Origin of the sequence: Paraflavitalea speifideaquila, from assembly GCF_032395985.1 — a bacterium.
Lineage (GTDB): Bacteria > Bacteroidota > Bacteroidia > Chitinophagales > Chitinophagaceae > Paraflavitalea > Paraflavitalea speifideaquila.
Genome location: NZ_CP135920.1, coordinates 3604923 through 3660797, shown reverse-complemented (window position 1 = coordinate 3660797; position 55875 = coordinate 3604923). Strand labels below are relative to the sequence as shown.

The 55875-nt window shown below is 45.1% G+C and carries 72 protein-coding genes and 7 pseudogenes (2 of these 79 running past the window's edge); 29 read left to right on the top strand and 50 right to left on the bottom strand.

Annotated elements, in window-relative coordinates; genetic code table 11:
• On the bottom strand, nt 1-2021 hold the 5' portion of the coding sequence (locus RS881_RS24895; RefSeq protein WP_315823564.1) for a TonB-dependent receptor plug domain-containing protein. The gene continues 187 nt to the left of window position 1, outside the view; only the first 2021 of its 2208 coding nucleotides appear in the window; it begins with the start codon at nt 2019-2021; its stop codon lies off the left edge, out of view.
• Between the two features lie 599 nt (nt 2022-2620).
• On the opposite strand from RS881_RS24895, the gene RS881_RS24890 reads away from it, so the two are divergent.
• The 3 genes from RS881_RS24890 to RS881_RS24880 are packed head-to-tail and all read left to right on the top strand — an operon-like array spanning nt 2621 to nt 3881.
• Complete coding sequence (locus RS881_RS24890; RefSeq protein ID WP_315823563.1) at nt 2621-3070, top strand: MFS transporter; 450 nt, start codon at nt 2621-2623, stop codon at nt 3068-3070.
• A 53-nt stretch (nt 3071-3123) separates the two neighbouring features.
• Nucleotides 3124-3501: an MFS transporter gene (locus RS881_RS24885; RefSeq protein ID WP_315823562.1), complete on the top strand. Its 378-nt coding sequence runs from the start codon at nt 3124-3126 to the stop codon at nt 3499-3501.
• A complete protein-coding gene (locus RS881_RS24880) occupies nt 3489-3881 on the top strand; it encodes an MFS transporter (RefSeq protein WP_315823561.1) in 393 nt (130 codons plus the stop codon). The genes RS881_RS24885 and RS881_RS24880 overlap by 13 nt, the downstream gene beginning before the upstream one ends.
• 18 nt (nt 3882-3899) lie before the next feature.
• Here the strand turns inward: RS881_RS24880 and RS881_RS24875 are convergent, their stop codons facing one another.
• The 3 genes from RS881_RS24875 to RS881_RS24865 all read right to left on the bottom strand — a co-directional run bounded on the left by RS881_RS24875 (nt 3900) and on the right by RS881_RS24865 (nt 4918).
• Entirely contained in the window at nt 3900-4100 is a 201-nt protein-coding gene (locus RS881_RS24875) for a hypothetical protein (protein WP_315823560.1), read from the bottom strand.
• A gap of 66 nt (nt 4101-4166) precedes the next feature.
• Nucleotides 4167-4493 (bottom strand): hypothetical protein, encoded by a 327-nt coding sequence (locus tag RS881_RS24870; protein ID WP_315823559.1) that lies wholly within the window; start codon nt 4491-4493, stop codon nt 4167-4169.
• Nucleotides 4487-4918, bottom strand: a complete 432-nt coding sequence (locus RS881_RS24865; protein ID WP_315823558.1) for a hypothetical protein — start codon at nt 4916-4918, stop codon at nt 4487-4489. Before RS881_RS24865 ends, RS881_RS24870 begins: the two co-directional genes overlap by 7 nt.
• A 504-nt stretch (nt 4919-5422) precedes the next feature.
• Between RS881_RS24865 and RS881_RS24860 the strand changes: the two are divergent.
• A pseudogene (locus RS881_RS24860) lies at nt 5423-6978 on the top strand (glycoside hydrolase 43 family protein).
• A gap of 266 nt (nt 6979-7244) precedes the next feature.
• Complete coding sequence (locus tag RS881_RS59970; RefSeq protein WP_350340247.1) at nt 7245-7409, top strand: DUF1016 N-terminal domain-containing protein; 165 nt, start codon at nt 7245-7247, stop codon at nt 7407-7409.
• A gap of 57 nt (nt 7410-7466) precedes the next feature.
• On the opposite strand, the gene RS881_RS24850 is transcribed toward RS881_RS59970, so the two are convergent.
• A complete protein-coding gene (locus RS881_RS24850) occupies nt 7467-7733 on the bottom strand; it encodes a hypothetical protein (RefSeq protein ID WP_315823556.1) in 267 nt (88 codons plus the stop codon).
• Nucleotides 7734-7864: 131 nt separating this feature from the next.
• Here RS881_RS24850 and RS881_RS24845 point away from each other — a divergent pair, with 131 nt between their 5' ends.
• Entirely contained in the window at nt 7865-8146 is a 282-nt protein-coding gene (locus RS881_RS24845) for a GNAT family N-acetyltransferase (RefSeq protein WP_315823555.1), read from the top strand.
• A 142-nt stretch (nt 8147-8288) separates the two neighbouring features.
• Here the strand turns inward: RS881_RS24845 and RS881_RS24840 are convergent, their stop codons facing one another.
• A complete protein-coding gene (locus RS881_RS24840; protein ID WP_315823554.1) occupies nt 8289-9548 on the bottom strand; it encodes a PepSY-associated TM helix domain-containing protein in 1260 nt (419 codons plus the stop codon).
• A gap of 357 nt (nt 9549-9905) precedes the next feature.
• Between RS881_RS24840 and RS881_RS24835 the strand changes: the two genes are divergently transcribed.
• The 4 genes from RS881_RS24835 to RS881_RS24820 all read left to right on the top strand — a co-directional run bounded on the left by RS881_RS24835 (nt 9906) and on the right by RS881_RS24820 (nt 13039).
• Nucleotides 9906-10268 (top strand): hypothetical protein, encoded by a 363-nt coding sequence (locus RS881_RS24835; protein ID WP_315823553.1) that lies wholly within the window; start codon nt 9906-9908, stop codon nt 10266-10268.
• 49 nt (nt 10269-10317) lie between these two features.
• Nucleotides 10318-10626, top strand: coding sequence for a hypothetical protein (locus RS881_RS24830; protein WP_315823552.1), 309 nt, complete (start codon nt 10318-10320; stop codon nt 10624-10626).
• 149 nt (nt 10627-10775) lie between these two features.
• Nucleotides 10776-12827 (top strand): TonB-dependent receptor plug domain-containing protein, encoded by a 2052-nt coding sequence (locus tag RS881_RS24825; protein ID WP_315823551.1) that lies wholly within the window; start codon nt 10776-10778, stop codon nt 12825-12827.
• A 47-nt stretch (nt 12828-12874) separates the two neighbouring features.
• On the top strand, nt 12875-13039 hold the full coding sequence (locus RS881_RS24820) for a hypothetical protein (RefSeq protein WP_315823550.1): 165 nt from the start codon (nt 12875-12877) through the stop codon (nt 13037-13039).
• A gap of 62 nt (nt 13040-13101) precedes the next feature.
• On the opposite strand, the gene RS881_RS24815 is transcribed toward RS881_RS24820, so the two are convergent.
• Genes RS881_RS24815 through RS881_RS24795 form a run of 5 tightly spaced genes read right to left on the bottom strand, consistent with a single transcriptional unit; the run spans nt 13102 to nt 15855 of the window.
• Complete coding sequence (locus RS881_RS24815; RefSeq protein ID WP_315823549.1) at nt 13102-14046, bottom strand: DUF4982 domain-containing protein; 945 nt, start codon at nt 14044-14046, stop codon at nt 13102-13104.
• Complete coding sequence (locus RS881_RS24810) at nt 14043-14387, bottom strand: glycoside hydrolase family 2 TIM barrel-domain containing protein (protein WP_315823548.1); 345 nt, start codon at nt 14385-14387, stop codon at nt 14043-14045. The genes RS881_RS24815 and RS881_RS24810 overlap by 4 nt, the downstream gene beginning before the upstream one ends.
• Complete coding sequence (locus tag RS881_RS24805; RefSeq protein ID WP_315823547.1) at nt 14303-15052, bottom strand: glycoside hydrolase family 2 TIM barrel-domain containing protein; 750 nt, start codon at nt 15050-15052, stop codon at nt 14303-14305. The genes RS881_RS24810 and RS881_RS24805 overlap by 85 nt, the downstream gene beginning before the upstream one ends.
• Before the next feature lie 5 nt (nt 15053-15057).
• Nucleotides 15058-15414 (bottom strand): sugar-binding domain-containing protein, encoded by a 357-nt coding sequence (locus RS881_RS24800; protein WP_315823546.1) that lies wholly within the window; start codon nt 15412-15414, stop codon nt 15058-15060.
• Nucleotides 15415-15447: 33 nt separating this feature from the next.
• The gene (locus RS881_RS24795) at nt 15448-15855 is read right to left on the bottom strand and encodes a hypothetical protein (protein WP_315823545.1); all 408 of its coding nucleotides are present in this window, start codon (nt 15853-15855) and stop codon (nt 15448-15450) included.
• 207 nt (nt 15856-16062) lie between these two features.
• Here RS881_RS24795 and RS881_RS24790 point away from each other — a divergent pair, with 207 nt between their 5' ends.
• On the top strand, nt 16063-16407 hold the full coding sequence (locus tag RS881_RS24790) for a hypothetical protein (RefSeq protein WP_315823544.1): 345 nt from the start codon (nt 16063-16065) through the stop codon (nt 16405-16407).
• A 45-nt stretch (nt 16408-16452) separates the two neighbouring features.
• On the opposite strand, the gene RS881_RS24785 is transcribed toward RS881_RS24790, so the two are convergent.
• The 5 genes from RS881_RS24785 to RS881_RS24765 all read right to left on the bottom strand — a co-directional run bounded on the left by RS881_RS24785 (nt 16453) and on the right by RS881_RS24765 (nt 19641).
• Nucleotides 16453-16863, bottom strand: a complete 411-nt coding sequence (locus RS881_RS24785; RefSeq protein WP_315823543.1) for a DUF1573 domain-containing protein — start codon at nt 16861-16863, stop codon at nt 16453-16455.
• Nucleotides 16864-16882: 19 nt separating this feature from the next.
• On the bottom strand, nt 16883-17254 hold the full coding sequence (locus RS881_RS24780; RefSeq protein ID WP_315823542.1) for a hypothetical protein: 372 nt from the start codon (nt 17252-17254) through the stop codon (nt 16883-16885).
• 65 nt (nt 17255-17319) lie between these two features.
• Nucleotides 17320-18021 carry a DUF4934 domain-containing protein gene (locus tag RS881_RS24775; protein ID WP_315823541.1) on the bottom strand — a complete coding sequence of 234 codons (702 nt, stop codon included), beginning with the start codon at nt 18019-18021 and terminating at the stop codon, nt 17320-17322.
• Nucleotides 18022-18542: 521 nt separating this feature from the next.
• Complete coding sequence (locus RS881_RS24770; RefSeq protein WP_315823540.1) at nt 18543-19022, bottom strand: Gfo/Idh/MocA family protein; 480 nt, start codon at nt 19020-19022, stop codon at nt 18543-18545.
• A gap of 64 nt (nt 19023-19086) precedes the next feature.
• The gene (locus tag RS881_RS24765; protein ID WP_315823539.1) at nt 19087-19641 is read right to left on the bottom strand and encodes a Gfo/Idh/MocA family protein; all 555 of its coding nucleotides are present in this window, start codon (nt 19639-19641) and stop codon (nt 19087-19089) included.
• Nucleotides 19642-19801: 160 nt separating this feature from the next.
• On the opposite strand from RS881_RS24765, the gene RS881_RS24760 reads away from it, so the two are divergent.
• Entirely contained in the window at nt 19802-20107 is a 306-nt protein-coding gene (locus tag RS881_RS24760; RefSeq protein WP_315823538.1) for a hypothetical protein, read from the top strand.
• A gap of 10 nt (nt 20108-20117) precedes the next feature.
• Here RS881_RS24760 and ytxJ read toward each other — a convergent pair whose 3' ends face one another.
• Nucleotides 20118-20456: a bacillithiol system redox-active protein YtxJ gene (ytxJ, locus tag RS881_RS24755; protein WP_315823537.1), complete on the bottom strand. Its 339-nt coding sequence runs from the start codon at nt 20454-20456 to the stop codon at nt 20118-20120.
• Between the two features lie 182 nt (nt 20457-20638).
• Nucleotides 20639-20788: a hypothetical protein gene (locus RS881_RS24750; protein ID WP_315823536.1), complete on the bottom strand. Its 150-nt coding sequence runs from the start codon at nt 20786-20788 to the stop codon at nt 20639-20641.
• A 21-nt stretch (nt 20789-20809) separates the two neighbouring features.
• Here RS881_RS24750 and RS881_RS24745 point away from each other — a divergent pair, with 21 nt between their 5' ends.
• Nucleotides 20810-21181, top strand: coding sequence for a hypothetical protein (locus RS881_RS24745; protein WP_315823535.1), 372 nt, complete (start codon nt 20810-20812; stop codon nt 21179-21181).
• Nucleotides 21182-21189: 8 nt separating this feature from the next.
• Here the strand turns inward: RS881_RS24745 and RS881_RS24740 are convergent, their stop codons facing one another.
• The 14 genes and pseudogenes from RS881_RS24740 to RS881_RS24675 form a co-directional block, all read right to left on the bottom strand.
• Entirely contained in the window at nt 21190-22005 is an 816-nt protein-coding gene (locus RS881_RS24740; RefSeq protein WP_315823534.1) for a SusD/RagB family nutrient-binding outer membrane lipoprotein, read from the bottom strand.
• Nucleotides 22006-22025: 20 nt separating this feature from the next.
• Nucleotides 22026-22868 (bottom strand): SusD/RagB family nutrient-binding outer membrane lipoprotein, encoded by an 843-nt coding sequence (locus RS881_RS24735; protein WP_315823533.1) that lies wholly within the window; start codon nt 22866-22868, stop codon nt 22026-22028.
• Between the two features lie 22 nt (nt 22869-22890).
• Nucleotides 22891-23931: a SusC/RagA family TonB-linked outer membrane protein gene (locus RS881_RS24730; protein WP_315823532.1), complete on the bottom strand. Its 1041-nt coding sequence runs from the start codon at nt 23929-23931 to the stop codon at nt 22891-22893.
• Nucleotides 23932-23933: 2 nt separating this feature from the next.
• Nucleotides 23934-24725 (bottom strand): SusC/RagA family TonB-linked outer membrane protein, encoded by a 792-nt coding sequence (locus RS881_RS24725; protein WP_315823531.1) that lies wholly within the window; start codon nt 24723-24725, stop codon nt 23934-23936.
• On the bottom strand, nt 24664-25308 hold the full coding sequence (locus RS881_RS24720; RefSeq protein WP_315823530.1) for a hypothetical protein: 645 nt from the start codon (nt 25306-25308) through the stop codon (nt 24664-24666). Before RS881_RS24720 ends, RS881_RS24725 begins: the two co-directional genes overlap by 62 nt.
• 44 nt (nt 25309-25352) lie before the next feature.
• Nucleotides 25353-26120, bottom strand: coding sequence for a TonB-dependent receptor plug domain-containing protein (locus tag RS881_RS24715; RefSeq protein ID WP_315823529.1), 768 nt, complete (start codon nt 26118-26120; stop codon nt 25353-25355).
• A 379-nt stretch (nt 26121-26499) separates the two neighbouring features.
• Entirely contained in the window at nt 26500-26679 is a 180-nt protein-coding gene (locus RS881_RS24710) for a hypothetical protein (RefSeq protein WP_315823528.1), read from the bottom strand.
• 99 nt (nt 26680-26778) lie between these two features.
• Nucleotides 26779-27989 (bottom strand): annotated as a pseudogene (locus RS881_RS24705) (serine hydrolase domain-containing protein).
• 278 nt (nt 27990-28267) lie between these two features.
• On the bottom strand, nt 28268-28630 hold the full coding sequence (locus RS881_RS24700; protein WP_315823527.1) for a hypothetical protein: 363 nt from the start codon (nt 28628-28630) through the stop codon (nt 28268-28270).
• Nucleotides 28552-29412 carry a hypothetical protein gene (locus RS881_RS24695; protein WP_315823526.1) on the bottom strand — a complete coding sequence of 287 codons (861 nt, stop codon included), beginning with the start codon at nt 29410-29412 and terminating at the stop codon, nt 28552-28554. Before RS881_RS24695 ends, RS881_RS24700 begins: the two co-directional genes overlap by 79 nt.
• Nucleotides 29413-29582: 170 nt before the next feature.
• Entirely contained in the window at nt 29583-29882 is a 300-nt protein-coding gene (locus RS881_RS24690) for a winged helix-turn-helix domain-containing protein (RefSeq protein WP_315823525.1), read from the bottom strand.
• Nucleotides 29879-30268: a hypothetical protein gene (locus tag RS881_RS24685; RefSeq protein WP_315823524.1), complete on the bottom strand. Its 390-nt coding sequence runs from the start codon at nt 30266-30268 to the stop codon at nt 29879-29881. The genes RS881_RS24690 and RS881_RS24685 overlap by 4 nt, the downstream gene beginning before the upstream one ends.
• Nucleotides 30269-30273: 5 nt before the next feature.
• Nucleotides 30274-30504 (bottom strand): hypothetical protein, encoded by a 231-nt coding sequence (locus RS881_RS24680; RefSeq protein ID WP_315823523.1) that lies wholly within the window; start codon nt 30502-30504, stop codon nt 30274-30276.
• 103 nt (nt 30505-30607) lie between these two features.
• The gene (locus RS881_RS24675; protein ID WP_315823522.1) at nt 30608-30964 is read right to left on the bottom strand and encodes a hypothetical protein; all 357 of its coding nucleotides are present in this window, start codon (nt 30962-30964) and stop codon (nt 30608-30610) included.
• Between the two features lie 427 nt (nt 30965-31391).
• Between RS881_RS24675 and RS881_RS24670 the strand changes: the two genes are divergently transcribed.
• The 3 genes from RS881_RS24670 (at nt 31392) to RS881_RS24660 (ending at nt 33290) form a co-directional block, all read left to right on the top strand.
• Nucleotides 31392-31664, top strand: a complete 273-nt coding sequence (locus tag RS881_RS24670; RefSeq protein ID WP_315823521.1) for a hypothetical protein — start codon at nt 31392-31394, stop codon at nt 31662-31664.
• Between the two features lie 403 nt (nt 31665-32067).
• Nucleotides 32068-32655: an MFS transporter gene (locus RS881_RS24665; RefSeq protein ID WP_315823520.1), complete on the top strand. Its 588-nt coding sequence runs from the start codon at nt 32068-32070 to the stop codon at nt 32653-32655.
• On the top strand, nt 32643-33290 hold the full coding sequence (locus RS881_RS24660; RefSeq protein WP_315823519.1) for an MFS transporter: 648 nt from the start codon (nt 32643-32645) through the stop codon (nt 33288-33290). The genes RS881_RS24665 and RS881_RS24660 overlap by 13 nt, the downstream gene beginning before the upstream one ends.
• Before the next feature lie 37 nt (nt 33291-33327).
• Here RS881_RS24660 and RS881_RS59965 read toward each other — a convergent pair whose 3' ends face one another.
• The 7 genes and pseudogenes from RS881_RS59965 to RS881_RS24630 all read right to left on the bottom strand — a co-directional run bounded on the left by RS881_RS59965 (nt 33328) and on the right by RS881_RS24630 (nt 35884).
• Complete coding sequence (locus tag RS881_RS59965; protein WP_350340246.1) at nt 33328-33453, bottom strand: hypothetical protein; 126 nt, start codon at nt 33451-33453, stop codon at nt 33328-33330.
• A 43-nt stretch (nt 33454-33496) separates the two neighbouring features.
• Entirely contained in the window at nt 33497-33766 is a 270-nt protein-coding gene (locus RS881_RS24655; RefSeq protein ID WP_315823518.1) for a hypothetical protein, read from the bottom strand.
• Nucleotides 33742-34173, bottom strand: coding sequence for a DNA topoisomerase (locus tag RS881_RS24650; protein ID WP_315824601.1), 432 nt, complete (start codon nt 34171-34173; stop codon nt 33742-33744). Before RS881_RS24650 ends, RS881_RS24655 begins: the two co-directional genes overlap by 25 nt.
• Nucleotides 34076-34953: pseudogene (locus RS881_RS24645) on the bottom strand (DNA topoisomerase). Before RS881_RS24645 ends, RS881_RS24650 begins: the two are co-directional and overlap by 98 nt.
• Nucleotides 34950-35429, bottom strand: a complete 480-nt coding sequence (locus RS881_RS24640; RefSeq protein ID WP_315823517.1) for a toprim domain-containing protein — start codon at nt 35427-35429, stop codon at nt 34950-34952. The pseudogene RS881_RS24645 and the gene RS881_RS24640 overlap by 4 nt, the downstream one beginning before the upstream one ends.
• Before the next feature lie 98 nt (nt 35430-35527).
• Nucleotides 35528-35671 carry a hypothetical protein gene (locus RS881_RS24635; protein WP_315823516.1) on the bottom strand — a complete coding sequence of 48 codons (144 nt, stop codon included), beginning with the start codon at nt 35669-35671 and terminating at the stop codon, nt 35528-35530.
• 57 nt (nt 35672-35728) lie between these two features.
• Nucleotides 35729-35884 carry a hypothetical protein gene (locus RS881_RS24630; RefSeq protein ID WP_315823515.1) on the bottom strand — a complete coding sequence of 52 codons (156 nt, stop codon included), beginning with the start codon at nt 35882-35884 and terminating at the stop codon, nt 35729-35731.
• Between the two features lie 35 nt (nt 35885-35919).
• Here RS881_RS24630 and RS881_RS24625 point away from each other — a divergent pair, with 35 nt between their 5' ends.
• Both RS881_RS24625 and RS881_RS24620 read left to right on the top strand, forming a co-directional pair.
• Nucleotides 35920-36819, top strand: a complete 900-nt coding sequence (locus RS881_RS24625) for a linear amide C-N hydrolase (protein WP_315823514.1) — start codon at nt 35920-35922, stop codon at nt 36817-36819.
• 248 nt (nt 36820-37067) lie between these two features.
• A pseudogene (locus tag RS881_RS24620) lies at nt 37068-37748 on the top strand (alpha/beta hydrolase family protein).
• A gap of 1119 nt (nt 37749-38867) precedes the next feature.
• On the opposite strand, the gene RS881_RS24615 reads toward RS881_RS24620, so the two are convergent.
• The 8 genes and pseudogenes from RS881_RS24615 to RS881_RS24580 all read right to left on the bottom strand — a co-directional run bounded on the left by RS881_RS24615 (nt 38868) and on the right by RS881_RS24580 (nt 44555).
• Nucleotides 38868-39128, bottom strand: a complete 261-nt coding sequence (locus RS881_RS24615) for a hypothetical protein (protein WP_315823513.1) — start codon at nt 39126-39128, stop codon at nt 38868-38870.
• A gap of 44 nt (nt 39129-39172) precedes the next feature.
• Nucleotides 39173-39976 carry a PEP-utilizing enzyme gene (locus tag RS881_RS24610; RefSeq protein WP_527250435.1) on the bottom strand — a complete coding sequence of 268 codons (804 nt, stop codon included), beginning with the start codon at nt 39974-39976 and terminating at the stop codon, nt 39173-39175.
• 4 nt (nt 39977-39980) lie between these two features.
• Entirely contained in the window at nt 39981-40298 is a 318-nt protein-coding gene (locus RS881_RS24605) for a hypothetical protein (protein ID WP_315823511.1), read from the bottom strand.
• Nucleotides 40295-41754 (bottom strand): annotated as a pseudogene (locus tag RS881_RS24600) (PEP/pyruvate-binding domain-containing protein). Before RS881_RS24600 ends, RS881_RS24605 begins: the two are co-directional and overlap by 4 nt.
• Nucleotides 41755-42028: 274 nt before the next feature.
• Entirely contained in the window at nt 42029-42481 is a 453-nt protein-coding gene (locus RS881_RS24595; RefSeq protein WP_315823510.1) for an SRPBCC family protein, read from the bottom strand.
• Nucleotides 42481-42798: an ArsR/SmtB family transcription factor gene (locus RS881_RS24590; protein WP_315823509.1), complete on the bottom strand. Its 318-nt coding sequence runs from the start codon at nt 42796-42798 to the stop codon at nt 42481-42483. The genes RS881_RS24595 and RS881_RS24590 overlap by 1 nt, the downstream gene beginning before the upstream one ends.
• Nucleotides 42799-43632: 834 nt before the next feature.
• Nucleotides 43633-43851, bottom strand: a complete 219-nt coding sequence (locus RS881_RS24585; protein ID WP_315823508.1) for a hypothetical protein — start codon at nt 43849-43851, stop codon at nt 43633-43635.
• A gap of 29 nt (nt 43852-43880) precedes the next feature.
• On the bottom strand, nt 43881-44555 hold the full coding sequence (locus RS881_RS24580; protein ID WP_315823507.1) for an AAA family ATPase: 675 nt from the start codon (nt 44553-44555) through the stop codon (nt 43881-43883).
• A gap of 1191 nt (nt 44556-45746) precedes the next feature.
• Here RS881_RS24580 and tnpA point away from each other — a divergent pair.
• The 5 genes and pseudogenes from tnpA (at nt 45747) to RS881_RS24555 (ending at nt 49852) form a co-directional block, all read left to right on the top strand.
• Nucleotides 45747-46064, top strand: a complete 318-nt coding sequence (gene tnpA, locus RS881_RS24575) for an IS66 family insertion sequence element accessory protein TnpA (protein WP_315814461.1) — start codon at nt 45747-45749, stop codon at nt 46062-46064.
• 3 nt (nt 46065-46067) lie between these two features.
• A pseudogene (tnpB, locus tag RS881_RS24570) lies at nt 46068-46450 on the top strand (IS66 family insertion sequence element accessory protein TnpB).
• Between the two features lie 176 nt (nt 46451-46626).
• Nucleotides 46627-48065: pseudogene (gene tnpC, locus RS881_RS24565) on the top strand (IS66 family transposase); the annotation flags it as partial.
• Complete coding sequence (locus tag RS881_RS59960; RefSeq protein WP_350340245.1) at nt 48063-48230, top strand: transposase domain-containing protein; 168 nt, start codon at nt 48063-48065, stop codon at nt 48228-48230. The pseudogene tnpC and the gene RS881_RS59960, both read left to right, overlap by 3 nt.
• An 806-nt stretch (nt 48231-49036) precedes the next feature.
• Nucleotides 49037-49852, top strand: coding sequence for a Fic family protein (locus tag RS881_RS24555; RefSeq protein ID WP_315823505.1), 816 nt, complete (start codon nt 49037-49039; stop codon nt 49850-49852).
• Between the two features lie 668 nt (nt 49853-50520).
• On the opposite strand, the gene RS881_RS24550 is transcribed toward RS881_RS24555, so the two are convergent.
• The 3 genes from RS881_RS24550 to RS881_RS24540 all read right to left on the bottom strand — a co-directional run bounded on the left by RS881_RS24550 (nt 50521) and on the right by RS881_RS24540 (nt 51745).
• Nucleotides 50521-50835 carry an AAA family ATPase gene (locus tag RS881_RS24550; protein ID WP_315823504.1) on the bottom strand — a complete coding sequence of 105 codons (315 nt, stop codon included), beginning with the start codon at nt 50833-50835 and terminating at the stop codon, nt 50521-50523.
• A 5-nt stretch (nt 50836-50840) separates the two neighbouring features.
• Nucleotides 50841-51020 (bottom strand): hypothetical protein, encoded by a 180-nt coding sequence (locus RS881_RS24545; RefSeq protein WP_315823503.1) that lies wholly within the window; start codon nt 51018-51020, stop codon nt 50841-50843.
• Between the two features lie 74 nt (nt 51021-51094).
• Complete coding sequence (locus tag RS881_RS24540; RefSeq protein WP_315823502.1) at nt 51095-51745, bottom strand: AAA family ATPase; 651 nt, start codon at nt 51743-51745, stop codon at nt 51095-51097.
• Between the two features lie 248 nt (nt 51746-51993).
• Here RS881_RS24540 and RS881_RS24535 point away from each other — a divergent pair, with 248 nt between their 5' ends.
• The 6 genes from RS881_RS24535 to RS881_RS24510 all read left to right on the top strand — a co-directional run.
• Complete coding sequence (locus RS881_RS24535; protein WP_315823501.1) at nt 51994-52143, top strand: hypothetical protein; 150 nt, start codon at nt 51994-51996, stop codon at nt 52141-52143.
• Entirely contained in the window at nt 52140-53012 is an 873-nt protein-coding gene (locus RS881_RS24530; protein ID WP_315823500.1) for a hypothetical protein, read from the top strand. Before RS881_RS24535 ends, RS881_RS24530 begins: the two co-directional genes overlap by 4 nt.
• Before the next feature lie 185 nt (nt 53013-53197).
• The gene (locus tag RS881_RS24525) at nt 53198-54574 is read left to right on the top strand and encodes a ThiF family adenylyltransferase (protein WP_315823499.1); all 1377 of its coding nucleotides are present in this window, start codon (nt 53198-53200) and stop codon (nt 54572-54574) included.
• Nucleotides 54571-55101: a M67 family metallopeptidase gene (locus tag RS881_RS24520; RefSeq protein ID WP_315823498.1), complete on the top strand. Its 531-nt coding sequence runs from the start codon at nt 54571-54573 to the stop codon at nt 55099-55101. The genes RS881_RS24525 and RS881_RS24520 overlap by 4 nt, the downstream gene beginning before the upstream one ends.
• A gap of 11 nt (nt 55102-55112) precedes the next feature.
• On the top strand, nt 55113-55706 hold the full coding sequence (locus tag RS881_RS24515) for a dsDNA nuclease domain-containing protein (RefSeq protein ID WP_315823497.1): 594 nt from the start codon (nt 55113-55115) through the stop codon (nt 55704-55706).
• A 46-nt stretch (nt 55707-55752) separates the two neighbouring features.
• Nucleotides 55753-55875, top strand: partial view of a hypothetical protein gene (locus tag RS881_RS24510; protein WP_315823496.1) — the start only. The gene runs 198 nt beyond the window's last position; only the first 123 of its 321 coding nucleotides appear in the window; the start codon lies at nt 55753-55755; the stop codon falls past the right edge of the window.

Genomic DNA, 55875 nt, shown 5'->3' with positions numbered 1-55875 from the left:
ACCGGCACTGGCAATAACATGTCCTTATCCGTTTTGCTATACACATCCAGCCTTACTTGTAGTTTGTCTTGCAATAACCCTGCTGCTATACCCACAGTAGCCTGTTCTACATAAGCCCAGGGAATACCATAACCTACCCAGCCGGCTGTATAAGGACGGGAAATACCTGGTAGGCCAGCAAAACTGCCAATGGCAGGGGCGCCGGTCCAGGAAAGATCGGATCGGTAGTTGGGGCCGCCGGCAAAGCGGTCATCGGACAATAGTTTACCATTCCTGCCATAGGAAGCAGTAAGATGGAGACTGCTAAGTACCTTGCTTTCTTTCAACAGCGCTTTGTACAGGTCGTACGAAGCCGACACCCCAAAGCCCGTATACCAACGGTTGTCTTGCTGCATCAAGGAAGAGCCATCACGACGTACCACCGCTGTAACATCCAGTAGTTCCTTATAATTCCAGGCAGCTTTACCAAAGAAAGAAGCTACCGCCGCTTTTTGGTTCGATGGATGATAAAATACATCGAAGCCATTGGAGCGCAGGTAATTCGTTTTATTGATATCTCCTTCTACGATATTGAGCTTGATGAAATTGTTGGGCCCATTATAGGCATAAGCATATTCAAACTTATTGAGGGTGGTCTGGTAGTTCTGCCCCAGCTCCAGGTCCAGTTTATGATCCTTGTTGATCGTAAAGGTGTAGCCCAGTGTATTGTTAAAAATAAATCGCTGGTTGAAGCCAAAGTAATTGCTCAGAAAGTTGTTGCCTTCCAGCAATTGGGTGGGATAGAAAACATCGCGTGTGCCTTCATTGTAGTCAAACGAAATGCCGCCATTGTAGCGAATACCCTTCATTTTCGCCAGGATATTGAAATACCCCTGCACGGAGGTCGTCTTGTTGTCATCCTTTACATTCTCATCAAACTCGGACAGATAAGCCCTGTATACGTTCTTATTGGGGGCAATGGGTTCGATACATCGGGCAGGTAACGCTTCCGCGAGGCGGTCCACAAAATTTCGGTTGCGGTGGCGGATCATGTGTGCAGCATTGATCATCGAAGAAACCGTAACCCAGCTCAGCGGTAATACGTTGATCGAGAAAGAGGCATTGTAGCGTTGCAGTGCTGTTTCATCAGCTGAATTGGCATTGCGTGTACCAGCACCGAAGAAACGAAAATTGGCCCTTTCTGATCCGCCGGTCAGGCTGAGGTCCAGGTTGTATAAGGGTTGATTCTTATAATACAGGTCTGTCCAGTTGGACCGGCCATAATAATCTGCATTGGAAGAGTCTTTCAGGTAAGCGGGGTAGTTGAAGCGGTCTGCCAGCGTACCGTACCTGTCATAAAAAGGAAGGCGGAATTTATTCTCATACACGCCATTGATGGCCGTTACCCTTTCCTGTGGTGCAAAACCAATATAGGCATTCACATTGATCTGGCGATAGCCCGACCTGGCTGCCCTGGTGGTGATCCAGATGGCGCCATTCGCAGCCACAGGGCCCAGTATGGCCAGTTTGGCCGGGTCCTTGATCACCTCGATCGATTCTACATTATCTATATTAAGGGTAGCCAGCAAATTTGTAGCGGGCCCAATGCGGTTGAAATCATATTGCTGTATTTCATAGGCAAAAGGGTTTTCCGTAGCCAGCGGAATACCGTTGAGGTATACGGCCGCCTGGTTGTCGAACAATTCTCTTTTGCTGAGTAAAGGCATGGCGATACCCCGGATGAATAGGTTTTGATCTGTACCTGGTTCCCCCGATGGCTCCTGTACATATACACCGGCCAGGTTGCCTTTGGCATACTGCTGCGCTGATATAAAGGGGGTATAGCTCAGCGGACGGATATTGATCTGGCCGTCTTTAGAGAGCGAAGGCAGTGCAGCTACCTGTTTGGGCGTTGGTCCAGTGATTACTATCGTATCCTTAGGGGGATAGTATCCTTGGTCACTTTGATGGGTTTGGAGGGCGCCTGATTGCCGGAAAAGGAGTAGGCGGTGGCCGGGCAATAAATAGCAAGTACGGCGCAAAAAGCAATGCTTTTCGCTGGCATGAGCGATTGTAATCTCATAAGCTTATTTGTTTGGCTGATAGCAGTGTTGATGAATTCCGTTTTTTTGCTGCTATTCTTTTAAATCTACCCTGAATTTATAGGATAAAACGGCTATTCATGCATGTTGAAAATCGCCTATCCGTTATGCAATCGTTTGTATTGACTGTACAACCGAGTGCGCAAATTCTCCATGGAGTGATTCGTGTCAATAGCACAATCGTTTGCGGGGGAAGTCGGGAAAGTCAGTAAAGTCGGGAAAGTCCGGAAGACATTAAGTCCCAAGATCGGGAAAGACGGAAGTCAATAGAGTCAGGTAGTCGGAAAAGACCGGAAAGTCCGGAAGTCGGAAAGAAAAACAGGGGACACGACTCTTGTATTGACTTACCGACTTTCGGACTTTACTGACTTTCGAACTTTACCGACTTTCCGACTTTACTGACTTTTCCGACTTTACCGACTTTCGGACTTCTTAAAGAAATCGCTACCTTTGAATTGTATAAGCATCCCTTTGAATAGTATAATAATGGTAATGGCTGGCCAAACTACCTTTACTATCTAAAAGTAAAGTAGTCAGCCATGAAACGAATCTCAGCATCCCGGACGGGATGGAATACTATTGTTGCCTTGAGCCTGATCCCCTTATCCGGTTTTGCAATGGACGTATATATACCATCACTACCCGATATGGCGGCCCGGTTACACACCACACCCGCCGCCATTCAACTAACTCTTACGCTCTTTATTATCAGCTATGGCATTTCCCAATTGATCGTGGGCGGCCTCATCGATACGTACGGACGCTATTGGCCCAGTTTGATATCTATCCTGGTGGTCAGTGTGGCCAGCTTTATGATTGCCTGGACCAATAACCTGCAGTTGATCTATGCGTTGCGTGTTGTGCAGGGGATTACCGTGGCGATCATTGCGGTGAGCAAGCGGGCTATGTTTGTAGACCTGTATTCAGGTGAGCAGTTGAAAAAATACACCAGCCTTTTTCTATCATCTGGTCCATTGCCCCCATTGTAGCTCCTTTCCTGGGCGGGTTCTTCCAAACCACCTGGGGCTGGGCTTCTAACTTTATGTTCCTGGGATATTTCGGACTGGTGTTCTTTGTGGTAGAATTATTCACTGGTGGTGAATCAATGAAAGTGGCGCAGCCTTTTAATGCACGCGTTATCCTGGGTACCTATGCCCATATGCTCAAAGCAAAAGATTTTACGGCAGGCCTTGTAATACTGGGTCTTTCCTATGCTATGATATTGATCTATGGCATGGGCAGCCCTTTCCTGATCGAACAGCGCATGCAATACCCTCCTACCGTCACCGGCTATTGTGCACTGTTTTCCGGTGTGTCTGTACTCATAGGTGGATCATTGTCCAGGATGCTGATCAAACAAGCCTTTCTTAAAAACTACTCCTGGCCAGTGGTCTTCAATTGGCAGCCGTGGCCATACTGATACCTACTACCCTGTATTTTCACAATTTGTTTACCCTGCTCCTGTATGTGTTCCTGCTGCATAGCCTGGCGGGCTTTATTTTCAACAACCTGATGTCGTATTGCCTGATTCGTTTTCCGCAGTATGCAGGCAAGGCCAGTGGATTGGTTGGCGGTGGTTTTGCGGTAGTAACCTCGGTACTGAGTTCCCTTTTGGCCAATACCCTTACCATTACCAACCAGGCCGTGTTGGGCGTAGCTTATGGTGTATTGTCCCTGGGTGTATTGGCCATGCTACTGAGCGCTAAATGGCAGGGATCAGCGCCGCCGCAGGGTACCCAAACAACGAAACAGCCAGCTAGTGAGGAAGTACGTGCGGCCCCCTTGGTGGCCGGGGCGTAAGAGCGGAGCGCATGAAGCTCACGCTTTACAATCCATCAACAATACGCCGCAGGTATTTTTTTGTTGAATTACCCAGGTCACTTCATAGCGGTCCCTGCCTTCTCCATTCACCATGTAAATGTATACCCGCTGCTTATCGGCCGACCGGAAAGCCTTGCAGTCGACCGCAACGGGCTTGTTCTTAGCTGTGAATTGAGTGTCTGTATTACACCTGTACACTGTTTGCCCTACCCTGTTTACAATCCATGAATAAATTGATTGCTGACCTGGCATTGGGTGGTTGGATTAACTGCATGGGGGTGGCATGGCCACCTCTTGCGCCAGGTAGGTATATCCGGATGCTGTAGGAGAAAGGATAGAATCAGATTGGTAATAAACTTTTAAAGTTGGTGCATCAAAGACCAGTTGCCCTTTTTCATTCACCATCCATCTCTGCACTGGCATTTTATGACGGGCATTCTCCTCCTCCTTCCACTTGGCCAGTTCTGGCGGTAGTTCCCATTGAGGCCATTCCGTTTTGTATCCCAGGCGTTCCAGTTCATGCCAGCCAGCTTGCTGTATCGTTTCTTTAGTTGCACCCTGGTGCAATAGCTTTACGCCGATGCCTACCAATTTGCGGTACAGGTCGTGGCAGCGCCAATCTTCCGTAAGGCTATTGTATATGGGGTTACCCATTCCGATGCCATGGCTAGTACGCTGGCGTTGTGCCTGGTGCGGGCAAATCGTTTGTCTTTCTTTACTCTTTTACCCGTGAGGGAGCTTTTGGTGCGGATAAAATAAGCGCCATACATCTTGTAGCAGGTGATGATACCACACAGGGTGGCTTCTACCTCGGTAGCAGCCAGGTAGTTCTTCCGGAATTCCTCCAGATGCGGCGGTAGATCAATATGTTGTAAGCGCTTTTTCATAGCGGATAATCCAATACTGAAATTAAGAAAAATAACATGCGATGGCTGTCCGGAGCCTAAAACCTGGGAAAAATGGCGCAATTGGCTTGCTTTCGATAGGACCTTGTTCGCCCCATGTTCGGTTCTCATTAGTGGTTAATGCGCATTTTCTAAGGGTTTGGTTTCCTAAGCTGGACCGAAGAAGGCACGAACATGGTACGAGCTTGGTACGAATGAAACCCAAAGAAAAGGGGGCCAAAACAGGCAAATGCAATCATCTTAGCGGGTAAGGAGCAATTGTGTCTGCACTGCGGAGATAATTAAGCTGGACTCACTACAGGACCCTTCCCGAACCTGGCCCAAGGAACTGTCATCCTAATTTATTACGGCTGGTGCAAGGTGCCAGGGTGTGTCGCGCTGTCGCCCGGCGAATGCAGCGTTGGAGAGCGGCTCACCTTCATCAGGAAGGAGGTGACATCTTTTCGTTTTCGTGGCAAGGGAAAGATGTCACCTCTTTGTTTGCCGCTCCTGGTGCAAGCGTACAGCCGTGTGTCGATGTATTGGTGCCACATTAAAAGATCTTATTCCGTATATTTGATTAGTTGTCGTATTGACACCTAATGTTAATTGTATATCAATACCAGCCTGCATACCATGAAGTCATTGATTGTTGCCATTGTATTAATCATCCCTTTTATTGTTGCCACTCCAGGTAATGCCCGGGCGCAACGTGCTATCAATCCTGTTATCCATGCCGATGTACCCGACCTGTCCATGATCCGGGTAGGTGATACTTATTATATGAGCAGTACCACCATGCACATGAGCCCGGGGGTACCCATCATGCGATCGAAAGACCTGGTGAACTGGCAACTGGTGAGTTATGCGTATGAAGTACTGGACAGTGTGGATGCCTTGAACCTTACTAATGGTAAATCGGCTTATGGCAGTGGTTCCTGGGCCAGTTGCCTGCGCTACCACAAGGGGGTGTATTATGTATCCACCTTTGCGGGCACTACTGGAAAGACTTATATCTATTCCACCAGCAATATCGAAAAAGGTCCCTGGAAGAAGATAGTTTTCAAACCCATGATGCATGATCACGCTCTCTTTTTTGATGATGATGGCCGGGTGTACATGGTCTATGGCGGCGGTAAATTGATGCTGGCCGAACTGGAAGCCGATCTTTCTGGCATCAAAGCAGGCACAACACCTCAGGTGCTTATTGAAAATGCCAGTGCCCCAGCGGGCAATGATATTGGTCTACCCGCCGAAGGCTCTCAATTGTTCAAAGAAAATGGCAAATACTATTTATTCAATATCTGCTGGCCGCGTGGCGGCATGCGTACTGTTACCATTCACCGGGCCAATACAATCAGCGGGCCTTATGAAGGCAGGTTAGCATTGCAGGACAAAGGGGTAGCCCAGGGTGGAATGATCAGTACGCCCAAGGGAGCATGGTTTGCTTACCTGTTCCGCGATTATGGAGCTGTAGGCCGCATACCCTATTGGGTACCCCTGCAATGGAAAGATGGCTGGCCGGTGATAGGCATTGATGGCAAAGTACCTGATACCCTCAACCTGCCTGCCAGTAAAGGATTAATGCCCGGCATTGTAGCATCCGATGAATTCAATCGTCGTAAGAAAGACCCTGCCCTGCCCCTGGTATGGCAGTGGAACCATAATCCCGATAATGCCCATTGGAGTATCACTGTAAGGCCCGGTTACTTGCGCCTTACTGCCAGCCGCGTAGATACTTCCCTCCTGCTGGCCCGCAACATGCTTACTCAAAGAACGTTTGGACCTACCAGTGCAGCTACTACAGCCATCGATGTATCCAATATGAAAGAGGGTGACTATGCCGGACTAACCCTATTACAAAAGAAGTATGGCTGGGTGGGTGTGAAGATGGAAGGCGGTAAGAAGTGGTTGGTTGTGGTGAATGGCGAATCAGGCGCCGCAAAAGAACAACAGCACATTCCCTTGATCAAAATACCATCTACCTCAAAGCCGAATGCGATTTCCGTAACCGTACGGATAAAGGGTATTTCCATTACAGCCTGGATGGCAAAACCTGGACGGCTATTGGCAGTGTATTACAAATGGAATATACCCTACCCCATTTTATGGGTTACCGGTTTGGGTTGTTTACTTATGCTACAGCAACTACAGGTGGGTATGTAGATTTTGACTGGTTCAGGGTGGAATAAAGAAATGCTCCTCCGGACATCTGAAACTGACGCATATCCGTACATGGAGAAAATATTGCACCTAAGTGCTTCAAGCGTTTTTTAGAATACCTATGAAACTCAGTAAATCCCTTGTTACAGAAATAAAGTCCATTATCCTCCAAAGCCGCCGGCAAACTATCCAGGCAATAGATCATGCTCGCGTAATTTTGTACTGGAATATTGGCAAACGTATTTTCAAGGAGGAGCAGGAAGGCAAAGAATGAGCTGAATATGGAACTTTTTTAATAAAATCCCTGTCTGCTGAATTACAGCCAGAATTTGGCAATGGGTTTTCTATAAGACACTTAGAGCGATACAGGCAATTTTATCGTATGTTCCCAATTGCGTCCGCAGTGCGGACGCAATTTAGTTGGACCCACTATAGAACACTAAGCTCAATTGTTGGATGAGCTAAAAATGAAATGGATAAATTGGTTAATCCTGTAAATGTTAATAATTGACCATTATTACCCCTCACTAAACTCCTTCGGCAATAGTCGTTTCGCATTTGCATCGATGGCCTCCAGTAGCGGTTCAAAGAACCGGGCTTCTTCCCTGCTCGAAAATACGGGATACAAAAATTGCCCTAACCAAAACTTGATATCCAGTTGCGTAATGAAGGGATGCCCCTGAATGGTAGCACGCGCATTCCAGGAGTCGCCAATGCCCGATAATTCAACCTTGGCTGTACATAGATGCCCATTTCCTATAAATTCCAATTCTAATACCTCCATAAGTCAAGTGACATTAATCGTTAAATAAAATATCCCCAGCGATCAAATCACCCGGCGAATTTCGTAAAATTATGGTATCTCCTCCCGCTCGCAGCTTGCTTTATCTTTGCTGCTAATAATCAATAACTACGATGGATAAGTACCTGTTCAATTCAGCGCGCCTGGGATTTAGAACCTGGCGGGAAGAGGAGGTGGAGCCTTTTTCGAAGCTATGCGCTGATCCTGTGGTAATGGAGTATTTTCCCAAGTTGCTGACCAGGGAGGAAGCCGAAGCCTCGGTAAACCGATACCGGAAGCATTATGCCGATCGGGGTTTTTGTTTTTATCCCGTGGATGAACTGGCCACACGGTCATTTATTGGATTTATCGGTATGCAGATGGGAGCCCCGGCTGAAAAGTCATGTCCTTTATAAGATTGAAAAGGAGGCTTTCCCGGGACTTAAAAAGTAAAGCTAACCTGCCCTGGCTTGTTTATTAGAGGGCTGTGAGAGCGCCCCGGATTGCTTATAAAGGGTATCCTTGAGAACTTGATTGCCACTTTTTCACCTGGGTAATTCAATCGCTAAAACAAGTTGTCTTTTCAGTCTTCAGTCTGGATAGCAATAGGGACAGGCAGCAGGACTTTTGGACTTTCAGTCGTTCGGTCTCTAAGAGCTTTCTGTGCTGGTTTAACTTGTTTTTCTTCTTACCCCACCAGATATAGAATCCGGTAATGGGCAGTGAAGCCGTGATCAGTGCAGCAAAGAATACAGCAATACGCAAGGGAAGACCGCCTATGCCGCCTGTATGGATATCATAGTTGAGGCGGTTGGCTTTTTCACCGCCATTGGCATCCGCATATTTACCGCGGGCGCCTGGAGGAAGTTCCTGGGCAGTATATTGGTTGAAAACAAGGAGGTCGCCATTGAAAAACCGTTTATGTTCCGGGTAGATCCGGGCCGTCACTACACCTGTACCATTGGCTGGGATCAAATATTGCACACGCGCAGCTTGGGGATAACGCGCATCTATCTGGCCGGCTATCTGGTCCAGCGCATTGCCCGCCAGTGGTTGGGCAGGCTTTATCGATTTCAGTTTATCGGCCGTGGGATAATTTTTACCACCACTGAATACCCAGTATTCGGCATTGCGTACGGCATCGAAACCCCATACCAATCCGGTTAATACCACAAACAACATGATCCAGCCGGCATAAAAACCCAATACTTTGTGCAGGTCATAATTCAAACGCTTGGGAGAAGCATCCAATTTGATAGCGAAACTTTGCTTGCGCAGGGCCTTTGTCCATTTACGGGGCCACCACATGATAATGCCTGTTATCAGGATGAGTCCAAAGATCAGCGTACTATAGATCACCATCCCATTCCCTATAGGATCGGGCAACCACAGGTGCATATGGCCATTGAGTACCTGTCGGAAGAACTCCCGGTCCATATTCTTCACCTTCAGTACCTGGCCCGAATAGGGATTGAGGTAAACTATATAATAATATCCCTTCTTTTTATCGTTGAAACTGACGGCTACGGAATGATCGCGGCCTGCAAAACCAATGCGTGTTACTGCTTTGCCGGGCAACTGGGCCTCGGCCTGTGCTTTGAGGGTGGAGACGGGCGCAAATGCCTGGTTTTCAGGTTTCACATGCAGGTAGGAATAAAAAGCCTCCGACAGTTCGGGTTGAAAGGCATACAGTGCTCCTGTCAAAGCTACAATGACTATCACAAGGCCCGATCCCAGGCCCAGCCACAAATGCAGTACCCCCGCTAGTTTCTTAAAAGTCAGCCGTTTAGCGGGTGCGGGCGAGGCCTTATAGTTCATTGCTACTCAATTGAGTGCGCAATTTGCTTCAACAACAGTTTACCTGGTTTACTCAATGCGGAAAAATGCTTACGAAATGCGGATAATTTCTGGCATAAATCCATTCCAGCAGTCCGGGGAGTTGATTGCCATACCCGGTCATGCATTTCGGAGCTGGAAAAAGACGCTTCGTCGCCCTATAGCGTCATGCAACGCCTGCTACCGCATCATCACCTCCAGGCAGGCTATTTTTGCCCCATGAGAACCATATATCAATTTCGTGTCCTGACTGTGCTGACTGCTGCACTGGCTTTTACCTCGTTCACAAAGCCCGCTTTAACTAATCAGCAGGCCCCTTTTACTGGTAAATACTGGGTTTTGGAATCCTCCACCGTTGTACCGGCCGTTGACCTCAATATGGATGGCAAACCCGATAAGGACATCCGAGTAATGATGGAAGATTGTGACCTGGATGATGGGGAAATGTATAAGACCAATGGAAAGACCATGAAAGACAATGGCCGCAATAAATGCGATGAAGAAGATGAGCAGGTTGTAGAATCCGGTACCTGGACCTATGATGCCGCTTCTAAGCAAATCACCGTACACCATTACAATACGGACAAACCCCAGACCCATACCTTGAAAGAGATCTCAGGCAGTAGAATGGTACTTACCTATACCTTTAAAACACCCAAGGGTAGTTCCCATACCATCACGGCTGTATTAAGAGCTAAATAAAATTTACTTTACCGGTACAACAAAACTCCGATGATGCTATATTCGCCCCGTGAAAAAATGGTTTACCTGCATACTCCTCCTCATTACAATGGCTGGCACTTTTTGCCCCTGCTGTATTGAGGAGGATTGTGCCGATGAGCCCCTTCAGGAGGTACCTTCCTCCCACAACAACCATAAGAGCGAAGGCGCCTGTTCTCCTTTCTTTGCCTGCGGCACCTGCGCCCCCTCTGTCGATCCCATTCATGCCGGTGTAGAAGTGGTGGTTTCTACTCCCCTTTCTATTGATCATCAGTCTTTCTTCCTCCTGCAGCTAAGCAGTTATACTGCCCCATTCTTCCAACCTCCAAGGCTCGCGTGAACGATACTTTCCGCGAATCAATCCTGATCATTTATTAAACTATAACATGAAATACCTTTTATAGGCATGGCCCTGTGCTGCTTTGTATCGGCAGCCCAGGCTCAACATACATTTACAGCTATTATCAAGGGGGCGAAGCCCAGTCCACATTGGCGGCCGCTACCCTTACCTGGAAAGAACAAAACAAAACCATCCTGGCCGATTCAACCGGCAAGGTGGTGATCACCAATATACCTACTGGTCAACAAACCTTTATCATCAGTCATATTGGGTTTGAAGAAAGGCAATTAATACTTGTCTTTCCCCTGGCCAACCAGGAGGCCATGACCATCGAACTGGAAACGGCAGAAGAAGAGGAGGAAGAAGAAGTGGTGGTAACAGCTACCCGCACCAGCCGTACCATTGCCAACCTGCCCACGCGTACAGAAGTGATCTCGGGCGAAGAACTGGCTGAGAAAGGCAATATGAAACCCGGCGACATCCGGATGATGCTCAATGAAAGCACCGGCATCCAAACGCAGCAAACATCGGCCACCTCCTACAATTCGGGTATCCGTATCCAGGGACTGGATGGACGCTATACCCAACTGCTGCGAGATGGTTATCCTTTGTATGCAGGTTTCTCCGGCGGCTTGTCCCTCTTACAGATCGCCCCACTCGACCTGAAACAAGTAGAGGTGATCAAAGGCGCGGCTTCCACCCTCTATGGTGGTGGCGCCATTGCCGGCCTGGTGAACCTTGTATCCAAAACTCCGGGAAAGGAAAGGGAGCTCAACTTCCTGGCCAATGGTACCTCGGCCAAGGGACTCGACCTGAGCGGCTTTTACAGCGAACGGTATGGTAAGGTGGGGCTTACTGTTTTCGCTTCCCGCAACAGCAATGCCCCCTTCGATCCGGCAGATATCGGCCTCACCGCCATTCCCCAATTTGAACGGTATACCATCAATCCCCGCCTCTTCCTCTATGGGAATAAAACAACGGCAGATATTGGTGTTAGTTACATTACCGAAAACCGTACCGGTGGTAATATGAATTATATCAAACACGGGGGTACGGGATACTATGAAAAGAACAATACCGATCGCATCACCACCCAATTGGGCATAGCTCACCAACTCAATGAGCATACCACCCTACAATTAAAGAACAGCTATACCCGTTTTGATCGCAGCATTGCCATCCCTGGTTATGTGTTCGATGCACAGCAGCAATCATCTTTTACGGAGTTGACCTGGAACCGCAAGGGCGAAAAATCCGATTGGGTGGTGGGCGCCAACCTGCTCACGGACGACCTGCGCGAAAATAAAACAGCTGCCAATGCTTCGCGTGATTATCATTACAATACCGTGGGCGTTTTCATCCAAAATGCCTGGACGGTTACAGAACAGTTTACCCTCGAAACAGGATTGCGGGGCGATTATGTGCACGATTATGGATTTGAACTACTGCCCAGGATATCGGCGATGTACAAGATAACAACAGCCCTCACCACCCGCCTTGGCGGTGGCTTTGGTTACAAAACACCTACTATTTTTACCGAAGAGGCCGAACGCAGGCAATTCCAGCACATACTACCCATCAACGTCAACCAAACCCGCAATGAACGTTCTGCAGGGGGTAATTGGGATATCAACTACCGTACCCACCTGGGGCAGCTAGGGTTTACCCTCAACTATATGTTCTTCTACACCAGGCTCAACAGGCCCCTGGTACTGACAGATGCCGGCAATAGCAAGCTGGAATTTGAAAATTCCACCGGGTATATTGATACCAAGGGTATGGAAACCAATATCCGCCTCACTTATGCGGATTTTAAACTCTTTATAGGTTATACTTACACCGACGCCAATACGCATTATAACAGCAGCCAATGGCTGCCGCTGACCGCCAGGCACCGGCTCAACAACGTGCTGATGTATGAGGTGGAGGACAAGTGGAAGATTGGCCTGGAAGCCTATTACTATAGCCGCCAGCAGCTTAGTGATGGCAGCTTCGGCAAATCATACTGGATCACGGGTTTGATGGCCGAGAAACTATGGGAGCGCTTTTCCATCTTCATCAATTTCGAGAACTTCAGCAATACCCGGCAAACCCGGTTTGATACGATTTATACCGGTTCCATTGACAGCCCTGTTTTCAGGGATATTTATGCCCCGGTGGACGGTTTTGTGGTGAATGGCGGCATCAAGCTGCGTTTATAGTTTTTTGTTGTCCATATCTTACGTAGCTTTAAAGGAATACGTAGGATATGGACAACAAACTAATATACTGGATACCGGTAGTCGGTTTCATTGTTTGCATTGCACGTTATGAAAAGGAAAATACCTTGGGCATGTTCTGGAGTTATTACCAGGCAGCGATGGTGATTGGCTTCATTTCGATTATTGCAATTATTGGCTATTACAATAGCTAATGATCATCATGTCCCGGAGCTACTCCGGCTTTCGTACCCACCCTTTATAACAAGGGGCAGCACTACCGGCTCCTGATCGTTATTTGCCCCTTAATTAGTCCCTCACTGCTGGCCGTAATGACAATATTGCCAGGCATTTTTGCTTTGCCTCGCACAATGACCAGTGCCATTCCACTGAAAGCTGCCCGCTCTGGTGACGCAAAAGATACCAGGTCGGCTGCATTTCCATTATCGGTTGCCATGAGTTCTCCTGCACCCTCTACTGTAAACTTGATCAGGTTGCCCGCCTGTGGCACTAGCCTTCCTTCCTTGTCCAGTACGCGCAGTGTAATAAAACAAAGGTCCTCTCCATCAGCATCCATAAGCGGCCGGTCGGCTTCCAATTGCAAGGCTGCAGCGGCATTGGTAGTTTCGGTCATGGCCGTGGCCCAGGTTTTTCCATTTTTATAGGTAATTACTTTCAGCAGTCCCGGTTGATAGCGCACGCTATCCCAGCGAAAACGGTATTCACCCGCCGTCCGCTTTTGACGACCCAGGGAACGATTGTTGAGGAACAACTCTGCCTCATCGCCCGATGAATACACCTGTACCGGAGTAACTTGCCCTACCCGCTCGGGCCAGCTCCAATGGGGCAGGATATGGGCTACCGGCAGGTCGGGCCGCCAACGGCTTTGATATAGATAGAACCGGTCTTTCTTAAAGCCTGCCAGATCTATAATACCCGAATACGAACTGCGGGCCGAATAATAAGGTGTTGGCTCGCCCAGGTAATCCCACCCTGACCACACAAACTCACCAGCCACGTAAGGATGCTTATCCTGCGAGGCAAATACCTTATCCGGCGAAGCGCCAAACTGGGCTGTATACAAATCATAAGCGCTTACATATTGATTGCGCGGATCACCACCCGTAGAATCACTCACCGGGGCGCTGGTGCCACTTGTTACCGGGAAGATATAGGTGCCACGGCTACTGAGTGCAGAAGCCGTTTCGCTACTGAAGATCATTTTTCCGGGAAATTGCTCTTGAAAAGCCGGGTACAAAGGAGCGGTACGTATACCGCGTAAATGTGCATAAGCCGGCGCATCCCGGATGCCCTCCCCTGGTAATTGAGGCTCAAAATATCCATCACCCCGGGAAAAGGCATTGTTGGTTTGGCATAGTTCATAGAGGCTGTTGCAGGTCTTGTACTATCTTCCTCCTTCACGATATCATATAAACGCCTGGCCACCTTTGCACCTGCCTCCTCTGTATATTGCTCCCCTACCTCATTGCCAAAACTCCAGGCAATGACCGAAGGATGGTTACGGTCACGCCGTATAAACGACCGCGTATCCGCCTCCCCCAATCGCCAAAGATCAAATGAAAATCAAGGGGTGTTTTGCCCCGCTCCCAACAGTCAAATACTTCATCAATCACCAGGAAACCCATGCGGTCTGTAAGGTCCAGCAGTTCAGCAGCAGGTGGATTATGCGCCAGCCGGATCGCATTGCAACCCATTTCGGCCAGTAATTCCAATTGCCTTTCTGCCGCCCGGGTGTTGAAGGCTGCTCCCAGGGCCCCCAGGTCGTGGTGTTGGTTCACGCCTTGTATGCGCACTGCCTGGCCATTCACCAATAGCCCATGTTGTGGATCGAATACCAGCGACCGGATTCCAAAAGGTGTTTCATATACATCCACCGGTTTGCCGCCTGCATATACACGCGTAACAGCCTTATACAGCTGTGGTTTTTGCGTTGGCGGCGGACCCCATAACAGCGGATTGCTGAGTGTGAGGGAATTGGTTGACTTCCATTTTTTACCTGCTCCAACATTTGCTGTGGCCCGCCCAAAACTGGCTACTTTTTTCCCATAGGCTTTCCCTCCCTCATCCACTACAAAGACATCTGTCACCAATTCCACGGGCTGTTCCTTGCTTGATTTATTGACTATCCATACATCCAGGTCAATGATGGCAGAGGCTGACGATACATTTCTTGTACGTACAAAGCTGCCCCATTGGCCTACCTGCACGGCATTCAGCTTCGTAAGCCATACATGCCGGTAAAGGCCTGCACCCGGATACCAGCGGGATGAATTGGGGGATTGTCTAATCTGATAGCCAATTGATTACTGCCGGCTATTTTAATATAAGGTGTAAGGTCTAGCCGGAAGGCATTGTACCCATAAGGCCATCCACCTACAAGCTGCCCATTGAGCCATACCATGGCATACGACATGGCCCCGTCGATATCCAGGAAGATCGATTTGCCCCGGTCGCTGGCCGGAATATTGAGTTTCCGGCGGTACCAGGCCACCCCATTCACTGGCAGGCGTCCCATGCCACCACCTACCATGGCATTGGCTTCCTTATAAAAAGGCCCCTGATAGCCCAATCATGTGGCAGGTTAACCGCCTCCCAGGCACCGTCATTGAAATGACTTTGCACAAAAAGGAAAATCACTCCCGGGATTACCTGTAGGTCGTTGGTGGTGTTGCGCAGGGTCCTTAATGAAATCGTTGGCGGTAGGCAGTATCCATTTTTTTAATACATGATCCGAAGCGGCTGCTACTCCCGATTCATTGGCCCGGGTATCGGCTACTATATTGTCATTACGGTTGCTCACTATTGGCCGTTCGTCATACACCAGCTTATCTGCCTCGCCCGTATACCGCATAAAACGCCAGCCTTTGTCGAGGTTTATCCGCTCGCGCAAAGGTGTACCATTAATTTGGGACCTGGTGGTTTGGGCCCAGGCACCTGTACCCACACTGCTAATTACCAGCAACACAACCACCATTTGCCTACTGCCTATGCCTTGTTTCCATTTTTGCATGAATTATCCTTTAAAAACAAGAAGGAGTGGTGATACCACCACATTTGTTGATGAAACCAATATGGTAAAACTGCTGGAAATCAGCTTGATTAACTAGCACATTATGACAAATTCATGGATCAAATGTTGAAATGAAGTCACGATTAACCGGGCAACTCCGCCAGTGGCAATGGTGGCGGTGCTATTGATAACTGGAGCTCAAACCTGTTGCCCACCATTTGTATTTTTACCGCCCCCACGTATAGTGATAGCTGGCAGGAATCGGGCAGCCTGAACATCCATTACAGCCTAACCCAAACAGCGTTGACCGGTACCGGGAATGTGCAATCCTCCACCACACCCTTTATGGATGTCACTAATCCTGCAGGAGCCGATGGGATTTGGTATACGGCCGAGGATGGATTGGTACTCAATGCCGGTACACCCGATACCTCCGGCCTGTTTCCCGGTGATACCGATGTATTGGGCAATGCTGTTGATATAAGTGGATTATCGGCGGGGCTGTATTATGGTATGATGAATGAATTACAGGTGAAGTTTATGAAAGATTAATACAGTTAGGGAAATCCCATGGTAATCCTTACTAAATCGATCATATTACCTGGTATTGCCTCTTAAGACCAGCAGTACGGGCGAAGTGGGAGAATTGGTCGTTATAACGGCCGAGGATTGAAAGGCGCCGGGCCGGGAAGCATCAAATTTTAGTTTTATGATGGAGGAGTCATTGGGCCTTATTGGATTGGATGAGTAATCGGCCACTGTACAATGACAGTCTGGCACTGCCCGCTGAATGTACAATGCATGCTGGCCCGTATTATAAATTGTATAGCTAACCTCAATGGGGACATTCAATTTGATCTCCCCTACGTCTATCAGTGTTGTTGAAAATTTTACAGTTGTCATTGGCGTATTACCAGATGCCTCTGGGGCTGTATTTCTTTTTCTATAGTATACTACTATGGAAATAACAAAGAGCGCAATCGCTGTGAGCAACCAAACGTATTTCATATACAAGGATTTAGGATACTTACATTTCCTTCAAGGTAAAGGTCAATAAAGCAGTATTTTTAAAGGAGTCAAGACTGCTCAGCTGGTTATGCAAGGCCGGAAACCTGCTTTCCACCAACTGTGCATTTCTTTGTAAAAAGGGGGCTATTTTATTCAGGTCTGCTGCCATGATCAATTTACCATTACACTCGTACACCAGGTGTGAAAAGATGATATTCAGGCTATCGGTCTTTATATCGGTTACCAGGGTTTTGCCCGATGGTATATGATAGAAAGCCGTCGCTCTGCCGTTATTCATGTAATTAAACCCTATATAGTTATTGTATTTTACAAAGGCTGGATATTGGAAACCATAGTTGGTTAAATGCTTAAAAAACTCCTCCTGCTTCAAATTGGAGGGAACGTTTTTGGCCCCATAATTTATGCTAAATACTGGCTTTGCTGTGTCGTTCTCCATCAAATAATAAGTGCCTGACAATGCGGGGTTGAAATAAATACTGCCGCCCGTAGTAAAGAGCCCGCCACTGAATTTGATGGTACTGCTGATATTGGGGGTAGATCAAATAGCAGGTCTTGAACGATTCCATTTGAATCGGACAGGATCATGTTTTTATCCTCAGAGACCTTACTGTTATTTTGATTAACGTAAAAGATCCAGGCATTGGAAGAAGCAATGGCAAAAGAGGTCGCCCAAAACTCCAGCCTGACTTCTCTTAGCAGGACCCCATTCAAAGAAAACTCTATCATCTTGCAGGGATTATTGCACAATACCAGGATGGAATGGTGCACTGGATTATACTCCATGTCTTCCACACGGGAAAACTGCCCTTTGCCTACGCCCAGGCTGCCCATATTATACAAGTATTTTCCTGTTGAGTCAAATACTTTAATGGCCATGTATTTATCATCTAGCAGGAAGTATTTGTTTTCCTTATAAAGGATCTTGTGGATCCCCGAAGGGCTGGAAATAATAGCATTGTCATTCACCTCAAGAGGCACAAGGCGCACACTATCGATATAAGTGGCGAGGGAAGCATGTTTTATTTCAGTGCTCAAATTGATCACCACAGGAATATCCGCTCCAATATACCCTTTTCGTGCCTGGTTACAGGACATTAATACAAGCACCACTAACCCAATAAAGATTAGCAGCGGCATTCTTTGATTCATTTGTTTTACTTGAAATAAGCAGTTAAATATACAGACCCTATGTATTTAAGGCCTTCCGGTAGAAAGAAAAAGGGTATTATATCCCTGATACAATACCCTGGTAAGTTGAAAGCGACAGTTAGGGGCAAATTCCAGCGGGTGCACAGGCGCCATTACCTACGCCACAAACTGTAATTTCTGTTGTACCGTCGTCACAAAGGCCTTTGTATTCCCTCCACCCAGTAGCTTCAGCAGCATTGGCCTCTTTAAGTAAATTGAAGTTTCCCTTCGAGTCCGAAGAAAGCGTAATCAAAAGCGCAGCGACAATGAAGCCGGCAGTCGCCAGCCGGATAAGGTTTTTCTCATGTGTTTAATTTTTTTAAGTATGACAATTGCATATTGAATATAAACAATTACCTGTAACCGAGTTTCGGATAGGTTATATTTTTTAAACCATAATGCATAATACGGCAATGGTTATGTAGGCAGTTTATTTTACCTGGCTGCTCTTACAATCGTTGGACTGTACCCTATAACTTCACCCGTTGCTGACTGGCAGCCGACCTGTAGATGGCCTCCACGATACGGATATCGCGCAGTCCCTCTTCGCCGGGTGCTATCAGCGGTTTTCCCTGCATAATGGCCAGGGCGTCATCATCCATTTGCCTGGTCTGTTGCCAGGGTACCTGGTAGGTATGGTCAAAGGCGCCTAATGGGCTGCTCCCCTTTTGCCCATTATAGGCTGAATAGGGATTCACTTCAATAGTACCCTTTTCGCAAATGATATCGATGAAATTGATATTTTCTCCAAAACTGGTTTTGATATCCGCCACTACACCCCCTGGAAATTCGAGCCTGGCTACGATGGTTTCGTCAAGGCCATTCTTATATATTTCCGGACGGGTGGTAGAAGTGGTGGCTGATACAATGGCCACAGGTTCCATACCTGTACCCAGGCGTGCGCCCTGAATGGAATAAACACCCATATCGTACAATACGCCACCACCCATTTCTTTTTCTGTTTCCAGTGGTCCGTCCGGTTATCCCGGTAGCCGGCAGCACAGTTTACCTGCTTTACCTTACCCAGCAACTGCTGTTGTACGATGCGCCGCCATTCCTGTGTATTGGGCTCATGCTGCAGGCGATAACCAATGGCGAGTGTGCGCTTGTTCTTTTACAGGCATCGATCATTTCCTGGCATTCCTTTTCTGTCATGGCCATGGGCTTTTCGCACCACACATGTTTGCCTGCATTGGCCGCCCGGATGGTGTATTCCTTATGCATGGAAGGCGGTAATACCACGTATACCACATCAATATCGGGGTTATTGGCAATGCTGTCGAATGTTTGGTAGTTATAAATATTCTTATCGGGAATATGGTATTTCTTTTTCCAGGCTTCAGCCTTGGCAGGTGTGCCGGTAACAATACCCGCGAGGTAACAATGCCTGGTTTGCTGTAAGGCAGGCGCCAACAGGTCCGTACTATAATAACCAAGCCCTACCAGCGCTACACCCAGGCGGTCTTTTTTTCTTGCGGGATGTAGCGAATAAGGAATGGGGTGATAAAGCACAAGGCCGCTGCCGGCCACTATTTTTTTGAGGGCATCTCTGCGTGATTGGGATAACATGGTCATGGTTTTTGAGTGTTGAACGATCTATCGGCCTTGAGCCAATATCCCTAAATTTAATTTATTTTAGCGGTAGGACCAGCAATAGGTAGCACGGTTACCGTCTTTTACTGTAGCTTGCCTTGGGCTGATTTACCAATTAATTGATAACGAACCTGAAATGGTGTCTAATTTACATTTATCGGGAAAGTTCAGCACGCCACAGGCGGGTGAAACAATAGAATTCCGGAAGGATGAAACAGGGCCTGCTTTTTCCTGGCGCAGCCCAACGATGGATAAGGTGGGTACCTATCGATTGTACAGCAGCAACGGCCTATATTTATTAGAATTGCAGTTTAACTATGCCCGGGAAGCTACCTATCAATTTACTGTGTTGGATAAAGAGGGAGAGATGGTAACAGCATTCACCTTGACTGATGATGCCGGCCGTGTGGTGACGGCAAAGAAAATAGGATCTAATAAGTAGTAACCAAGCGTTACGACAAGTGGCGGGCAATCACCATCGGGTCAATAGCATTGTGCGAAGTAGTATATACCACTTGTTTGTCTTTGATCAATATGATCTGAGGCGATTGGTGCGTAACCTTAAGCTCCTCTGCTACCAGGTTGGAGATAGGGCGGTAAGTAAGGAGGTCCAGATAGTGAAAATCGGCTTTTCCTTCAATTACATTAAAGCCGGTTTGTAGCTTGTGTTTGGCATGGGCACTGATGCCGCAGGTGGTACTGTCCTTAAAGATGATCTGGGGCTTATCGGTCGAGTTTTCCAGTAGCGTATAAAAGTCTTCCTGTTCTGTAACAGATTTCCAATTATTCATCCTGCAAAAGTACGCAATTATACCCATAACTGGTCTATTGCGTCCAAGGTATCTCTGTGAAAGGGCCTATTTAAAACGCCTAAGTCGTTGAGGTAGAATTAACTAAAGAAAGGGCGTGTATCAACCACTGATACACGCCCTTAGAATTATAGGTTCAATTGAACGAATGGCGGTAGTGCTGTTTATTTTACAATGTAGCGCACAAACTCACCAAACCCAATTGACGACATACCTGTCACACCAGAACCATTGCCTGCGCCAACGGCTGGCCAGGTTTCATATTTCTTGGAGCCCACATAGATATCCGGGGCAAATTCAAAGGTGTCTTTCAAAGCCAGCGGAGCGCCAAAAAGGTGGCCAGCTCTGCCGCAGTGAGCGTTATATTGACTGGTAAGGTTGTAACATCTGCTTTAAACACCTTTACACTTCCTGTAGTGCCATTCCTTTTTCTGGCCACCACATCAATTTTGGTGGGGGGTGGCACCGGCAAAATACATCCACACTTTAAAATTACCCTGGAATCCGGCAAGATTACTAAACGTAATAGAATTTGCACTGCCCGCTTCCATATTGGTGCTTATCACAGGTACATCTTCTATCGCGACGTTTTTAGGGATCGCGCCATCATCCTTAGAACAGGCGGTGAAGGTTATAACTGTAGCGAAGGCAATAGTTTTGAATATGCTTATTTTCCGAAGTTTCATGATCTGCATTTTAATAAATGATAAAACGATTAAGGCTGCCAGAATACTTTATAATTTTCAGGCGCCTTTTGGGGCGGTGCGTTTTTGTTCAACCCAATCTCTGCTAAGCTAAAGGGAATGGACCAGGGATACTTACGGTCATTGTTTACTGGCGTGATCTTTCCATCCGGCCCTGTTACACTGGTAACTGAACCTTCCGGGGCAGGTGCAAACAATACGGGGAATTTGGTTCTCCTATAGTCAGTATAGTTATCCAATGGGTTTTCAATCCGGTTGATCCATTTCTCGGTTATCACATACTCCATTTTCTTGGCATTACTACCAGCATCATAAGCTGTCAATACACCTGCTTTGTAAGTGGTGGTAGCAGCTTGTGAGGCGATCACCGGAACTGTTTGTGGAGCGCCGGCAGAACCAGGTTTCACATAATTGGCAATGATATTATCCACCTGGCCAAACGACTCATCCAAGGCCTTGCTGAATACCGCCCGTGCATCACCAGGCGCGAGGCCGGCCAGGATCAATTCTGCTTCCAGGTATAAGCGGTCAGTATAAGTTATAAATTCATGAGGACGGGCACCCGTTCCTGCATTCGCTACTCCAAGGGAGTTGATACTCTTAGCTGCGCCATCATCATAACGGCCGCCAGCTGGATATATACCCATGAGTGAATATGTTTGGCTGTTAGACCCATCACGGCAAGGTCCCGCAGAGCCAAAGATGATGGTAATAAAGCCCCCGTCACGAAACTCAGTACAATTTTCAGGTGTTGGGTTGGAGCCGCCTAATGGTGATTTCTGGTTATAGATGTAATAAGGGATCCGTGGATCTGAAAGTCCGTTCAAGATATCCGGATTTCTTCCTTTCATGATCTCGTACAACCAGGGGCTGAAAAGCTGTCCACCACGTTGAGTAGCGGTATAATCGCCGTAAGCGGGTGCCTATCATCTGTAGTGCCAAGAGGGCCATAGGGCATCATAAAACTCTCGCCTTGCGTATTGATCAGCGAATTGGGCGCTGCCAGCAATGCTGTTACCTGCGTTTTTACATCCTGTACCAGCCTTACCTGAGTATACAGTTTAAGTTTGATGGTATTGGCCGCTTTGATCCAATTGGCAGTATTCCCTTTATAGATAAAATCATCACTTGCTGGCTTGGAAGGGTTCACAGTCGGATTATTGATATCGGCAATACCCTCATCCAACAACTTTAAAAGCTGTGGATAAATATCAGACCCTTTGTCGAATTTTGGTTGCATAATGCCTTCCTCAAACCGGTCATATTCCGAAAAAGGAATATCGCCCCATACATCGACCATCATACTCACTGTATATGCCTTCAGGATCTTGGCAATACCTACATACACAAAACGGTTTTCAATAGCGCCCCGTTTAATGATCACATTCAGGTTGGAAATGGCGCCATATAAGCCATTCCACCCAGCTTCGCCAGCTCCATATCTGTCGGCTCCAATACGGCCTGTAAGTTGGTGTGTGTAGAGTGACAGGCTATTACCCAAGGTAGAACCTAACGAAATGTTGTTGGCAATATTCCGCTCAGCCGCACTCAATACCATCGACATTTGTACAGAGGTGGGCGTTGGGTCATTGAGGTTCTTATTTACATCAAGGAACTTTTTACAGCCGCTTCCCGTAGCCAGAAGGAGTGATAAGGCTGTAAAAGAGTGTATAAAATATTTCCTGTTCATTATTGACAATTTTCTGGTGATGTTAGAAGGTTACGTTTAAGTTAATACCAAACCGTTTGGAGCTAGGCGCGCCACCGGTTTCAACGCCTTGTGTACCACCTCCTACTACCGAGTTCATATCGGGGTCGAAATTTGTATACTTAGGTACATTGGGCGCAACATACCAAAGGTTGCGGCCATTCACTGATAGCGTAACATTCGTTAACTTAAGTTTGCTTACCAGGCTTTGGGGCAAGGTATAACCCAGGCTTATTTCTCTTAACCTGTACACGGTACCGTCGAATACCGAATATTCAAATGCACCATTTGTAGCGAAGCTTTGTCCAGTACCTGCTGTGAAAAACAGGTCATTCGTAGTCACCCTGGTTTGGTTGGGCACTGTTTTGCCACCTATCAGCATGGGTACATAGTGTTGCAGGCCATCTGCACCGGTAACGGTGTTCGGGTTGGCATAAATACCAGTGATCACCGCATTTTTCTCCCGGTTTTCAGTATCTCTGGTCACACCTCTACCCAACATACCATTGATGGTTTCAGAATAAAAATCACCACCTACGGTTGCATCAACCAATACATTCAAAGTAAATCCTTTGTAAGTAAGCGTATTGGTGACACCCATTTTGAAGTCTGCATTAGGATCACCCACCATACCATCAGTTGGGTCACTTAAAGGCATACCTGAAATAGGATGGATCAGCAATTGTCCATCATCCGAACGGGCAGAATAGCTTCCTCTCAAAAAGCCATAAGGTTTCCCGGCTTCTATCCAGTTAAAACCTCCTAACTGACTCCGGGTGAGTCCTTCAATCAGTTTCTCTACGGTATTCGTATTCTTGGTGAAAATACCACGGACATTCCATTGCAGGTCTTTGCTACGCACCGGGGTTACATCCAGGGCTATTTCCCAACCTGTATTGCGGATCTCGCCAAGGTTGGTATAGAAACTACCGTAACCGGTTGTTTGTGGAAGCGTGATTGGATAGATCAGGCCGGTAGACTTTTTATCGTACCAGGTTACCTCCAGGCCAATTCGTTGATTAAAGAAACGCATATCGGTACCCAACTCTAATTCTGTGGTGAATTCGGGGTAAGTTTCGGATCGAAGACGGTACCACCTCTTGTGGCAAGCGGCTGACCAGCAAAACCCGCAGCGTTCAGCGCGAAAATAGCTTCGGTATTGTGTGGATCTGCGTCTTTACCTACCCTGGCAAAACCTGCACGGATCTTACCATAATCGAGCCAGCTGGATTTAAGGTTAAGCGCATCCGACCAAACAATCGATGTAGAAATGCCAGGATAGAAATATTGTGCTTCCGCATAAGGAAGCGTAGAAGTGAGGTCTTCCCTTGCTGTCACAGTAAGGAAAGCAAAGTTTTTATACCCGATGGAGGCATCTCCAAAGAGACCTACCAGCCTTCTTTTGCTTCTACTATCACCATCAAATCTTTGGCGACGGGTATTTCTAAGGTTATACAAACCCCTTACCACAAAGTCGGCACCATACTGCACCTGGTTGCGGGTATTCCTTTCATTTACATCAACACCCAAGTTTACATCCAGGCTCCAGTCCTTGTTTATTTTAGGGGTGAAAACAGCCAGTATTTTACCATTGATCTCTTGTTGCCTGTACTCTACCTCGGTAAGGTTACCTGCAGGATTATCAGCTCCTCCATAAGAAGACTTATCAATGATCTGATCCCTGAAAAGCCCATAACTATTAATACCGCCATTGAAGTCGACCCTTACCCAGTTGTTGAATTTGTAAGAGGCCCGAATATTCGCCACCGTACGGTCATCAAACGTGGTGATCGTATTGTGGTAGGCTCCCCCATACAGGATTGGTGTATTGACCGTCATTAAAGCCAATCTGGTCTCCCGCCCTGTTTTCTGATGGGAAACCGGCAATATCCCAGTTCCTGGCCATGGTATAGGTACGGCCCCACTGTGAGATGAAGCTTTGTGCCTGACCAATGTAACCGCCTACTTGTTTAGAACGGGCGTAAGAAACGTTACCGCCAATGGTCAATTTACCTACGGAGGTCTGACCACCCACACTCACATTGCTTTTCCGGTAGCTGGAGTTGGTGATGTAGCCACTTTGGTCAAGATGCGACAGGGTAACGCTGAAAAGCGATTTTCCCTCACCGCCATTAAGACCAACAGAGTGTTCCATCAGGTTGCCGGTAGTGAACAGGTCTTTCACGTTATTGGGATAGGCCTTATAAGCTGCTTTTCCGTTGGGGAAGAGTTCTGGATAAGAAGCAAACATGGTAGCCCAGGTTGTAGCTGGAATGGAATCGATGCCTGAGGCCGAAGTGCCAATTACATTACCACCTGCATCATAGATAACACCTTTTCCAAACCGGGCTCCCCAGGATCCATTAGAACCTTGTGCTCTGAAGTTGGCGCCTGCACCGTATTTATTCTGGAATTCAGGCATGTCAGCTACCTGCTCAACACTGAATCCAGCCCTGTAAGTTACGTTCAGGGATTTGGCCCCTTTTTAGGGTTGCCCGATTTAGTGGTGATCAGCAATACTCCATTGGCAGCCCGTGAGCCGTACAAAGAGGCTGCTGCAGCACCTTTCAATACATTTACCGATTCAATATCATTGGGGTCAATATTATTGATACCGGAACCGTAGGTGCCGCCACCAGTAAATGAGTTAGAAGTACTAACGATGGAATTGCTGTACGGAACTCCATCGACTACAATCAGCGGGTCACCGCCACTGAAAGAAGCCACACCTCTTATTTGGATGCGGGATGCTGCACCCGGTGCACCCTGTCCCGCCCGTATGTCCACACCCGGTACCTTACCAGCCAGGGTATTTAATACATTCGGCTCGGACTTCTGTAACATGGTAGCGGGGTCAACTTTGGATACGCCATATCCCAAGGCCCTTTCCGTACGTCTGATACCCATTGCCGTTACTACTACTTCCGATAAATTGTCTTTAACAGCATACAGCATTACTTCTACTGAAGAATTGTTACCTACTGCTACCTCCTTGGGAGCATAGCCCACGCCGGTTACTAACAGGACATCGCCTTTCGAGGCTGTGATTTTAAAGTTACCTTGTTGATCTGAAGAAGTACCTGTTGTTCTTTTTCCTTTGATGACAACAGAGACAAAAGGAATGGGTGCTCCTTTTTCGTCTTGAATCTTACCTGAGATGGTAAGGACTTGTGATTTACCAACCATTGCAAAGCATAGCATGGCCAGTAAAAAACTAAGCAGTTTTTTTCTCATGTGCGTTTTGGTTTGGAGAACTGTTACTAAATTATTACAGTGGAAATATAGAATCTTTTATCAAGAAAAGAATGATTTTCTTCTTGCGCAAACATAAAAAAATTAGGAAGTTTTACTAACTTACTTTTGAGCAGGCAGTAATAGTTGATAAAAAAACGATAGTGTTGGAGCTAAAAGTTGGCAAGTATTGCGAACAGGAATATATGTTAAATAATACGCCTATGACGGCCTGAATTCCCCCTGGGCATTGGAAACCAGGAAATAGCCGGGCAAGTAAACTGATCTTGATCTGATCCCAACTAACGTTTGTTCTTCCCTGTAAGTAGCATTTTTGGCTTCTTTATGCCCAGTGAATGTTACCGGCCGTAGGTGTTTTCATTTAAGGTCTTTCGGGTGAATGTTCCAGGCGTACAGTTAATACCCGGTTCATAATTACCTGTTTGTTTTGCGCCACTGCACATACGCAGCCGGGCATATCTGCGGTGGTCCAGCTTAAGAGCCTGTCTACCTCGGCTGTTTTGTCCTGGGCTATTGCAGAGGTGCCCATGGTTAATACCATGATAAAGGGGGTATCCGGCAAAGGAATTGCCGCAGGTTAGTGCTGGTGGCGGTATTACTGCCCATTTGTTGTTGCATAACCAGTTTGCTTGTATAATGATCAATTGTCTTTTGTGAAAACCCGCTCCCCTCCCCTCCTTTTTAGGGTCATTTGTTTTTGGGCTGGGTCAAATTCGATGACCACGGCACCTTCAATCTGAAATTTATCTTGTGCTATTGCTTCCAGCGCTGCAGGAGATTCATTGCCTGGCTGCACGTACAGGGTAGTCCCTTTTCTGCTGATCGTAAATTTTACGGGCGCCCCGGGATTTGCATATACACCTACGTATTTGTCTAATATCTCAGGACTTACCTCAATGGTTGCGAAAGTGGGAATCTGAAATGGCAGGTTATAGTAAATATCAACAATACCGCGAAGGATGTTGACTACAGGATACACTTTTGCATTGGTGGTGTAAGCCACCGCCAGCTTTTCTTCCGGCAGGTACGCCAGCCATGCGCCGTAATTGTCAACCCCGCCGGTGTGTCCATAAAAGGTTTTGCCGGCAAACGTAAAGGGTTCCATACCTATTCCCTCCCCTTCCTTCATGGTTTTCATATGTTGGAGACTCTCTTGATCAATTAATTTCAGGTCAAACAGTGCCTGGATGAACATCGCCATATCGTTTGGTGTTGAAACGATCGAACCTGCACTGTAGAGTAATGTTGGATGTGTTTCGTTTCCTTGTTTCCATTCTCCACCCACATTGAAGTAGGTAAGGCTTTCGTTTTTACTTACCTCAATATTGGCTGTTGCGCTATAGGTGTCTTGCAGGCCCAACTTAGCAGTGATCTTTTCTTTGAGCAACTCACTATAGGACTTGCCGGTTACCTTTTCGAGGATAAACCCCAACAAATGATAGCCTGCATTGCTGTAAGCATGTTTGGTATCCGGTTCAAAATCTGGTGTACCCCTGGCGATAGTGGCCAACATTTCTTCCTTTGTAATGGCAGTTGTGGAAGGTGCAGACCGCAAATTCTTATCCAATAGGGCATCATGGATACCGCTGCGATGGCCAGGATCTGCCCGATGGTGATCCTTTCAGCGTTGGGGATCTGTGGTAGGAATTGGGCGAGCTTATCGGTCAGTTTTAATTGGCCTTCCTCTACCAATTGCAGGATCATTACGGCGGTGAACATTTTGGTGATCGAACCGATCCGGAATTTACTGGATACAGTCAATGGTTGGGTTGCTGTTCCGTTGATCTGGCTGTAGCCGATGGCGCGGTTGTAAAGCAGCTTACCATCGCGGGCGATGGCCACACTGCCCATCGCTTTTTCTTTTCAGCGAGCCGGTCAAAAAAAGAATCGAGCCTGACTTTGTCAACCTGTTGTGTATAGCCTGTGTTCAACAAGGTGAATGTCATTAACAATGTGAGGAGTGTCTTATTTTTCATATATCAAGTTGTATGATGGGAATGATGTAATAAAACCGGTTTCCAGGGCTAAACCTTATTTGAATCCAAACAGGAAGGGAAATAAAAAGGTTACGATAGCAGCCCACAGGCAGTAGACGGGCAGGAAGCGTGAGATGGCCTTTCTTACGCCGGTTATTTCAGTCTTTTGGTAAGCACCTTGAAAAGTTGTGTTGTTACCAATAAAAGGTTGATTAATATCAGTACATTACTGCCCAGCACGGCGGCTCTGTTGGGTGTTATACCCCATGCAGAGATCCGGAATAGAATGGCAGATACCGCGATACTGTTCACAACGATGGTTACTATTGACAGTAGTGACAGTACCCATATCTCACCCTGACTTTTAGTAACCCTGGAAGATCCAGCAACGGAAAAGAAAATGAGGGCCATTACGCCAATTAATAAGGCATTAAAGATCAGCAGGAACTCCCGGTCGTTGTAGGGGTTTTTGCCCGAATAGATGATGGCGATGAGGTAAGTGACCAGCATGACCAATACCAGGGGCTGAATATTTTAGCGATCACCGGCGACACCCTGCCTACCAACTGTGGATTGGTTTGGATCAGGTAAGTACCTATGATGGGGACAAAGGGCAGCCCGAATAATACGATGTTTTCAAAGTAGAACTTTTCAATCTGAAAGCCGATTAGGGAGAACAGGCCAATTGTCATACCGCTTAGAATCCCGCCAGCTATCACGATGAGCGTTGTCATCACAACCAGGTCGCCATTATATCCCAAATAACTGAGCCGTTGTTCTATTTTATTGTATTGATGGTTTACAAAAGTAAACCCTGTTACTGCCCACAACACGATGACCAAATGGATGCACGATAATTGCAGGGTATCGCTTTGGGTGTTATGGGGAAGTGAGTTGATAAAAATAATAGCTGCGAGTAGGATTAGGGCAACCATCGCGATCTTACCGGTAGATAATTTATTCTTCCAGGTAAAATAGGCTGTCAATGCCGGAAAAAGGATAAAACCGGCATTCCTGGTATAATAGAATTCCTCGTTAACAGGTAATATGGCCGGCAGTTTGGCTAGTAAACCCGCAATGAGTGAAGCAATGATCACAAATAACAAGTCCCTCCTTGTACCCCAGGCGATCTCATTGCCTGAATGGCTGAGCCTTTCGTTCCAGTATTCGGCGAGCAAAGAACCCTGAAAGCCGGGATACAAGGCCCTGAACTCCCGCTTAAACTGCGCTTTATTGGTTCTGTACAGCTTTTCGAGTTCCTTCGGATCGTTGATGTACCTGATGATGGTTTCTCTCATGTTGTTGGGTTTTATTGCCTGGTGAAACGCACGGTTAATTATTTAAAAGAACTTTGTGTTTCAAAGTGTATAGGTAAAAAATATAGGCTTTTGCTGCAGGGCAAAACAAAGAATGCAGCTAATTGTGCAGTTTGCCCCTTTCTTTGTTTCTATTGCAGTTGTAATCATTGCTATTTCTGTGATTTAATTAGTTTCTCCATTGCCTTCAGGTGGTCATTGAAGGCCTTCCTGCCTGGTTTTGTCATGAAATATTTGGTATTGGGTTTCTTGCCAATGAATGACTTTTTAACGCCAATAAAATTCTCCTGCTCAAGCGCTTTGAGGTGACTGGCCAGGTTGCCGTCGGTTATTTCAAAATAATCTTTCAAGGCATTAAAATCGAGTGTATCATTAACCGCCAGTATTGACATAATGCCAAGCCTGATCCTGCGTTCAAATGCCTTGTGTAAACCGTCTATTAACATGCTCATCTTTCGTACCGGTAATGCATATAAATTCCGTAAATGATATGGACCAGTCCAAAACCTAGGGCCCAGCACAACAATCCATACCCAACAAAGCAGGTGCCCAACAGCCCTAGTCCTATTTCGATTAGCCCCAGGCTTCTCACTTCCTCATAAGTAAACTTACTGGCATTGTACAGGGCCAATCCATAGAATATTAGGGTAAAGGGTGCCAGGAAGCCTGTCATTCCCCGGGCGATAAAAATCAGCAGCAGCAGCCCGCCGGTCACAAGCGGTACTGCCATGTTGAGCAGGAGCCGCTTAGCGGTCGAGTTCCATAACTTTTCTCCACGTGTATGCGCCTTCCGGACTGAAAGGAAGATGGAAGTACCAATGGCCAGCACCAGCACCAAAATGGCTAAAAAAGCACTTTTAGCAGGTCGGCAGGTATATTACCTGGAGAAACTGTTCCCGGAGCTATTTGACCGGGGTTAAAAGAAAAGAACTGATAGGCCATAAAGGCGCCCGCCAGCGCATAAATACCCGCCATAACACCCGATAAGCCGGATAGATACAGGAATTTGGAGGAGCGTTCCATCATGGAGCGCATCTCGGCTATATCCTCTATATAATGCTGGTTTTCCTTCATGTGAAAGTACTTTGTATTTCAAAGCTAATACAAAAACGGGATTCGGGCAAGAGCCGGTATAATTTTTCCCTGGGATACCCAATACCCCTGCATAGTAAGGGAACTACCGGTTGGTCTCACTCACCCAATGAAAGGGCCGCTCCGACAAGGGAAAGGGCGCTGGTCTCCTGCGCAGTAGCAGGTACATTGAGTCCTTATCCGGAAAACTGGTGAGTTCTACCCATACACTGTCTTTGATATGATAATTAAATCGTGCAAGGAAAGTAGCATCTGAGGAGGTCCGCCTTAAAGATATTACTTGTGTAGTGCTGTCAAACCTGGCGTTAAAGTAGCCACGACCGTATCGCTGGCGGAAACGCTTATCGGTTGTCTTGATACTGCCATCGTCTGTCTTTTCAAATTCTATATTCTGCCAGTATAAAGAATCGGGCTTACTGATATCGATCGTATCTCCCTGCATTGTTTGCCTTACTACATCATAGATGCCCGTAGGAATGGGTACCGTTTTAGAGACGGCGGAGCGACGTTGTGCTGCGGGAATGACATATTCCAGTTGTGTATAGAGCTATTGGGTGGGATATGGAAAAGAGGGACTCAGGAAGATACAGTAGAACAGAAAGAAGAAGCGGAATGCTATTCTTTGCCACCAGGCCCAGTGGGCGCTAAGTGTAGAAGGGAACTTCATGCGGTTAGTTTGACGTTAAGATACGTAAAATTTATTTTTGCCTAATAGCAGCAAAACAACCGCTTGTTCCCTTAAAGTAATCGCTAATGCCTTCCGGCGGCCAATGCCTGCTTTTGCAAAATACTTTTACAAAGCCTTTCTGGTTAATGGATAGATCAACCTAAAGGTGCTATTCCTATTTCTTCATCATAAACTCATTAACATGAAAACTTTTGAACTAAGGAACGAGGAGACAGCCATACTTGACCTGAAAGACTCGCCTGGCATCAGTGCTACCAATGTGAGCGACGAAGATGCTAAATTCTATGTTGACTACCTATCAGGGCACGAACACTGGAGCCCGGTTACGGGTGAAAAGATCATCAAGCCAGGAGGCACTTTTGACATCACCAAACCACAGATTGGCCACGATGTGGTGCGGGTGGGCGCCCGTGGGAAGCACAACGGTACTATTATCATCAGGGGGCGATATTAACCCTGCCCTCCCTCCTATTGCTGTATGAGGAAGTATCGAAAATAAAATCAGGGCTTGGGAATCGCTTAAACGGCCTCCAGTCCCGGGCAGGGACCCGAATAAAAAGAGGGTGTATCGTACTTTTGAGAATACACCCTCTTGTATTATGGATTTGTTAAAAGAAAACAGTAACGACTAAAACATATTGATACATTTCGATGTTTCTATGTAAGTTTGCACTACAGTTCACAAAGCTGACCGGCTATGGTGCTTTACGACTGGCGGATGTAATATGGATTAATATTACTTCTCCTTCCCAACGATCTTATTGCCTGTATTACAAAGCAATTCGATGATCCCTGCGGTGCAGGTGTATTGTTGCGACCCTTAATTTATTTTATAGAACCATTCTGCTATCTCTTTTATGAAAAGATCTATTTACATTATGGCGCTGGGCGCCTTTGGCATTATTACTACAGAATTTGGCGTTATTGGAATACTACCTACCATTGCCAGGGAGTTTAATATTTCTATTGATACGGCGGGTTGGCTATTGAGCGGCTTTGCGCTTACGATCGCTTTATCGGGGCCATTCACCACCCTGCTCACTGCTAAGATCAACAGAAAGGTGATCATGTGTCTTGTATTGGGCATTTTTGTACTGTCCAACCTGCTTTCGGCCTTTTCAACCAGTTTTGCCATGCTGCTGGTGGCCCGTATTTTACCAGCTTTCCTTCATCCGGTATTTTGGGCAGTAGCCACAGTAGCAGCCAGTAAACAGGTAGCGCCCAAGGATGCACCCAAAGCGGTATCCGTTGTGTTGGGTGGGTTGAGCATCGCTACGGTATTGGGCGTACCCATCACGACCTATGTGGCCGAACTTTTTAACTGGCAGGCCTCCTTTCTGCTGGCCGGAATCATTAACCTGATCGCTTTTGCGGCATTGGCCTTCCTGGTCCCTTCGATGCCGGTTACCGAAAAACATCTACTAAAAGTCAGTTGGTCATTTTAGGTAAAGGACAATTGTGGGTAAACCTGGTAGCTACCCTTATCATGATTGCCGGTATGTTCGCCTCCTATGGCTACCTGGCCGAGTACCTGGAAAAGATCTCGCACATGAGCGGCGGTCAGATCAGCCTGATGCTGTTGTTGTTTGGTGGAACAGGTATTGTTGGTAACTGGCTGACGGGAATAGCGCTTAGTAAAAATGTATTGCTTACTACCCGGATATTCCTGCTGTCGCTTATATTGATCCACTTTGCGGCCTATACATTTGGTGGCTTGTTTGTGCCCATGGCCATTATTATCTCTATTTGGGGATTCATCCATACGGGTGGTTTCCTGATTGGGCAAACCCGTTCCACCTCGGTAGCACTGGAAGCGCCTGAGCTGGCGGCCAGCCTCATGGTTTCTTTTGGAAATGGGGGTGTAACGCTGGGTACGCTGCTGGGAGGTTTTATCATTACAGCTTACGGTGTACAGGAAGTAGTATGGATCAGTACGGCCCTGCTCGCTATCACCTTTGGGCTCACTTTTGTGGTGGTAGGGAAGAAAAAGGCGGTGGCCGTAGTGCAACCAGAAGTTGTGGAGGCAGATCAAGAGGTGCCAACGATCGAGGAAGTACCACAAGTAGCAGTGGCTTCGTAGTGCAGGGATGCCGTCCGGTTGCCGGGCGGCATTTTTATCAGGGAGTTATTTCCAGGTCAAAAGCAGCATTCAGTACGAGCCTGCCTTCTACCTCTGCGCCGGTACCGGACAGTTTCCAGCCCTTCATTTTGCCCGTTTTCCCCTTGACCAATAAGTCGGCCAGTTGTTTATCTGATAACTTTTTCCCAAATACCTCAAAGGGTAGTTTAAAACCACAGACCTTGAAGTTGGCGCATCCATAGGCTGTATTGCCCTTCTTCAGTGGATATGCCTTGCATTTTGGGCATTGCTGTTCTTCTATTACTACTGCTTTTTAGGTTCCCTGGGTTTTGCTTCTTTTTAGGTTTCTCTTCCTGTTCTTTTGCAGTGGGGGCTGGTTCATCGGGGGCCACAGTTATTACTTTATAGGTGGCCGTTTTAACCTCAGTAGTCAGGTCTATCACCATCTGGATCAACTCTTGCTTGAAGGTTTCCATCGCATATTCCCCTTTTCAATGAGGCGTAATTTGCGTTCCCAAATTCCTGTCAGCTCCGGGCTTTTCAATAGTTCATTTTGGATCGTATCGATCAGGTCAATACCTGTTTGTGTGGCAAAGATGTTCTTCTTCCGTTTTTCGATGTACTTGCGGCGAAACAAGGTCTCAATAATATTGGCACGTGTGGAAGGCCGGCCAATACCATTGTCTTTCAGCAGTTCCCGCATTTCTTCATCATCCACTTGTTTGCCGGCTGTTTCCATTGCACGCAACAAGGTAGCTTCGGTAAAAGCTTTGGGAGGGGAGGTTTTACCTTGGTGTATTCTGGGGGTATGCGGGCCGCTCTCTCCTGCTACAAATACAGGCAGTATTTTTCTTCCTCCTCCCCTTCTTTTTAGCGGTCGCATCATTGGCATATACTTCTTTCCAGCCGGGCTCCAATATTTGTTTCCCTGTTACTTTAAAGGGCACCTGCCCTACTTTACCCAGCACTGTGGTATTGGAGATCTTACACTCTGGATAAAAAGCAGCAATGAATCGCCTGGCCACCAGGTCATAAATACGTTTTTCCTCTGGCCCTAGTCCGGAAGGATACACTCCTGTAGGAATGATGGCATGGTGATCTGTTACTTTTTTGTCATCGAACACTGTCTTCAGTTTCGGGATCGGGTTGGCCAATATTGGCGCGGTGAATGTGGCATAGGGTGTCAGATCCTGCATAATGGTGGCAATCTTGGGGTGCAGGTCTTCCGATAGGTAGGTGGTATCTACCCTTGGATAGGTCACGAGCTTCTTTTCATACAGGTTCTGGATATATTTCAATGTATCATCGGCACTGTAGGCAAATTTTTTATTGGCCTCTACCTGTAGTGCCGTAAGGTCGAACAAGCGGGGATTGCCTTCTTTTCCTTCTTTTTCTCAAAGGAGGTGATCTCAAAAGGATGTTCCAACAGGTAGGCCAAGCCTTTTTGGGCCCTGTCCAGCACTTTGATCCGGTCGATGGTGGCTGTAAATTCGGTTTCGCGGTATACTGTTTTTAATTCCCAGTACTCTTCTGATACAAAGGCATTGATCTCCTTTTGCCTGGCTACGATCATAGCCAGTGTGGGGGTTTGCACTCTTCCAATGGAGAGTACTGTTTTGCCGCCCTGGGCAAACTTTTTAGTAAATAACCGGGTGGCATTCATGCCCAGCAGCCAGTCGCCAATGGCGCGGGCGCTGCCTGCTGCATAGAGGTTGTCGTACTGATCGGCATTTTTAGTCTTTGGAACCCTTCACGAATAGCATCTTCTGTAAGGGAGGATATCCATAATCTTTTCACGGGCACGGTACATTGGGCTTTAAGCAATACCCAACGTTGTATCAGTTCGCCTTCCTGGCCGGCATCGCCACAGTTGATCACCTCATCGCATTGCTTTACCAGTTGCTCTATTACTTTAAATTGTTTTTGGGCACCTTCGTTGTCGATGAGCTTGATGCCAAAGCTGGCAGGTATCATGGGCAGGTCTTCCAGCCGCCAGTATTTCCATTGGTCGGTATAGTCATGCGGTTCCTTTAGGGTACAGAAATGCCCAAAGGTCCAGGTCACCTGGTACCCATTTCCTTCGAGGTATCCCTCCTTCCGTTCTTTGGCCCCGATAATGGCGGCAATATCCCTGGCCACGCTGGGCTTTTCAGCAATGCAAACCTTCATAGTCCTATAAAAGAGGGCAAAGTTCGTATTTTTTGGGAGGAAGCAGGTTGCTGGTTCTATAGTCTTTATTACTTACCAGGAGCCAGTACGATCAGGGGCTTTCCTTTTTCTACCACATAGGTAGCAAATAAACGTTGCGCCAGTTGTGCCTGTGAAATACTGACCTGCTTCCGCGCCCGGGCAATTTTGCTGCCAATCAAATTAGTATCCATACGCACTATATTTTGTTTTTATTGATACAGTAAAGATATAATGGTTCATTGCCATCCTTAGTATAAATGCAGCCACTGTTGGTTGTAATTACGGTACCAGTAGTTGTTTTTAACAACCTGCAGTGGCAGGTGGGTAGAAATATTATTGACTAATGGCGCTTTCCCGCTTTCACCGGTTTGGGGGTTGTTATTCAAAAGGGTAAATTGTTGCATGAAGCAAGCTTATCTATTCCTGTTACTGTTACTGATTGCCTTTAGGGGCTCTTCCTTTGCTTGTTCTACCTTTTTTACTAAGCAAGGATGGCCGGCATATTTTTGGTCGCAATTACGATTGGGTAAGCGGCAATGGCATGATGATGATCAATGCAAAAGGTACGGCTAAAACCTCCTTTCAACAGGAAGAAAGTAAAACGCTATCCTGGGTAGCTACTTATGGCAGTATCACCTTTAACCAGTTTGGCAAAGAGTTCCCGCATGGGGGCATGAATGAAAAGGGGCTGGTGGTGGAACTGATGTGGCTCAACGCAACAAGTTATCCTGAGACGGACAGCCGTGCGGCCCTGAATGAACTACAGTGGATACAATACCAGCTCGACAACTGTTCCAATATAGATGAAGTGGTTGGTACGGACATAAAACTACGCATCAACCGGGCAGATGCTGCGCCACTGCATTACCTGGTAGCGGATGCCCGTGGCCAGGCGGCTACGATTGAATTCCTCAACGGTAAAATGGTGGTGCACCGGGGCAAAGACCTCAGGTACCCGGTATTGACCAATACGGTTTATAGTGATGCCGTGAAGCAGGTAAAAGGAACGAAATCAACCACAGGGTTCGATAATTCGGTTGAGCGTTTCGCTACGGCCTGCAACATGATCAGCCAATACCAGGCAGCTCCCAATAACCAGGACCCGGTGGACTATGGCTTTCATATCCTGAATAAAATAGCGCAACCAGGTTATACCAAATGGAGTATTGTGTACGATATTACGAACCTGCAGGTGTATTGTATCACTGACCGGCAACCGCAGCGTAAGCAGATCGCTTTCCGGGATATTGATTTTACCTGCAGTAATACGCTGCCTGCCTTGCCCCTGGAGGCAGTACAAAAAGGGAATATGGCTAAACTCTTTACGCCTCAGCTTTGAAAAGAACAGAGCGCTTATTGTCCGGTCGGCACGCGAAAGCAGCAGCCAGATCAATGTGTCGCAAGCCTCTGTCGATAAGGCAGCGGCTTACTTCCGCGAAATACGTTGCCAGTAACAGGGTACGGTCTATTGAAAAACACCTCTGTCTTTTGCATTAGGAGGAAATCTGTATCAGGGTGTTAAACGCAATAACCTGGACGAATACCCGTTACAGTAGATGGTCTACTTTTGGGCAAAAGAATAATGCAATGAGCACCAGGACTATCAAACTCACGGTTTCTCCTGCCATGGGGAAGGTATCTGCCATTGTAATGGCGCCGGCTAAACCCATTGGGATCCTTACGCTGGCTCATGGTGCGGGAGCCGGCATGGATCATCCTTTCATGGTGCAACTGGCCACGGTGCTGAAGCAGGCAGGGATGGCCACTTTGCGATTCAACTTCCCTTTGCCGAAAACAAAAAGGAAGACCTGATACACCCGCTGTGGCACACCAAACGATTGAATCGGCTATCAAAAGGCGCAAGTGTTATTTCCGGCTCTACCCCTGTTTGTTGGTGGTAAATCCTTTGGTGGCCGCATGACCTCTCAATACATCGCTGCGAATAAACCTGAATCCGTAAAAGGGCTTATCTTTTACGGATTCCCTTTGCACCCTGCCGGCAAACCTGGTATTGACCGGGCGGAACACCTGAAGGCAATAAAAGTACGGATGCTTTTTCTACAAGGCTCGAAAGACGCGCTGGCTACCTGGGACCTGGTGTCGGGTGTGTGTAAATCGCTGAAAAAGCCAGACTGGTTAAACTGGAGGGTGCGGATCACTCTTTCAAGGCCGGCAAAACGGATACGATGGCCTTGCTTACTGAGGCCACGGTACAATGGGTGTTATCGGTTGTGCAGTAGTAAGGTGGAATACCTTTGGATCTTTTAAGACAGCACTTTTCCCGCCCATTTTCTACAATAAGTGGCTGTTTTGTCGTTTGTTGCTATCAGCATACTCTATCCATACAGAAGGCATACTGAAGGTATACTGTAGCTATACTGAAGGGGTAGAGGTTATTGATTACTGAATATTGATTACTCCGGCTTTGTATATGCTTTACTGTTGTTTTCTGTGCTTTGCTTCCCGTCTTTATCCTTTCTTTTCAGTAACACATCAGGGCAAACGTACGACACTGGCCAGGCCATTTCCAAATTCAACCTGTCGTTTCGGCTTTTTTTGGTCGTTTCTGCTATAAAACGACGTCATTGTAGTCAATTTATAGCCGAAACGACATAAACCGGCAATGGGGTATTGGAAACGGGTATCTGCAAGTCGTATGTTTGTAGTGAACAGTTACCAAAGCAATCGATCATGTGGACGGGGCCCCTAAGCATGGTTGATGATGATGAAGAAGTGTTGTGCAACACTTGTTGAATGGAATACAAGCTACGAGCCACGAGCTTTGAGCTATGAGCCGTTCGCTTCGAACTTCCAGGATTTGGCTTTCGCTGTTAAGTTATAGGGATCAGCGGTTGACTGGTTGTTTTCATCCATCAACTGAGGGCTATTGCCACTGGGGAATTTTCTGATACGTGTGATCAATGGTTATGGTGAACGTCGACTACCAATCAAAGAGCAGCACGTTAGCAAACGGAAAGCGTTGGGTCCAGGATTTGGTTGTTGGATTTTTACAATCAGTGCCAGGCCGGCAACCGGCAGCATTGTTGCGGGCACGCGGGCTTGCACGGAGGCCTGCGGGTGTCCGGAAGGTAAAATATACCGCTTATCTTACTATACGCATACAAAGCCCTGCTCATTGGAGCGGGGCTTTTTCTGTTGTTCTGTCCCGGTGCATGACATATATCCGGTTCTTTGAACACGGTTGTACAAATATTACTACAAACATTTTCAATTTATTGTACAAATGGTCTCTCTCCCCGGCCATACCTTCAATTTATTTTGAATAATTCTAATATCAATTAACCATCATTCATTAATCATCCCCATGAAAAGAATTTTACTTATTCTGGCGGTACTATTTACGGGACAACTTTATGCGGCGGACTACTATTGGGTAGGCGGTGGCGGTAGCTGGAGTGATCTGAACCACTGGCGGCTGGACAGCAGCGGCGGAGCTATTCCCAGCATTGTACCATCTTCGGCAGACAATGTATTTTTCGATGCGAACAGCGGCTTTACGCCAGCCAGCAGGAACATTCTCATCGGTTCCAACGTGTTTTGTAACAACATGACCTGGGGAGCGGTGGCCAATAGCCCTTTCATCCTTGGCAGCGCTACACAGATTTGCTGGCTGGCTGAAAAAAACATTCCATGTTTACCAGTGGGTGGCTCATTGCTCCTGATGGGTTCATTTAGGTATCGGAATCACTGCCTTCGTGCAGGATGGTTATATACCCATCCGTTCCATTCACCCGGATACGCTGACCGTCCTTTATGAGTTGGGTTGCCTGCTCCACTCCTACTACGGCCGGTAATCCATATTCGCGGGCTATTACAGCTCCATGCGTCATCAGTCCACCCACTTCTGTTACCAGGCCCTTGATGGATACAAACAAGGGAGTCCAGCTAGGATCGGTAAAGGTGGTCACCAGTATGTCGCCTGGTTCCAGATCGGCCTCTTCCATATTAACCATTACACGCGCACGGCCCTCTATCACCCCGGCAGAAACAGCGAGCCCTGCAATAGCACCTTCCGGGAGGTTTTCCCGCTTGTAAGCGCCTGTAATGATCTCGCCATTTGATGTCATCACCCGTGGCGGCGTTAATTGAGCATACCGTTTGTACGCCGCTTTGCGTTCATTGATCTGTTCGTAATTTACCTGTTGGTCGCCTCTCGCAATTCCACAAAGCTCTTCCAAACTGAGGTAGTAGATATCTTCTTTTTCATGGATAATGCCAGCATCTGTTAGTTGTTGGGTCTCTTTTAATAAAGCCTGTTTATAAATAAAATAGCGCTTGACCATGCTGTATTTGGGATATTCCCGATAACCGGCGAAATTCCTGATCTGGTCGATCATTCGTTTGGTTTCTGCGGCTTTCTGTTCACCACCTGGTAGTTGTTTCAATCGATCTAATAACTCCTGTTCCTTTTTCAAAGCTTCCTGCAGACCCTGCTCAAATTTCCGTTTACTGGCACCTGGTTCAAAGTTTTTGATATTACTAAGGATCAGGGAATGAGTATGGTTGGCTTTTCACTCCAACGGGTTTTTGTAATATCGATCTCGCCGGCACAGCGCATGCCGTATTTGTTGAGATAAGTGTTGATAGCGTCGTAACTTTCCTCTCCTCCCGGCAACTTAACCAACTGCTCCCCAAGCCCTGGTCTTTTACCTGTTGTAAATAAAGGATCACCTCCGGATAAGGGCGGATCTTATCTGCTACATCCAATAACGCCAGCCCCATTTCTGAAGTAATATTGTTGGGTACGGATTGGGCCAGGGTATCGGCTGGATTCTTTTCGCCTAACCATTCGTTCATTTTTCATTGATCCATGCTGCAGCGTTGATCGATGCCATGATGGCGCCCATATTGCGCGGGTCAAATAGTGCCTTCTTTGAGTCCCGCAGGTCTTCGAGGATAAAATCGAATACTTCCGGCCCCGACTTTGTGCTGAGGGCTTGTCTTAATGTTTCTATGGATGTTTCTCTATGCTGGATCAACTCTGCAACGATTGCGGGATCGTTGTCCATGGGTGTGTGGGGCGGAATAGCCGGATTGCTTTTACCGGGGACTGGCGCCTCCTGATCGGTGGGAGGTGCTGGTATAAAGTCGCCCCGTTCGAGGATGGTCAACAGTGCATCTTTGATAAGGGGATCTGATTTGCCCAGGGTATCCATCACTCCTTTTCTGCCGGCGGATGTACGCAACATGGGGGCTACATCAACAAACAACCTGCCGGCGGCGGTGTACATATGGCCGCGGGCTGAAGCCAACCAGAAGGATAAACCCAATGGTTTCAGCGGGTCGGTCATCATTTGTTGATGGCCGACAGATATATACAAGTGATTTTCCTGGTCATTGGCTTGAGGGACCGGGAATAAGGTTGTTATGGGCCGGCTCTGAACAATATAGAAGTTATTATCCGTCAGGCACCACTCAATGTCCTGTGGGTGGCCAAAATGGGTTTCGATCGTTCTGCCCAGCCGCTCTAGTTGTACTATTTGCTCATCCGTTAAGGCCTGTGTGTTCTGCTGCGCCGGCCCGATCGCTTGTTCTTTTGTTCCTCCTTCGGGTAAGACATAAATGGCCAGTTGTTTGGAAGATATATGCTTGCCGATCACCTGTGCATTGCACACTTTATAAATATCAGGATTTACCAGGCCGGCCACCAATGCTTCGCCCAAGCCGAAGCTGGCATCAATTGATACAACTTTTCTATTGCCGGTGATTGATCGGCCGTAAACAAAATGCCTGCTACTTCGGGGAAGACCATCTTTTGAACAACTACCGACAAATAGACTGCACGGTGATCGAAACCGTTTTGTATTCTGTAAGTAATTGCCCGTTCAGTAAATAAGGAGGCCCAGCATTGGGAGATGTGCTGAAGGATGGCTTCCTTCCCCACAATATTCAAATAGGTATCCTGCTGGCCTGCAAAGGAAGCTGTAGGCAGGTCTTCGGCCGTTGCACTGGAACGTACAGCGAAGGCTTCCTGCTTATCATACCTTGAGAGGTAACCTGTAATCGCGTCTGCCATGTCTTTGGGAAAGGGACTACTTTCAATGGCTTTACGGATACTGGTACTGAGGGTGTTAATGGCTGATCGTTCTGTTGCTTTTATAGGTGTTAATGCATCGAGCAAGCTGTTAAGTTCCTGGTTATCCCTGGTTATTTTTTTATAGGCTTCGGTAGTAACACAAAAACCAACCGGGACTGCTATCCCGGTAATGCGTGATAGTTCGCCCAGGTTAGCGCCCTTGCCTCCTACTGACATGATCATTGATTGGTCGATCTCCTGAAAATCAAGTACGTATGTGCTCATATTGGCTGGTGATTATTAGGTGGGAAAGTGTCCAAGGTAGGTGATTTACAGGGCTGAAACAGAAGTCTAAAAGAAATAAACTTTTGAACAAATGCATGCTTGTGCATGTTAAATAGCAAAGGACCTGCGCAAATTTTGCAGGTCCTTTTTTTTAGCAATGATGCTATGTATCAGTTCTATTTTTTGAGTGATAATAACAGGGTATCCAGTTTCGCCAACGTTGCTATCATGCCCTGTTCCATGCCCATTTGATGACCGTTTCCAGGTCGGCCAGCGATTTATAGGTTACGACTGTTTCTACCAAGGCATTTTCTCCTTTGTCTGTAAAGGTAACCCTCCAATCAGCACGAGGCAGGTCTTTGTTGATCTCTCCTGCTTCGTTGCTAAAAGCATCCAGGGCTGTATAATAGTCGATCGGTTGTATTTTCACGTATTCTGTATAACCCCAGTATGCTGTACCGTTTGGTTCTACCATGGCATAATGCCAGTGACCGCCTTCGCGGAAGTCCATTGATTTGGTCTTTGTGATTAACGGGGCCGGCGCAAACCATTGGTCAAGCATCTCGCTTTTGGTGTGACAATCCCAAACCAATTGTCGGCTGGCTAAAAACTCACGTCGTACAGTCAGCGTATTCTTTGCCTTATCGGCAATGAAGTCGAACTGCAAGTTGTGTGGCATTATTTTTTCTTTTTAATGGTTAATAAAAGTTGATCCAGTTGCAGGAACCGGCTTTCCCAGATCTTCCTGAATTGTTCCAGCCACTTATCTATCTCTTTCATTTTATCAATTTCAAGCAGATAGTAAATTTCCCTGCCCTGGTGGTCTTGTTTGACCAGGTCGCATTCAGTTAAAACCTTTAGGTGTTTAGAAATGGCTTGTCGTGTTGTGTCAAAATGTTCGGCAATAGCATTTGGGGTCATTGCCTGTACGGCAATTAAAACAAGGATGGCCCTTCTTGTCGGGTCGGCAATCGCCTGGAAAATATCTCTTCTCATTAGATGGTCATTTCTGTATGAATGGATTGGTAACAGTCCGGTTGGTTACTTAATTTAGTATATAAAGAAACCAACCAGTTGCGAATATACACGCAACTAATCAGTTTCTAAAATCTATCTGAACCCAGGCTCCGGGAAGCCTGCTTTGGATGGTGCAACAGAAAGGGAGGGAAATTAATACCGGGTCTTGTCCAGATCGCCTTTTGAAAATATGTCAATTAGGCTCACCTACTTAGTTCGAATCCGTATCTCCCGACGAAAAATTAAAAGAGCCTTCGAGTCGTTGGATTTGAAGGCTCTTTTAGTTCGAAGTATTCTTGTTGATATAAATGTCCTACAATGGCTCAAACAAATCATTCATCGTTATAGTGCTTTGTATAAACCCAATAGAGTGTATATTTTCTTTTAACCCCCATGTGGTTATGAGTACGGGGAAAACGCTTTTCGGGTTTGTACTTCCTCTTTAAAGCTGAATATTTTTTTTTTTCAAATTCTTTCTTGTATGTTTTGGTCAGTGTGAATGGCTCCTGAGTAAATTTCACTTCGCAGAGATTAATTACATGATCTCTTCTGTCTATCAAAAGATCAATCTGAACGCTTCGTTCTTTGTTTACCCATGAAGCTTCCTCTGTATAAACTCCACTTATACCCAATGCTTTTTAATAGCATGAATGTGTTGGAGGCATATACTTTCGTAAGCATAGCCGCTCCATGCCCGCCATGCAGGACTATCTATCCGGCTTAACCATGCTCCAGAACCAGATAACTTCTGGTCTTTTATGAATTTAAGATAAAACAGTGTATATGGATCCGAAAGTCTATAAAGGCTATCTCTTATTTTTTTCCAAATGGCACACTTTTGCTGACAAATCCACCTTCCTCCAATTCCCTTAGGATGGTCGTAAGAGCACCTCCGTCTTTAATTCCCCCTAATTTCACAATTTCCTCCCTGCCAAGCCCTTTAGGCTTTCCTGCAAGTGCTTCTATTATCGTTATATGTTTGTCTGCATTAGTAAATAAAGAGCGATATAGATTGTCGTATTCTAACGCCAATAATCCATTTTTTGAAAACGCCAGTCTGTCTATTTCCTGAAATGCGCTCTGACCTGATCTGATTTCATTAAGGTAAAAGGAACTCCACCCATGGTCATATATATCTGAAGGATTTGGTACCTATCTAGTTGAATTTGATGAGCGCGAAAAAAACTTTCTGTTTCCTGAAGCGTAAAAGGCATTAAGCTGATCCGTTGTGTAACCCTGTTATAGAGTCCGCCTCTGTTGTTGATCAGTTTATTAATCATCCAGGATGCTGCTGAGCCGCAAACTACCAGGAGCATATCGGAGCGACCGGAAGCCCATGCGTTCCAAAAATGTTCGAGAGCTGAAAGGAAGTTCGAACGGGGTGTATCGATCCATGGTAATTCGTCGAAGAAAATAACTTTCTTGGGCGAACGCAGCTTTTGAAGATAAATTCTAAGTAGATTAAAAGCATCAAACCAATTTTTGGGAAGATTAGTCTGTTCAACTGTTGAGTCTAATTCACTCAAAACAGAAAAGAAATTGGATAGTTGCTGTGTAGTGTTAGCCCGTGCAATGCCAGTCATCTGAAATACAATCTGTTTGTTGTAAACCTGACGTATAAGAAATGTTTTACCGACTCGCCTACGTCCGTAGACTGCCAAAAACTCTGGCTTTTCACTTTTAAGTAATTGATCTAATATTTTTTGTTCCTCTTTGCGCCCAATAACTTTTTCCATTGTTAGCTATTATGCGGCAAGTATAAAAAATATTGACTTAGCGCAAAATATAATGTTATAATTAGCGCTAAGGACCCTTTATTTAACCCTTAGCGCTTATTATGCAGGACATATCTTAATGTATTGTTTGTCAGCGTTTTATAGGATGCCAGCCTTAAAAGTTTCGTTAGAAATTAGTTTTTTAAAACTACTGGCTTAGATTAAAGATTATAAAGTGAGTTCAGGCATTAGGAAATGAAAAATCAACTTATTATAGTGCTTTCTATAACTGGAATCTTGTTTACAGAACTATAATTTTTTATAATTTGATGAAAAGGCTACAGAAATTATATCCCACATATTTTGCTGCACTGTTTAAATATTTCAACTATAAAGAAAAACGAGGTACAATTATTCTTTTTTTCCTATTGCCCATATTTAAGGATAGGTATACGGATGCCTATAAAAGGATAAAACTACCATTGCTATTCTTGAAGAAACAAAAACCATTAATCAGCTCCCTTGGCCATTACAAGGAGACAGCGAAACAGTTTGCCTGAAAAACTGATATTAGAGGATACAATAAGTCACAATACTGGAACTATCATAAAAGCAGGCATAATGTATTTTATTTTGAAAAGCTGACATTAGATTCACTTTCCCGGATCTACATGGAGGACAAATCTTTGCTGAACTTATATATTGTTTTTATAAAGGGAAATTATATGTGAGTGAGGGATGGAAAAAAATATGGAGTTTACAACAGACCTGGTTCTTTTCTTTCCAAAAAGAATAAAACAGGACGTAAATTATACATATAGAAACGGAGATTACCGGAAGATATTTAAATACGTAGGCAAAGAGACGGTGAAAGTGGGCGATCGAACCTATGATAATTGCCTTAAAATGGACATTTCTGAATTGTTTCGCGATTCTAAAAGAATCGGCACGGTGTGGTTCGCTAAAAATGTCGGATTAATTAAATGGGAGAAGAAGAATGAAAAAGTCCCTTATATAAAATTTCCGAAGACGAATTAGTACACTCCTCTTATTTGCGGTACACGGGAGGGCGCTATTGCGCCGTGTATTTTCATTTGTTCGCGTTGCCGATTAAAACCGGCATACCCCTAAATGAAAAGTGTACCTCCGAGTAGCTAAAAATTAAGATATTATAAAAAGTTTACTTTTTGGGCTTATCAAAAATGTAAACGTATGGAACAAAAGCAATCAAGTGGCTTATCGAAGGAGCAAAAAATGTTCGCGTTGATAGCTGAACATGAAGCCAGTTCGATGACAGTAAAAGATTTTTGTGAGTTGTATGATCTTTCACCTGGTACATATCACTACTGGCAGAAGAAATATCACGCCCGGTTGGAAGATAAGCCGATGGAGAATCAAAGTAGTTTCACTTTGCTAACAGTGACAGGGCAGCAAGAGGTTTCCATTTCCCAGGATCTCTTTGCGGAATACCGGGGCATCCGTTTTTACCGGGAGCCATCTGTGAGTTTTTTAAAAGCTTTAATCAGTTAACTTATGTTACAGATCAACAACGGCACCCATTACTGGTTGTATCATAAGTGGGCGGATGTAAGGAAGAGTTTTGACGGTTTGAGCGGGCTTGTTACCAACGAACTGGGAATGGAAATTCAGACGGGTGATGTATTTATCTTTTGAACAAACGGCAAACGCACCTGAAGGCGTTAGAATGGGAAGGGGATGGTTTTAGCTTATACTATAAGCGATTAGAGGAAGGTACCTTTGAGTTACCGGCAGGTATTATGGAAGGCACTCACAGTAGTATTACGGCTAAACAATTAAGTATGATCTTACAGGGCGTTTCTTTGAAGAAAGCGTTTTTCGAAAGCGGTACATCGGTACGATGTAATCCTTATGGATCATGGGTTGAATATATTTGACGTTGCCATCGAAAAATGGCAACGTTTTTTATTTTAAGAAAAACAGGCCGGGTTATCCACATTTTTTGGTGCTGTTTTTTAAAATCATTTTTGAATGCGGGTTTATCCACGCATCGGCTGTATAACTTTCGGTTATACGATATAGCTTAAATGCATAGCCGGGCTATCTTTGTATAATGTCAGCAGCAGCAGAAAATATAGATTACAAAGCGCTCTATGAGCAACTGCTTCCAATGCTGCAACTACAGCAACAAAATAATGGACAATTACTACAAAACAACCAGGAGCTATTACAAAGCAATAAAGAATTACGCGATCAGGTAACGCAGCTTCAATATCAATTGTATCAACTAACGAAGTTACTGGGTGGTTTTAAGACTGAGAAGTTTGTTCCTTCCCCTTTACAGCAACAGCAGGAATTAGGCCTTTCCTTTGAGCAGGGGTATAAAGCAACCAACCTTGCTGATGTTCAAAAGATAAGTTACGTAAAGCAAAAACAGGTTCAACGGGAAAACGGGTTAGCCAATGCCTTTCCGGATCATCTACGGGTGGAAGAGACCGTGATAGAGCCTCCGGAAGATGTGAGCGGATGCGAGAAGGTGGGAGAAGAAGTAAAGGAACAGCTTGGCTGGAAGCCGGGAGAAATATTTCTCCAACGTACTATTATCCCTCAGTATAAATGCTCTGTAGCAGAACGGCCTGATCAGCATCGTATAGTGCAGGCGCATCTTCCAGAGCAAGCCTTGTCTAAGAGCATTGCCACGCCGGAGTTGTTAGCACAGATCATTATAGATAAGTTTATAGATCATAAACCGCTGAATCGTCAGTTGGACTGCTTCAAGAGAAGTAATGTCACCATTGCTTATTCAACCATTACCGATTGGGTACGGCAGGTTGCGAACGTGGTAGCGCCACTGGGCCATCTGCACCTGCATGAGATGTACCAATATGATTATTGGCATGGTGATGAAACAACCATACAGGTTCTGGACAGGAATAAGAAGAAAGATACCCACCAGGGGTATTACTGGACGTACTTAACGCATAACGGGCAACTGATCTACTTTGATTATCATCGGGGAGGGATACATTGGCAGCCAAACATATCTTACAACATTTTAAGGGTCACTTGCAGGTAGATGGTTATGATGTCTATGAAGAGTTGGACATCAAAGGAATACATGTGTTCTTTTGTATGGCCCATGCCCGCCGTCATTTTTATGAGGCGAAAGGCAATGATAAAGTTCGGGCAGAATATGCTTTGACCGAGATAGCGAAGCTTTATAAGATCGAGGAGCAATGTAGAGAAGAGCAGCTCAACCCGGACCAGATCAAAGTGCGGCGGACAGAACAATCTGTGCCTATTTTAAAAGAACTGGGAGAGTGGATGAAGCAGGAGTATGTAAAGCTAAAACCGAAAAGCCCTATAGCACAGGCTATAGCTTACAGCATCAAACGCTGGGACGGCTTAAGTCTCTATGCCTCTACTAATCATTTGCATATTGATAATAATCCCATAGAGCGCTGTATGAAAAACCTGGCTGTCGGACGCAAAAACTACCTGTTCTGTGGCTCGCATGAAGCGGCCAAAAGAGCAGGCCTCTTATACTCGCTGCTGGTTACCTGCAAACTTAATACCGTAAACCCTTATGAGTGGCTCCGCGAAGTGCTTAGTCATAACATCAACGAGATGACTACCGCGCAACTCAGGAAACTCTTACCCCACCAGTGGAAAAAACACAAGCCATCACTACGGCTTAAAGCAAAATTAGGCAACTAAACAATACGATTTTTTAGGCTACTCGGAGACACACAATGAAAAGTGCCCCCTATCGGGAGCACTTTGTTTTGTCTTGCGGGGAGGGAGGGATTGCCTTCGGCGATCCCTTAAGGGGAGGCGTCAAGCACAACAGCAACGGACGGCTGGCGCCTTTTTGTTTTGCCGCTTCCCTTAGCAAAGCAAGCTTTGCACTGTCCGCGCCAAAACAAAAAGCCCCCGCGAAGCGGGGGCCGTCCGTTGCTGTTGTGTTTGCGGGCTGTAGGTTACAGCTTTCGAACCTGTTTGTGGCTGACATGAATAAGATTGTGGATTTTTAAATAGGTATTTGCTGAATTCTCAAACGGCAAAGTGAAAAAGATATATAAACCGGTGATGGGGAATGTGTTCGAACAAATGCAACAATTGATAAGGAGACAACGATTTACTGTAAAATTCGCCTTAGGTAACCATTTTACAGCCTTTTCAAGATACGCGCGATCATTTTACTGCACTAAATTCATAATATAATCATTTTACCGTACAGATTAACAATTTTACCGTAAATTACGGTATGCCTACAAAACCAGCAGGATATCAATGGCTTCAGGAGCGGTATGACTTATCGGGATATTTACTGACCCACTGCTCATATATAGGAAATCCTAGACTCAGATAAATATATTACGGGTAAAACGGTAAAGGATGCGCGATGGCGCATCAACAACAATTTATTAGGCACCGCAGTTTATTGCCCGATGGTGAGAAAAACGAATATCCTTACTGCCTTATTAAGCCAGGATATATCGCAACAAATACAAAAGTTAAAAATGAATTCCCCCGACATCTTCAGACGGGCAACCAGCTATCTCTATACGAAGGAAACCCGCTCTTCCTATGAGATCGAAAAGGAACAGCCTTCTGCCGACAGGATGGAAAAATTTATTGCGTTGCTGGTCAGGGCTGGGACAGAGCAGACAGAATTGCTATTGGCTGAAGCCCGGCTAACACAGTTGCAAAATGCAATAGTCGATCCCAGGTTTGCGGCGAAAGGCTTTCGTAATTTTCAGAACTATATCGGGCAGTCACTATCCAATTACCAGGACCTGATCCATTATGTGTGCCCGCCACCAGCTATTCTATTGTCATTGATGGAAGGTTTAAAAGATACAGCATTTAAAACCATAGGCATCTACCCGGAAATAAGGGCGGCTATCATTGCTTTCGGCTTTGTTTTCATTCATCCGTTTGAAGACGGCAACGGCAGGCTGCACAGGTTCCTAATACACGATATTCTTGTGCACGACGGGGTTGTACCGAAGGGGTTGATCATACCGGTATCGGCCCATATGCTCAATAATATCAGGGATTATGACGCTGCACTGGAAAAATATTCGAAGCCTTTGATGCAGCAGATCAGGTACGATAAAAAGGGAGATGGTGAAATTGAGGTGATTAACCTTAAAGAAGTAGATGGTTATTTCAGATATCCGGATCTGACCGATCAATGCATTTACCTAGCCCAGGTTATTCATGCAACTCTTAAACAAGATATGCCTGAAGAACTTGTATTCATACAACGATATGACGAAGTGAAAAAGAGTTGCAACGCATTGTGGACATGCCGGATAAGGACATTAATATGATGATTGTTTTTCTGCATCAGAATAAGGGTGTATTTCCCAGGAGAAGGCGAGACTATTTTGCCAGGCTAACCAATGAAGAAATAACCTTGATGCAACTGGCATATAGAAAAACATTTGAGTTGGGCCCGGTTGAATGAAAGAGTAGTAGTTAATGATCTCGCAAATTCTAGTCTGCAGATTTCCCTAATACACTTCGAACCTGCCAACAATTTGATAATCAAACATTAAATTGAAGGGGCCTTAAACCCGTGGAAATATTTCGAACGAAAAACGTCTTCAAATTCAACAACTTGAAGGCGTTTCTATTTTTTGCGGAGAGGGAGGGATTGCCTTCGGCGATCCCTTAAGGGGAGGCGTCAAGCACAACAGCAACGGACGGCTGGCGCCTTTTTGTTTTGCCGCTTCCCTTAGCAAAGCAAGCTTTGCACGGTCCGCGCCAAAACAAAAGCCCCGCGAAGCGGGGGCCGTCCGTTGCTGCTGTGTTTGCGGAGAGAGAGGGAGTAGAACCTACTCTCTAATCTAGTTTATTATCAAGGCATTAGGCTCACAGTTTTTGGCTGGTGCACCGAATTTGCCACCTCGGCTTTTATTGATCGTGTTAAATAAAATTACACAACTATTATGAAATGACACAACTTGAGTAACAGCTTTTTAATTATTACAAATCATCAAAAAGCGTAGGCCCAAGCTTCCCTTTTACTTTTTTGAAACCCCGCCAAGATTTCCCTTCCGATATTCTTTCTCCAAAGATTTTCCAATTCGCACAGGCTTTTCAATAGTATGAGCCCTGGTGATTGACGATTCCCCCATTCGTTTTTATCAACTATAACCATTTGGTCTCTCCTCAACTTCTGATCGAGTAAATGTGTATTATGAGTTGTAAATATTAACTGAGAGTTAATTGGATTAATTTCTGGATTATGAAAAGATGCAATGAGCATTTCGAGTAGTAAAGAATGAAACCTTGCATCAAGTTCATCCACCCAAATTAGTTGGGAATTTTTATCGCATAAGCTAAAATGCAAACAACTATAAAATATTTAATAGTACCCGCAGATTCATTTTTCAACAATTCAAACTCAACTTTATCTACTTCCTTATGCTCCTGGTTAAAAACTGAGTGATTAGTATATAACTCAAAATCCCTTATTTCTTTATCAAAAGCCATATTTAAGAAGCCTTTTTCAAATGATGGCTTTGATTTATTTAATTTATCAAGCTTGTCAAATATTGACGTAAATCCTAAATCCGCTGCCGAGATAAATTTGAGAATAAGGTTTGTGTAATCAGAATTTGAATAAATACTCTGTGCTTTTTCAGTTCCTGAATATAAATATCAGGAATAACTAAATTGTTACTTAACCACTTTCCTATCTCTGAAATACTGGTAATATTTTCTTGTGATAAAAGAACGGAAAGTAATAGGATATGAGGCTTCGCAAACTGAATTAACCCCTCTATCTTATTATTATTCTCTTTACTCCATTGTTTGCTAACCTTTATATCCTGGCCGGTTCGCTCAAAAATGTAATTCTCTCTGATTTTCGCTTGGGAATAATAAAGCCCCTCCTCAATGATATAAGAGGAAGTGGCCATTAGTTTATATCTATACTTCGTTTCTTTTATTAAAAATACAATTTCAAAAAAACTCGGTTTATCCTTCATGCTTGTGTTAAGTCGGAAAGGCTCAAGTTCTATGTAGTTTATTATTTGGCCTTTTGTAAACGAAGTAAAGATCAGATTATGCAGGAATTGAAACGCTTTTATAATGTTCGACTTACCATGCGAATTATGCCCGTATATCGCAATGCTCTTTAATAACCTCTCATCTTTATTATATAAATATGGAATATGTAGATTATTCGGTAATTCTTTCAATGAATCCGCTGCCATGTTTAATGTCTGGATCTCCTTGAAAGATAAATAGTTGCCAACTGAAAACGTGATTAGCATATGTAGGTATCAGGGTTCGAAATTATTCAAAAAATGGAATTATCAACAGTTTGTTAATAAGTTAACCCTTCCGATTTGCCTTTTACAAAACTTTGAAAATAATAAACCCTGTGATTCGATAATTAATTTTCAGAAGACAAATTTTTCACTTTATGGCAACTAACAAGAAAAAGCATTTAGAATGTACGTTGGAATCCCACAAAATCAGGAATAAACAAAAACTTCTCGATAAGCATCTTGAAAAGCGGGATGAAATTGTAACAGTACTTAAGGACAAATATGAAAGCGACCTGTATGATCCTTTTAACTCGGGTTCCTATGCAAAAATACTGCGGTGAATAAAAAGTTTGATTTTGATCTTATCGCCCCTTTCAAAAGAAATGCTTTTGACACCCTGGAAAAGATGTATACCGCCGTGTATGACTTTCTTTATGAGAAGTACAAAAATCTCGCCAACGTCAGAAAGCAGAAAGTTTCTGTAGGGATAGAATTTTATGCTGATGCTGATGGCGATGTTGTCAAAATCGATGTTGTACCCGGTAGGGAATTAAACAAGGATCAATATAAAAATGATAATAAGCTAAACTTGTATGTATATAGCCAATTCGGTAAGCTTGATGCTGGAAGTGACCGGTTGCAGAGTAATGTGAAGGCGCAAATACAAAACATCAAGGATAATGCAGATAAAACTTCACTAAGAGAAATCATCAGATTACTCAAAATTTGGAAGATTCACTTAGACAAGCGCTACAAATCATTTTTTATTGAGCTTATTACTATTAAAGCGTTCGACAAAAAGGATATTACTGGGGATTTATGGGAAAGACTAAAAGCTGTTTTGGAATACATAAGGGACAATGTAAAAGAGGTGTCTTTACCAGATCCGGGCAACAGTAATAATGATGTTGCGGACACCTTAACAGATTCCGACAAAAGCGAATTAAGTCAAGACATGAAATATATGGTTGAAAATATTGAAGCTAACAGTGACAGTATAAAATTGTACTTCATTCCTAATAGCGAATTTCCTTGTGAGGAAGAAAAGTCTTTAGATAACAGATACGGCGAAAAAGCTATAGGGATCTCTATACCTCCCCAAAACGATTCGGTTGAAATGGATTACAGAATAGCGACAATTGAAAAAGCGATTACGGAATTCACAAGTGCCCGTATTACCTCTCCTTTTCAAAAAAAAAAGGGGAGGTAATTTATGGCCGAATTTCGCTTTCTGAGCAATCCGTTACACTTTCGTTTGATGTCGAGATTTATCCGCAATACCCGTTCCAATTTCATGAATCTGAAACAATACGGTTTATCAACAAAGAACTACTGCCTTTCAATCATATAAATCGTGATGGTTCCGTTTGTGTTCACACCCTACACCATCCTGAATTGGCAGAAAAAATAGCTCTAGATCTGAATGGTTTGAAGCATTGGATAACTAAGTATTACATTAACCAGGAGATTGATGCTAACTACGAACACATAATTGTCAATCATAATGCCATAGATGGAGAAAACCGTATTTTCATTTTTACTGATGTCGACTATACATTTAAGCAGGGAATGTACGGTCAATTTAATTACTCGCTACTAAACGAAGGTACCTGGAGAAAAGAAATTTATTCCACGCTTATGGTTCAGAATTTCAAAATCAACCGTGATCAGGTAGCCTGCAAATGGAGCGAGATTTACCGACAGTTAGATACAAGTGAAGGCATTTTCTATTTCAATAACGTTCCTCCGGTCAAAAATAAACGCTTCACTGTGGAAAGTTTTCATGAGTTGGAAAACTTTTTCAGCCAGGAATTCCTGCGCTATATGGATGCCTATTCGAAAAAAATACAGTTTAGTGGATCTAATATATCTCATATCCCCTTATTAATCGGCTACCCAATTAATAAAACTGAAATTCATTGGCAGGCAATCCTGATCCCAATAAATGACTTTCCAAACTATGGACAAAAAATAGTTGGAACCAACGCCTGGATAAGCAGATTGAAAGAGCAGTCTGTTATCTGGGCACAAACCAGAAATTCTTCATATTCCTATTTTTTCGGCAGAGGAGCTTTCCACCCAAAGATTGCAAAAGCAAAGGTCCTTATTTTAGGTATTGGAGCCATAGGTAGTATGATATCCACAACCCTTGTCCGGGGTGGTGTAACAGACATTGTATTAGTGGATCATGATATAAAAGAACCCGAAAATATCTGCCGTTCGGAATATAGCTTTCTTCCAGGCCTTACATCTAAGGTAAATGAGCTCACAAATAGGTTAACTGCTATATCTCCTTTTGTAGAAATTAAAACTAGCGAAGCGCTTACCGATTTATTCAAGATCGCCGTAAATGACGATAACGCTGACTGGTTAAAGGCTATTAAGGAGCACCTTGATCAGTATGATCTTATTTTCGACTGTTCAACCGACAATGACATTGCGTTCCTGATAGGAAAACTTAATCTGAATTGTGAAGTATTTTCGTTATCAATAACGAACCATGCAAGGGAATTAATATGCGCAACCAAGCAGAATATATATATATGGATGCAGCAGATATTTCATCAACTTGAACAGGAATCAGAGGATTTGTATATCTCGACTGGATGCTGGAGCCCAACATTTAAGGCATCCTTCAATGACATTTCAGTTTTGGTTCAATTTGCGCTTCGTCATATCAACCAGTGTTTTATCCAAACGACCACTGTTAGAAATTTCTTCCTGTCTTGCTCTGAGGAAAATGAATTTACTATTAAACTGAGACAATTTTGAAATTCGTAAATAAAGAAACGGGGTTGCAATTGATCATTAGCGAAGAACTCGTTCTAAAAATTGCAGGCTACGGAATAAACAACTATCCAAAGGAGTTTGGAGGGTTGTTGTTAGGCAGATACACAAGTGATAACAAGGTAGTTATAGTTGAAGATATTATTTTGCCTCAAAAATATAAATCATCCAAATATTGCTTTGAACGTGGCTCTGAAGGTCTAAAGGAAATTCTTGAATTGAAATACAATGCCAGTCCAAGTCTGATATATGTAGGTGAGTGGCACACTCATCCAGATGGTCCGGCGGATCCGAGCAGAACTGACATCAAAGCTATGTCGGAACTTGCAAATGATAAGAATGTATTAATTACTAATCCTGTTCTTATGATTCTGGAGATCCGAAAAAAGGATTATAAAATGGCTTTGTATTTTTATTACACTAATAAGCTGCTCCAATATCATTTATCTGATAAAAGGAAGGAAACGATAATCCGAGAAGATAGTATTGACTTCCCAATAAAAATGGAATAAATTAATTACTTATGGCAATGCAATCATCGGCAAGAATAAAGGGGGATGACTACCAATTTTTATATACATGGTTACATGTCCTTGAATTAAAGAAGAAGAATACTAAGGTATCCAAGGTTCGAATAGAGGACCCAGATGCGACCCATGTAGATGATGTGACCGTCTTCTACAACGACGGAACCCCTCCTCACTACTATCAAGTTAAATACCATGTAGATCAGCGCAAAGCATATACATTGGAATTATTGCTAGAAAAGGGTAAGGGAAAGAGCTTACTAGAGAAGTTCTACAAAACTTACAAGAATTACCTTGCTGACAATCCCGGATTTGCTGCCAAGTTACACCTTGTCAGTAATTGGGGCATCGATCCGAAAGATAAAGTATTGTCTACTGTAGAAAACGAACATTCAAGACTGGGAGAAAATATTCGCTCTGCTTCGGCTGGTTCGGACATTGGTAGAGCATTACAGATGGTGAAGGATGATCTCAAAATTGATGATAAAGAATTGCACGATTTCCTTTTTGCTCTTTGTTTTTACACTGGACGAGATTGCACAGAAGAGTTCAAAGTTCGCGTTCAGGAAAAATGGAGTCTCTGGGATTAAAGTGTAGCGAGAATGATCTAACTATCGCGGTACAAATCGTAAGAGATTGGGTGAAAAAAAACACGTTGAAGTCGACTTAAAGGTCCTGGAAGAAGTCCTTAAAGAAAGAGACTTAGTTCATGTACCTGGACAGTTAACAGCAACTGTATATTTGGTGACAGTAAAGAAG

Bases quoted from the DNA above. Each gene is read 5' to 3' on its own strand.
- RS881_RS24890 (WP_315823563.1), top strand. From the start codon at position 2,621: ATGAAACGAATCTCAGCATCCCGGACGGGATGGAATACTATTGTTGCC.
- RS881_RS24885 (WP_315823562.1), top strand. From the start codon at position 3,124: ATGTTCCTGGGATATTTCGGACTGGTGTTCTTTGTGGTAGAATTATTC.
- RS881_RS24865 (WP_315823558.1), bottom strand. From the start codon at position 4,918: ATGAGAACCGAACATGGGGCGAACAAGGTCCTATCGAAAGCAAGCCAA.
- RS881_RS24850 (WP_315823556.1), bottom strand. From the start codon at position 7,733: ATGGAGGTATTAGAATTGGAATTTATAGGAAATGGGCATCTATGTACA.
- RS881_RS24845 (WP_315823555.1), top strand. From the start codon at position 7,865: ATGGATAAGTACCTGTTCAATTCAGCGCGCCTGGGATTTAGAACCTGG.
- RS881_RS24840 (WP_315823554.1), bottom strand. From the start codon at position 9,548: ATGAACTATAAGGCCTCGCCCGCACCCGCTAAACGGCTGACTTTTAAG.
- RS881_RS24820 (WP_315823550.1), top strand. From the start codon at position 12,875: ATGGACAACAAACTAATATACTGGATACCGGTAGTCGGTTTCATTGTT.
- RS881_RS24815 (WP_315823549.1), bottom strand. From the start codon at position 14,046: ATGATCTTCAGTAGCGAAACGGCTTCTGCACTCAGTAGCCGTGGCACC.
- RS881_RS24795 (WP_315823545.1), bottom strand. From the start codon at position 15,855: ATGCAAAAATGGAAACAAGGCATAGGCAGTAGGCAAATGGTGGTTGTG.
- RS881_RS24785 (WP_315823543.1), bottom strand. From the start codon at position 16,863: ATGAAATACGTTTGGTTGCTCACAGCGATTGCGCTCTTTGTTATTTCC.
- RS881_RS24775 (WP_315823541.1), bottom strand. From the start codon at position 18,021: ATGCCGCTGCTAATCTTTATTGGGTTAGTGGTGCTTGTATTAATGTCC.
- RS881_RS24770 (WP_315823540.1), bottom strand. From the start codon at position 19,022: ATGGGTGGTGGCGTATTGTACGATATGGGTGTTTATTCCATTCAGGGC.
- RS881_RS24765 (WP_315823539.1), bottom strand. From the start codon at position 19,641: ATGTTATCCCAATCACGCAGAGATGCCCTCAAAAAAATAGTGGCCGGC.
- RS881_RS24760 (WP_315823538.1), top strand. From the start codon at position 19,802: ATGGTGTCTAATTTACATTTATCGGGAAAGTTCAGCACGCCACAGGCG.
- ytxJ (WP_315823537.1), bottom strand. From the start codon at position 20,456: ATGAATAATTGGAAATCTGTTACAGAACAGGAAGACTTTTATACGCTA.
- RS881_RS24735 (WP_315823533.1), bottom strand. From the start codon at position 22,868: ATGAACAGGAAATATTTTATACACTCTTTTACAGCCTTATCACTCCTT.
- RS881_RS24725 (WP_315823531.1), bottom strand. From the start codon at position 24,725: ATGACGGTCAATACACCAATCCTGTATGGGGGAGCCTACCACAATACG.
- RS881_RS24720 (WP_315823530.1), bottom strand. From the start codon at position 25,308: ATGCCTGAATTCCAGAATAAATACGGTGCAGGCGCCAACTTCAGAGCA.
- RS881_RS24715 (WP_315823529.1), bottom strand. From the start codon at position 26,120: ATGAGAAAAAAACTGCTTAGTTTTTTACTGGCCATGCTATGCTTTGCA.
- RS881_RS24710 (WP_315823528.1), bottom strand. From the start codon at position 26,679: ATGGTATTAACCATGGGCACCTCTGCAATAGCCCAGGACAAAACAGCC.
- RS881_RS24695 (WP_315823526.1), bottom strand. From the start codon at position 29,412: ATGAGAGAAACCATCATCAGGTACATCAACGATCCGAAGGAACTCGAA.
- RS881_RS24690 (WP_315823525.1), bottom strand. From the start codon at position 29,882: ATGAGCATGTTAATAGACGGTTTACACAAGGCATTTGAACGCAGGATC.
- RS881_RS24680 (WP_315823523.1), bottom strand. From the start codon at position 30,504: ATGAAGGAAAACCAGCATTATATAGAGGATATAGCCGAGATGCGCTCC.
- RS881_RS24675 (WP_315823522.1), bottom strand. From the start codon at position 30,964: ATGCAGGGAGATACGATCGATATCAGTAAGCCCGATTCTTTATACTGG.
- RS881_RS24670 (WP_315823521.1), top strand. From the start codon at position 31,392: ATGAAAACTTTTGAACTAAGGAACGAGGAGACAGCCATACTTGACCTG.
- RS881_RS24665 (WP_315823520.1), top strand. From the start codon at position 32,068: ATGAAAAGATCTATTTACATTATGGCGCTGGGCGCCTTTGGCATTATT.
- RS881_RS24655 (WP_315823518.1), bottom strand. From the start codon at position 33,766: ATGGAAACCTTCAAGCAAGAGTTGATCCAGATGGTGATAGACCTGACT.
- RS881_RS24650 (WP_315824601.1), bottom strand. From the start codon at position 34,173: ATGCGACCGCTAAAAAGAAGGGGAGGAGGAAGAAAAATACTGCCTGTA.
- RS881_RS24635 (WP_315823516.1), bottom strand. From the start codon at position 35,671: ATGGATACTAATTTGATTGGCAGCAAAATTGCCCGGGCGCGGAAGCAG.
- RS881_RS24630 (WP_315823515.1), bottom strand. From the start codon at position 35,884: ATGCAACAATTTACCCTTTTGAATAACAACCCCCAAACCGGTGAAAGC.
- RS881_RS24615 (WP_315823513.1), bottom strand. From the start codon at position 39,128: ATGTTTTTTTCAGCCAGCCAGCAAATCTGTGTAGCGCTGCCAAGGATG.
- RS881_RS24605 (WP_315823511.1), bottom strand. From the start codon at position 40,298: ATGAACGAATGGTTAGGCGAAAAGAATCCAGCCGATACCCTGGCCCAA.
- RS881_RS24595 (WP_315823510.1), bottom strand. From the start codon at position 42,481: ATGCCACACAACTTGCAGTTCGACTTCATTGCCGATAAGGCAAAGAAT.
- RS881_RS24590 (WP_315823509.1), bottom strand. From the start codon at position 42,798: ATGAGAAGAGATATTTTCCAGGCGATTGCCGACCCGACAAGAAGGGCC.
- RS881_RS24580 (WP_315823507.1), bottom strand. From the start codon at position 44,555: ATGGAAAAAGTTATTGGGCGCAAAGAGGAACAAAAAATATTAGATCAA.
- tnpA (WP_315814461.1), top strand. From the start codon at position 45,747: ATGGAACAAAAGCAATCAAGTGGCTTATCGAAGGAGCAAAAAATGTTC.
- RS881_RS24555 (WP_315823505.1), top strand. From the start codon at position 49,037: ATGAATTCCCCCGACATCTTCAGACGGGCAACCAGCTATCTCTATACG.
- RS881_RS24545 (WP_315823503.1), bottom strand. From the start codon at position 51,020: ATGGCTTTTGATAAAGAAATAAGGGATTTTGAGTTATATACTAATCAC.
- RS881_RS24540 (WP_315823502.1), bottom strand. From the start codon at position 51,745: ATGGCAGCGGATTCATTGAAAGAATTACCGAATAATCTACATATTCCA.
- RS881_RS24515 (WP_315823497.1), top strand. From the start codon at position 55,113: ATGGCAATGCAATCATCGGCAAGAATAAAGGGGGATGACTACCAATTT.